The 50,490-nt window shown below is 73.3% G+C and carries 51 protein-coding genes and 1 pseudogene (1 of these 52 running past the window's edge); 22 read left to right on the top strand and 30 right to left on the bottom strand.

All coding sequences use genetic code 11. From position 1 onward, the window contains the following. Positions 1 to 374: hypothetical protein (locus ACZ6R9_RS22935; protein ID WP_465539986.1), on the bottom strand; the 374-nt coding region annotated here is incomplete at its 3' end. Positions 375 to 464: 90 nt separating this feature from the next. On the opposite strand from ACZ6R9_RS22935, the gene ACZ6R9_RS22930 reads away from it, so the two are divergent. Genes ACZ6R9_RS22930 through ACZ6R9_RS22915 form a run of 4 tightly spaced genes read left to right on the top strand, consistent with a single transcriptional unit; the run spans position 465 to position 6,061 of the window. Continuing rightward, positions 465 to 2,012 carry a cobyric acid synthase gene (locus tag ACZ6R9_RS22930; protein WP_465539983.1) on the top strand — a complete coding sequence of 516 codons (1,548 nt, stop codon included), beginning with the start codon at positions 465 to 467 and terminating at the stop codon, positions 2,010 to 2,012. After that, positions 2,009 to 4,069: a putative cobaltochelatase gene (locus ACZ6R9_RS22925; RefSeq protein WP_465539981.1), complete on the top strand. Its 2,061-nt coding sequence runs from the start codon at positions 2,009 to 2,011 to the stop codon at positions 4,067 to 4,069. The genes ACZ6R9_RS22930 and ACZ6R9_RS22925 overlap by 4 nt, the downstream gene beginning before the upstream one ends. 5 nt (positions 4,070 to 4,074) lie before the next feature. Next, positions 4,075 to 4,671 (top strand): cob(I)yrinic acid a,c-diamide adenosyltransferase, encoded by a 597-nt coding sequence (gene cobO / locus ACZ6R9_RS22920; RefSeq protein ID WP_465539980.1) that lies wholly within the window; start codon positions 4,075 to 4,077, stop codon positions 4,669 to 4,671. A gap of 4 nt (positions 4,672 to 4,675) precedes the next feature. Next, on the top strand, positions 4,676 to 6,061 hold the full coding sequence (locus ACZ6R9_RS22915; protein WP_465539978.1) for a cobyrinate a,c-diamide synthase: 1,386 nt from the start codon (positions 4,676 to 4,678) through the stop codon (positions 6,059 to 6,061). Positions 6,062 to 6,109: 48 nt separating this feature from the next. Here the strand turns inward: ACZ6R9_RS22915 and ACZ6R9_RS22910 are convergent, their stop codons facing one another. After that, positions 6,110 to 7,867, bottom strand: a complete 1,758-nt coding sequence (locus tag ACZ6R9_RS22910) for a DUF4190 domain-containing protein (RefSeq protein ID WP_465539976.1) — start codon at positions 7,865 to 7,867, stop codon at positions 6,110 to 6,112. A 151-nt stretch (positions 7,868 to 8,018) separates the two neighbouring features. On the opposite strand from ACZ6R9_RS22910, the gene ACZ6R9_RS22905 reads away from it, so the two are divergent. From ACZ6R9_RS22905 to ACZ6R9_RS22895, 3 genes are all read left to right on the top strand, one after another. Beyond that, positions 8,019 to 8,660, top strand: a complete 642-nt coding sequence (locus ACZ6R9_RS22905; RefSeq protein ID WP_465539974.1) for a GntR family transcriptional regulator — start codon at positions 8,019 to 8,021, stop codon at positions 8,658 to 8,660. Between the two features lie 4 nt (positions 8,661 to 8,664). Next, positions 8,665 to 9,141 (top strand): OsmC family protein, encoded by a 477-nt coding sequence (locus tag ACZ6R9_RS22900; protein WP_380486007.1) that lies wholly within the window; start codon positions 8,665 to 8,667, stop codon positions 9,139 to 9,141. A 118-nt stretch (positions 9,142 to 9,259) separates the two neighbouring features. Then, a complete protein-coding gene (locus ACZ6R9_RS22895; RefSeq protein ID WP_465539972.1) occupies positions 9,260 to 10,771 on the top strand; it encodes an alpha/beta hydrolase in 1,512 nt (503 codons plus the stop codon). A 581-nt stretch (positions 10,772 to 11,352) separates the two neighbouring features. Here ACZ6R9_RS22895 and ACZ6R9_RS22890 read toward each other — a convergent pair. Continuing rightward, positions 11,353 to 12,969, bottom strand: a complete 1,617-nt coding sequence (locus ACZ6R9_RS22890; RefSeq protein ID WP_465539970.1) for an ABC transporter permease — start codon at positions 12,967 to 12,969, stop codon at positions 11,353 to 11,355. Next, positions 12,966 to 13,871, bottom strand: coding sequence for an ABC transporter ATP-binding protein (locus ACZ6R9_RS22885; protein WP_380486000.1), 906 nt, complete (start codon positions 13,869 to 13,871; stop codon positions 12,966 to 12,968). Before ACZ6R9_RS22885 ends, ACZ6R9_RS22890 begins: the two co-directional genes overlap by 4 nt. A gap of 125 nt (positions 13,872 to 13,996) precedes the next feature. On the opposite strand from ACZ6R9_RS22885, the gene ACZ6R9_RS22880 reads away from it, so the two are divergent. Beyond that, the gene (locus ACZ6R9_RS22880) at positions 13,997 to 14,512 is read left to right on the top strand and encodes a GbsR/MarR family transcriptional regulator (protein WP_380485998.1); all 516 of its coding nucleotides are present in this window, start codon (positions 13,997 to 13,999) and stop codon (positions 14,510 to 14,512) included. 156 nt (positions 14,513 to 14,668) lie between these two features. Here the strand turns inward: ACZ6R9_RS22880 and ACZ6R9_RS22875 are convergent, their stop codons facing one another. The 5 genes from ACZ6R9_RS22875 to ACZ6R9_RS22855 form a co-directional block, all read right to left on the bottom strand. Beyond that, positions 14,669 to 14,821 (bottom strand): hypothetical protein, encoded by a 153-nt coding sequence (locus tag ACZ6R9_RS22875; RefSeq protein WP_465539967.1) that lies wholly within the window; start codon positions 14,819 to 14,821, stop codon positions 14,669 to 14,671. A gap of 234 nt (positions 14,822 to 15,055) precedes the next feature. Beyond that, positions 15,056 to 15,655, bottom strand: a complete 600-nt coding sequence (locus ACZ6R9_RS22870) for a hypothetical protein (protein ID WP_465539965.1) — start codon at positions 15,653 to 15,655, stop codon at positions 15,056 to 15,058. Positions 15,656 to 15,710: 55 nt separating this feature from the next. Beyond that, the gene (locus tag ACZ6R9_RS22865; protein WP_465539963.1) at positions 15,711 to 16,793 is read right to left on the bottom strand and encodes a TolB family protein; all 1,083 of its coding nucleotides are present in this window, start codon (positions 16,791 to 16,793) and stop codon (positions 15,711 to 15,713) included. Between the two features lie 101 nt (positions 16,794 to 16,894). Continuing rightward, a complete protein-coding gene (locus ACZ6R9_RS22860; protein ID WP_465539961.1) occupies positions 16,895 to 18,175 on the bottom strand; it encodes an MFS transporter in 1,281 nt (426 codons plus the stop codon). A gap of 6 nt (positions 18,176 to 18,181) precedes the next feature. Further along, positions 18,182 to 19,072 (bottom strand): alkaline phosphatase family protein, encoded by an 891-nt coding sequence (locus ACZ6R9_RS22855; RefSeq protein ID WP_465539959.1) that lies wholly within the window; start codon positions 19,070 to 19,072, stop codon positions 18,182 to 18,184. Between the two features lie 283 nt (positions 19,073 to 19,355). On the opposite strand from ACZ6R9_RS22855, the gene ACZ6R9_RS22850 reads away from it, so the two are divergent. Together ACZ6R9_RS22850 and cobC are read left to right on the top strand one after the other, a co-directional pair. After that, entirely contained in the window at positions 19,356 to 19,775 is a 420-nt protein-coding gene (locus ACZ6R9_RS22850) for a cobalamin biosynthesis protein (RefSeq protein WP_465539957.1), read from the top strand. Continuing rightward, entirely contained in the window at positions 19,772 to 20,812 is a 1,041-nt protein-coding gene (gene cobC / locus ACZ6R9_RS22845) for an Rv2231c family pyridoxal phosphate-dependent protein CobC (protein ID WP_465539956.1), read from the top strand. Before ACZ6R9_RS22850 ends, cobC begins: the two co-directional genes overlap by 4 nt. Before the next feature lie 7 nt (positions 20,813 to 20,819). On the opposite strand, the gene ACZ6R9_RS22840 is transcribed toward cobC, so the two are convergent. The 9 genes from ACZ6R9_RS22840 to ACZ6R9_RS22800 all read right to left on the bottom strand — a co-directional run bounded on the left by ACZ6R9_RS22840 (position 20,820) and on the right by ACZ6R9_RS22800 (position 27,775). Next, complete coding sequence (locus ACZ6R9_RS22840) at positions 20,820 to 21,596, bottom strand: MOSC domain-containing protein (protein WP_465539954.1); 777 nt, start codon at positions 21,594 to 21,596, stop codon at positions 20,820 to 20,822. Then, entirely contained in the window at positions 21,593 to 22,126 is a 534-nt protein-coding gene (locus tag ACZ6R9_RS22835; protein ID WP_380485981.1) for a hypothetical protein, read from the bottom strand. The genes ACZ6R9_RS22840 and ACZ6R9_RS22835 overlap by 4 nt, the downstream gene beginning before the upstream one ends. 156 nt (positions 22,127 to 22,282) lie before the next feature. Continuing rightward, entirely contained in the window at positions 22,283 to 23,461 is a 1,179-nt protein-coding gene (locus tag ACZ6R9_RS22830; RefSeq protein WP_465539953.1) for a methyltransferase domain-containing protein, read from the bottom strand. Then, positions 23,458 to 23,601 (bottom strand): hypothetical protein, encoded by a 144-nt coding sequence (locus tag ACZ6R9_RS22825; RefSeq protein ID WP_465539952.1) that lies wholly within the window; start codon positions 23,599 to 23,601, stop codon positions 23,458 to 23,460. The genes ACZ6R9_RS22830 and ACZ6R9_RS22825 overlap by 4 nt, the downstream gene beginning before the upstream one ends. A gap of 142 nt (positions 23,602 to 23,743) precedes the next feature. After that, positions 23,744 to 24,592, bottom strand: coding sequence for a helix-turn-helix domain-containing protein (locus tag ACZ6R9_RS22820; protein WP_465539949.1), 849 nt, complete (start codon positions 24,590 to 24,592; stop codon positions 23,744 to 23,746). 30 nt (positions 24,593 to 24,622) lie between these two features. Further along, positions 24,623 to 25,153 (bottom strand): DUF6879 family protein, encoded by a 531-nt coding sequence (locus ACZ6R9_RS22815; protein ID WP_465539947.1) that lies wholly within the window; start codon positions 25,151 to 25,153, stop codon positions 24,623 to 24,625. Continuing rightward, positions 25,077 to 25,388, bottom strand: coding sequence for a hypothetical protein (locus ACZ6R9_RS22810; protein WP_465539946.1), 312 nt, complete (start codon positions 25,386 to 25,388; stop codon positions 25,077 to 25,079). The genes ACZ6R9_RS22815 and ACZ6R9_RS22810 overlap by 77 nt, the downstream gene beginning before the upstream one ends. Before the next feature lie 137 nt (positions 25,389 to 25,525). After that, positions 25,526 to 26,689: a M48 family metallopeptidase gene (locus tag ACZ6R9_RS22805; RefSeq protein WP_465539945.1), complete on the bottom strand. Its 1,164-nt coding sequence runs from the start codon at positions 26,687 to 26,689 to the stop codon at positions 25,526 to 25,528. A 159-nt stretch (positions 26,690 to 26,848) separates the two neighbouring features. Then, positions 26,849 to 27,775, bottom strand: a complete 927-nt coding sequence (locus ACZ6R9_RS22800) for a helix-turn-helix domain-containing protein (protein ID WP_465539944.1) — start codon at positions 27,773 to 27,775, stop codon at positions 26,849 to 26,851. 86 nt (positions 27,776 to 27,861) lie between these two features. Between ACZ6R9_RS22800 and ACZ6R9_RS22795 the strand changes: the two genes are divergently transcribed. Then, complete coding sequence (locus tag ACZ6R9_RS22795; protein ID WP_465539942.1) at positions 27,862 to 28,626, top strand: GNAT family N-acetyltransferase; 765 nt, start codon at positions 27,862 to 27,864, stop codon at positions 28,624 to 28,626. Positions 28,627 to 28,698: 72 nt separating this feature from the next. Here the strand turns inward: ACZ6R9_RS22795 and glnII are convergent, their stop codons facing one another. Both glnII and ACZ6R9_RS22785 read right to left on the bottom strand, forming a co-directional pair. Beyond that, entirely contained in the window at positions 28,699 to 29,721 is a 1,023-nt protein-coding gene (glnII, locus tag ACZ6R9_RS22790) for a glutamine synthetase GlnII (protein WP_380485976.1), read from the bottom strand. A 184-nt stretch (positions 29,722 to 29,905) separates the two neighbouring features. Beyond that, entirely contained in the window at positions 29,906 to 30,838 is a 933-nt protein-coding gene (locus ACZ6R9_RS22785) for an SCO1860 family LAETG-anchored protein (RefSeq protein WP_465539940.1), read from the bottom strand. A gap of 247 nt (positions 30,839 to 31,085) precedes the next feature. On the opposite strand from ACZ6R9_RS22785, the gene ACZ6R9_RS22780 reads away from it, so the two are divergent. Both ACZ6R9_RS22780 and ACZ6R9_RS22775 read left to right on the top strand, forming a co-directional pair. Continuing rightward, on the top strand, positions 31,086 to 31,766 hold the full coding sequence (locus ACZ6R9_RS22780) for a hypothetical protein (RefSeq protein WP_465539938.1): 681 nt from the start codon (positions 31,086 to 31,088) through the stop codon (positions 31,764 to 31,766). Positions 31,767 to 31,891: 125 nt separating this feature from the next. Then, positions 31,892 to 32,188 carry a hypothetical protein gene (locus ACZ6R9_RS22775; protein WP_380485970.1) on the top strand — a complete coding sequence of 99 codons (297 nt, stop codon included), beginning with the start codon at positions 31,892 to 31,894 and terminating at the stop codon, positions 32,186 to 32,188. 77 nt (positions 32,189 to 32,265) lie between these two features. On the opposite strand, the gene ACZ6R9_RS22770 is transcribed toward ACZ6R9_RS22775, so the two are convergent. The 3 genes from ACZ6R9_RS22770 to ACZ6R9_RS22760 all read right to left on the bottom strand — a co-directional run bounded on the left by ACZ6R9_RS22770 (position 32,266) and on the right by ACZ6R9_RS22760 (position 37,234). Then, positions 32,266 to 34,848, bottom strand: coding sequence for a SpoIIE family protein phosphatase (locus ACZ6R9_RS22770; protein ID WP_465540070.1), 2,583 nt, complete (start codon positions 34,846 to 34,848; stop codon positions 32,266 to 32,268). 451 nt (positions 34,849 to 35,299) lie between these two features. Further along, complete coding sequence (locus tag ACZ6R9_RS22765; RefSeq protein ID WP_380485968.1) at positions 35,300 to 35,977, bottom strand: uracil-DNA glycosylase; 678 nt, start codon at positions 35,975 to 35,977, stop codon at positions 35,300 to 35,302. 171 nt (positions 35,978 to 36,148) lie between these two features. Beyond that, complete coding sequence (locus ACZ6R9_RS22760) at positions 36,149 to 37,234, bottom strand: amidohydrolase family protein (RefSeq protein ID WP_465539935.1); 1,086 nt, start codon at positions 37,232 to 37,234, stop codon at positions 36,149 to 36,151. A gap of 137 nt (positions 37,235 to 37,371) precedes the next feature. Between ACZ6R9_RS22760 and ACZ6R9_RS22755 the strand changes: the two genes are divergently transcribed. Further along, the gene (locus ACZ6R9_RS22755; RefSeq protein ID WP_465539933.1) at positions 37,372 to 38,454 is read left to right on the top strand and encodes a pyridoxal-phosphate-dependent aminotransferase family protein; all 1,083 of its coding nucleotides are present in this window, start codon (positions 37,372 to 37,374) and stop codon (positions 38,452 to 38,454) included. Between the two features lie 7 nt (positions 38,455 to 38,461). Here ACZ6R9_RS22755 and ACZ6R9_RS22750 read toward each other — a convergent pair whose 3' ends face one another. Beyond that, complete coding sequence (locus ACZ6R9_RS22750) at positions 38,462 to 38,593, bottom strand: hypothetical protein (RefSeq protein ID WP_380485960.1); 132 nt, start codon at positions 38,591 to 38,593, stop codon at positions 38,462 to 38,464. 277 nt (positions 38,594 to 38,870) lie between these two features. Between ACZ6R9_RS22750 and tmpA the strand changes: the two genes are divergently transcribed. Continuing rightward, positions 38,871 to 40,451 (top strand): 2-trimethylaminoethylphosphonate dioxygenase, encoded by a 1,581-nt coding sequence (gene tmpA / locus ACZ6R9_RS22745; RefSeq protein ID WP_380485959.1) that lies wholly within the window; start codon positions 38,871 to 38,873, stop codon positions 40,449 to 40,451. A gap of 251 nt (positions 40,452 to 40,702) precedes the next feature. Here the strand turns inward: tmpA and ACZ6R9_RS22740 are convergent, their stop codons facing one another. Next, on the bottom strand, positions 40,703 to 40,882 hold the full coding sequence (locus tag ACZ6R9_RS22740) for a hypothetical protein (RefSeq protein ID WP_465540075.1): 180 nt from the start codon (positions 40,880 to 40,882) through the stop codon (positions 40,703 to 40,705). Here ACZ6R9_RS22740 and ACZ6R9_RS22735 point away from each other — a divergent pair. After that, a pseudogene (locus tag ACZ6R9_RS22735) lies at positions 40,860 to 41,144 on the top strand (phosphatase PAP2 family protein); the annotation flags it as partial. The gene ACZ6R9_RS22740 and the pseudogene ACZ6R9_RS22735 sit on opposite strands and share 23 nt — an antisense overlap. 153 nt (positions 41,145 to 41,297) lie before the next feature. Here the strand turns inward: ACZ6R9_RS22735 and ACZ6R9_RS22730 are convergent. The 3 genes from ACZ6R9_RS22730 to ACZ6R9_RS22720 form a co-directional block, all read right to left on the bottom strand. Further along, positions 41,298 to 42,002, bottom strand: coding sequence for a response regulator (locus tag ACZ6R9_RS22730; protein ID WP_380485957.1), 705 nt, complete (start codon positions 42,000 to 42,002; stop codon positions 41,298 to 41,300). Positions 42,003 to 42,045: 43 nt separating this feature from the next. Further along, positions 42,046 to 43,440: a sensor histidine kinase gene (locus ACZ6R9_RS22725; RefSeq protein ID WP_465539930.1), complete on the bottom strand. Its 1,395-nt coding sequence runs from the start codon at positions 43,438 to 43,440 to the stop codon at positions 42,046 to 42,048. Between the two features lie 132 nt (positions 43,441 to 43,572). Further along, on the bottom strand, positions 43,573 to 43,758 hold the full coding sequence (locus ACZ6R9_RS22720) for an ATP-binding protein (RefSeq protein ID WP_380485953.1): 186 nt from the start codon (positions 43,756 to 43,758) through the stop codon (positions 43,573 to 43,575). Between the two features lie 229 nt (positions 43,759 to 43,987). On the opposite strand from ACZ6R9_RS22720, the gene ACZ6R9_RS22715 reads away from it, so the two are divergent. After that, a complete protein-coding gene (locus tag ACZ6R9_RS22715) occupies positions 43,988 to 44,191 on the top strand; it encodes a hypothetical protein (RefSeq protein WP_465539927.1) in 204 nt (67 codons plus the stop codon). Between the two features lie 67 nt (positions 44,192 to 44,258). On the opposite strand, the gene ACZ6R9_RS22710 is transcribed toward ACZ6R9_RS22715, so the two are convergent. Together ACZ6R9_RS22710 and ACZ6R9_RS22705 are read right to left on the bottom strand one after the other, a co-directional pair. Next, positions 44,259 to 44,666, bottom strand: coding sequence for a RidA family protein (locus ACZ6R9_RS22710; RefSeq protein ID WP_465539926.1), 408 nt, complete (start codon positions 44,664 to 44,666; stop codon positions 44,259 to 44,261). A 43-nt stretch (positions 44,667 to 44,709) separates the two neighbouring features. Further along, positions 44,710 to 45,477 (bottom strand): GntR family transcriptional regulator, encoded by a 768-nt coding sequence (locus ACZ6R9_RS22705; protein WP_380485948.1) that lies wholly within the window; start codon positions 45,475 to 45,477, stop codon positions 44,710 to 44,712. A 291-nt stretch (positions 45,478 to 45,768) separates the two neighbouring features. On the opposite strand from ACZ6R9_RS22705, the gene ACZ6R9_RS22700 reads away from it, so the two are divergent. From ACZ6R9_RS22700 to ACZ6R9_RS22680, 5 genes are all read left to right on the top strand, one after another. Then, on the top strand, positions 45,769 to 46,935 hold the full coding sequence (locus tag ACZ6R9_RS22700) for an ABC transporter substrate-binding protein (RefSeq protein ID WP_380485947.1): 1,167 nt from the start codon (positions 45,769 to 45,771) through the stop codon (positions 46,933 to 46,935). Positions 46,936 to 46,944: 9 nt separating this feature from the next. After that, entirely contained in the window at positions 46,945 to 47,919 is a 975-nt protein-coding gene (locus tag ACZ6R9_RS22695) for an ABC transporter permease (RefSeq protein ID WP_380485945.1), read from the top strand. Continuing rightward, positions 47,907 to 48,734, top strand: a complete 828-nt coding sequence (locus ACZ6R9_RS22690) for an ABC transporter permease (RefSeq protein WP_380485944.1) — start codon at positions 47,907 to 47,909, stop codon at positions 48,732 to 48,734. The genes ACZ6R9_RS22695 and ACZ6R9_RS22690 overlap by 13 nt, the downstream gene beginning before the upstream one ends. Positions 48,735 to 48,757: 23 nt before the next feature. Next, positions 48,758 to 49,837, top strand: coding sequence for an ABC transporter ATP-binding protein (locus ACZ6R9_RS22685; RefSeq protein ID WP_380485942.1), 1,080 nt, complete (start codon positions 48,758 to 48,760; stop codon positions 49,835 to 49,837). Between the two features lie 323 nt (positions 49,838 to 50,160). Further along, positions 50,161 to 50,490, top strand: the beginning of a protein-coding gene (locus ACZ6R9_RS22680) for an HAD family hydrolase (protein ID WP_380485940.1). The gene runs 339 nt beyond the window's last position; 330 of the gene's 669 nt are visible here — the first part of the coding sequence; the start codon lies at positions 50,161 to 50,163; the stop codon falls past the right edge of the window.

Raw genomic sequence — 50,490 nt, 5'->3', positions numbered from 1 at the left:
CGGGCGGTGCAACTGGCCCCGGCGTGGTGCGGCTTCGGCATGCCGCCGTCTCCCGTCTCGCGCAGTTCCTCGCGTCCCTCGCTCCCGCGCGACGCGGCACTCGCGTGCGGGCGGGCGGTGCAGCTGGCCCCGGCGTGGTGCGGCTTCGGCATGCCGCCGTCTCCCGTCTCGCGCAGTTCCTCGCGTCCCTCGCTCCCGCGCGACGCGCCACTCGCGTGCGGGCGGGCGGTGCAGCTGGCCCCGGTGCGGTGCGGCTTCGGCATGCCGCCGTCTCCCGTCTCGCGCAGTTCCTCGCGTCCCTCGTTCCCGCGCGACGCGCCACTCGCGTGCGGGCGGGCGGTGCAGCTGGCCCCGGTGCGGTGCGGCTTCGGCATGCCGCCGTCTCCCGCCTCGCGCAGCTCCTCGCGCGGCTGCGGGGGTTTCTCTGCCGTCTTTCCCTTTCTCTTCTCCGAAGGAGGCCGTCCGTGAACGGTGCGTTGCTGGTGGCCGGGACGACCTCGGATGCCGGGAAGAGTGTGGTGACGGCGGGGATCTGCCGGTGGCTGTGGCGGCAGGGGGTGCGGGTGGCGCCGTTCAAGGCGCAGAACATGTCGTTGAACTCGTTCGTGACGGCCGATGGGGCGGAGATCGGGCGGGCTCAGGCGATGCAGGCGCAGGCGGCGGGGGTGGAGCCGGAGGCGGCGATGAATCCGGTGCTGTTGAAGCCGGGGGCGGACGGACGGAGTCAGGTGGTGCTGCTGGGGCGGGCCGTGGCGGAGGTCGGGGCGCTGGACTACCGGGAGCGGAAGCCGGTGCTGCTGGAGCGTTCGTTGGAGTGTCTGGCGGACTTGCGGTCGCGGTTCGACGTGGTGGTCTGCGAGGGTGCGGGGTCGCCGGCGGAGATCAATCTGCGGGACCGGGACATCGCCAACATGGGCCTGGCGTCGGCGGCCCGGCTGCCGGTGGTGGTGGTCGGGGACATCGACCGCGGCGGGGTGTTCGCGTCGATGTTCGGGACGCTCGCGCTGCTCTCGGCGGACGACCAGTCTCTCGTCGCGGGCTGGTTCGTGAACAAGTTCCGCGGTGACGCGCGCCTGCTCGCGCCGGGGTTGGAGATGTTGCGGCAGTTGACGGGGCGTCCGGTGCTGGGGACGTTCCCGATGCTGCAGGGGCTGTGGCTGGACGCGGAGGATTCGCTGGACCTGGCGTCGGTGGCGGAGCGTCCGGCGGCGGGTGGGCCGGTGGGGGCGGAGGTGCTGCGGGTCGCGGTGGTGCGGTTCCCGCGGTTGTCGAACTTCACGGATGTGGATGCGCTGGCGCAGGAGCCGGGTGTGCTGGTGCGTTGGGCGACCCGTCCGGAGGAGCTGGCGGATGCGGACCTGGTGGTGTTGCCGGGAACGCGGGCGACGGTCGCGGACCTGACCTGGCTGCGGGCGCAGGGCCTGGCCGAGCCGCTCGCGCGGCGCGTCGCGGCGGGGCTGCCGGTGCTGGGTGTGTGCGGCGGCTACCAGATGCTGGGCCGGGAGATCGTGGACGAGGTGGAGTCCCGGGCGGGCGCCGTGGACGGTCTCGGGTTGTTGCCGACCCGGGTGGTGTTCGGCGCGGAGAAGGTGTTGGCGCGTCCGACGGGCGTGGCGCTCGGCGAGCGGGTGGCGGGGTACGAGATCCACCACGGGGTGGTGTCGGTGGACGGCGGCGAGTCGTTCGTCACGGATGCCGGCGGGGCAGCACTGGACGGCTGCCGGGTGGGTTCGGTGTGGGGGACGACCTGGCACGGGGTGCTGGAGAACGACGCGTTCCGCCGGGCGTTCCTGGCCGAGGTGGCCCGCGCCGCCGGGCGGGCGTTCGTTCCCGCGCCGGACACCTCGTTCGCGGCGGCGCGGGAGCAACGGCTGGACGCGCTGGGCGACTTGGTGGCGGAGCACGCCGATACGGACGTGTTGTGGAAGCTGATCGAGAACGGGGCGCCGGCCGGCCTGCCGTTCGTGCCGCCCGGGGCTCCGGCGCCGGTGGAGATGGAGAGGGCGAAATGAGTGAACTGACCGATGCCCGTTACCCGTTCACAGCCATCGTGGGAATGGACGACCTGCGGCTGGGGCTGTTGCTGAACGCGGTGTCGCCTGCGGTGGGCGGGGTGCTGGTGCGGGGCGAGAAGGGCACCGCGAAGTCGACCATGGTGCGCGCGCTGGCGGGGCTGCTGCCGTCGATCGCGACCGTGGCCGACTGCCGGTTCGCGTGCGATCCGGCGGCGCCGGACGGGCAGTGCCCCGACGGCCCGCACTCCGATGAAGGGGCGGCGGAGCGTCCGGCGTTCCTGGTGGAGTTGCCGGTGGGCGTCTCCGAGGACCGGGTGGTCGGCTCGCTGGACCTGGAGCGGGCGCTCGCGGAGGGCGTGAAGGCGTACGAGCCGGGGCTGTTGGCGAAGGCCCACCGGGGTGTCCTGTACATCGACGAGGTGAACCTGCTCCAGGACCACTTGGTGGACCTGCTGCTGGACGCGGCGGCGATGGGGCGTTCGTACGTGGAGCGCGAGGGGGTGTCGGTGCGGCATGCGGCGCGGTTCCTGCTGGTGGGGACGATGAACCCGGAGGAGGGCGAGCTGCGGCCGCAGCTGCTGGACCGGTTCGGCCTGACGGTGGAGATCGCGGCCACCCGGGACGCGGACGAGCGCGCCGAGGTGGTGCGCCGCCGGCTGGCGTACGACGCCGATCCGGCCGGTTTCGCGGCGAGTTGGGCCGACCGGGAGCGGGAGCTGGCCGAACGGATCGGCGCGGCAAGGGAGTTGCTGGCGTCGGTGGAGCTGTCGGACCTCGCGCTGCGCCAGATCACCGCGGTGTGCGCGGCGTTCGAGGTGGACGGCCTGCGGGCGGACATCGTGATGGCCCGCACCGCGGTGGCACTGGCCGCCTGGGCGGGGCGCACCGAGGTGTTGGAGGAGGACGTCCGCAAGGCCGCCCAGCTGGCACTGCCGCACCGGCGGCGGCGCAACCCGTTCGACGCGCCGGGCCTGGACCAGGAGCAGTTGGACCGGACGCTGGCCGAGCACCAAGCGCCGGAGAACAAAGACCCGGAGGGCGAGGGGCCGGACGACGACGGCAACGGCCCGGGAGGAGGCGGCGGCCCGGACGGCGGCGGCTCCCCCGCCCCGTCCGAACCCAACTCACCTTCGGAGGCCGGGAGTTCAGAGGAACCGGCAGCACCGCCGCAGCAACGCCCGGGCGGTTCCCAGGAGTCGTCCCCGGTGGCGGCCGAACACCCGTACCGGACAAGGCTGTTCAAGGTGGACGGTACCGGCCGGGGCGCGCAGGGACGGCGCTCCACCGCCGAGACGGACGCCGGGCACACCGTGCGGGCGCGCCGTCCGCAGGGGCGGCTGACCAGGCTGCACCTGAGTGCGACGCTGCGGGCGGCGGCGCCGCACCAGGTGGCGCGCGGGCGGGCCGGCCGGGCGCTGGTGCTGCGGCGGGACGATCTGCGCGAACAGGTGCGTCGGGGGCGGGAGTCGAACCTGGTGCTGTTCGTGGTGGACGCGTCCGGATCGATGGCGGCCCGGCAGCGGATGACGGCGGTCAAGGGCGCGGTGCTGTCGCTGCTGATGGACGCCTACCAGCGGCGCGACAAGATCGGCATGGTGACGTTCCGGGGTTCCGGTGCGGAGCTGGCGCTGCCGCCGACCTCCTCGGTGGAGGTGGGCGCGGCCCGGCTGGAGCAGCTGCCGACCGGTGGGCGGACGCCGCTGGAGGCGGGTCTGCTGCGGGCGCACGAGGTGCTGCGGGTGGAGCGGCTGCGCGACCCGGACCGGCGCGCGCTGCTGGTGGTGGTGACCGACGGCCGGGCGACGGGGTCGCGCGACGCGGTGGCGCGTTCGCACCGGGCGGCGGGGCTGCTGGCGGCGCAGGGGGTGGCCGCGGTGGTGCTGGACTGCGAGTCGGGTCCCGTCCGGCTGGGCCTGGCAAGGGAGTTGGCGGCGCACCTGAACGGTGACGCGGTGAGCCTGGACGAGCTGCGGGCCGAGGGCGTGGCCGCGCTGGTGCGCGAGACCCGGACAGCGATGACCTCTACTGCTTCGACGACACGAAAGGCGGCGTGAACCACATGCCCAAGGGAGTTGCGGAGAACGTTCCGGACGACGGACTGACCACCCGTCAGCGACGGACGCTGCCGATCACGGCGGTGCACACCGGACCGGGCAAGGGGAAGTCCACGGCGGCGTTCGGGATGGCGCTGCGGGCGTGGAACCAGGGCTGGCCGATCGGGGTGTTCCAGTTCGTCAAGTCGGCGAAGTGGAAGGTCGGCGAGGAGAACGCGCTGCGCGTCCTCGGCGAGTCCGGGCAGGGCGGCACGGTGGCGTGGCACAAGATGGGTTCGGGCTGGTCGTGGGTGCAGCGGGACATCGAGTCGTCCGAGGAGGCGGCCCGCGAGGGCTGGGCGCAGGTCAAGCGGGATCTGGCGGCCGAGACGTACCGGTTCTACGTGCTGGACGAGTTCACCTACCCGCTGCACTGGGGGTGGATCGACGTGGCGGAGGTGGTGGAGGTGCTGCGGAGCCGGCCGGGCAGCCAGCACGTGGTGGTGACCGGCCGCAACGCACCCGAGCAGTTGCTCGAACTGGCCGATCTGGTCACCGAGATGACGAAGCTGAAGCATCCGATGGACGCGGGCCGCAAGGGCCAGCGCGGTATTGAGTGGTAGACCGTTGAACGACAGCATTCCCCGGCTGGTGGTGGCCGCCCCGTCCTCCGGCGCGGGCAAGACCACGGTGGCCACCGGCCTGATCGCGGCGCTGGCCGCGCGCGGGCTGAAGGTGTCCCCGCACAAGGTCGGCCCGGACTACATCGACCCCGGCTACCACGCGCTGGCCGCCGGGCGTCCGGGCCGCAACCTGGACGCCTGGATGAGCGGCCCGGAGCGGATCGCCCCGCTGTTCGCGCACGGCGCGGCCGGGGCGGACGTGGCGGTGGTCGAGGGCGTGATGGGCCTGTACGACGGGGCGGCGGGGCGCGGCGAGTTGGCGTCCACGGCGCAGGTCGCGAAGCTGCTGCGGGCGCCGGTGGTGCTGGTGGTGGACGCCTCCTCGCAGTCCCGTTCGGTGGCGGCGCTGGTGCACGGCTTCGCGTCCTGGGATCCGCAGGTGCGCCTGGCCGGGGTGATCCTCAACAAGGTGGCCTCGGACCGGCACGAGACGCTGCTGCGGGAGGCCCTGGAGGAGGGCTCCGGGGTGCCGGTGCTCGGCGCGGTGCGGCGGGCGAAGGCGGTGGACACCCCGTCCCGGCACCTGGGCCTGGTCCCGGCCGCGGAACGTTCCGCCGATGCGCTGCGGGCGGTCCGCGAAATGGGTGAACTGGTCGCCGCCTCGGTCGACTTGGACGAGGTGCTGGCGCTGGCCCGGACCGCCCCGCCGCTCGGTTGCACGGCGTGGGAGTCGGCGGCCGAGGTGGAGCCGCTGGTCGGCCCCCGGCCGCGGATCGCGCTGGCGGGCGGCGCGGCGTTCTCCTTCTCGTACGCGGAGAACGCCGAACTGCTGGCCGCCGCCGGGGCCGAGGTGGTGCCGTTCGACCCACTGCACGACGAGCAACTGCCGGAGCGGACATCGGCGCTGGTGATAGGCGGCGGATTCCCGGAGGTGTACGTCTCGGAGCTGAGCGCGAACGCGCCCCTGCGGGCGGCGGTCGCCCAGCTGGCCGCGAGCGGCGCGCCGGTGGTCGGCGAGTGCGCCGGACTGCTGTACCTGGGGCGGGAGTTGGACGGCCTGCCGATGTGCGGGGTGCTGGACGCGACCGCCCGGATGACGCCCCGGCTGACGCTCGGCTACCGGGAGGCGGTGGCACTCGCCGACTCGCCGCTCGCCGCGGCCGGCACCAGGGTGCGCGGCCACGAGTTCCACCGCACCGTCACCGAACCGGCGGCCGGCCCGTCCCCTGCCTGGGGCTGGCGCACCCCCACCGGCCCGCACACCGAGGGCCACCTGCACGGCTCGGTGCACGCCTCCTACCTGCACCTGCACTGGACGGGCGCCCCCGCCCTGGCGACCCGGCTGGTCCGGCACGCCGCCGCCTGGGCGGCCTCGCACGACGGGAGCTGACGGTGCGGGGTCGGCCGCGCGAGCCGGGCTCGCGCGGCCGACGGCCGGTCAGACCGGCTGGCTGCCCTTTTTGGCCGGCTCCTCCTGCGCGGTCGCCAGACCCAGTGCGCGGCGCAGCGAGATGATCTCCTTGTCGCCCAGGTTGTCCTCGGCGAGGCCCAGTTCACGGCGGAGCGTGGCGTTGTCGGTGGACCGGGAGGCCGCCAGGTAGTGGTCGGACGCTGCCATCGACTTCGCGATCAGGCGGTCGACGGTCGCCTTGTCGGCGGTGTTCCAGTGCGCGGCCTTCAGCATGGTTGCCTGCTTGGTGGCGGCCACGCTCATGTCCTTGGCCCAGCTCCGGTACGCCTGCGGGTCGTCCTCGACATCGACGTCCTCGTCCGGTCCCTTGATCCAGGCGCGGTCGAACTGGTTGGTGGCGTCGAGCAATTGACGCTGGTCGGTGGTCAGGGTGCTGGGGTACTTCTGGAGCGATCCGGTGCGCCCGGTCTTGTCGCTGTTGCCCAGGAAGCAGACGATGCGGCGGCTGCTGGCCCAGCCCAGCCGGTCGGGATAGTAGTAGAAGGTCGACACCGCGTCCGGGATCGTCCAGGTGTCCGCCACGTAGGTGTCCAGGTGGGTCGGGCAGACCTCGTCGGCCTCCGCCTTCAGCGCGTCCTCGCCCGGGTACTTGTTGTCCTGCTTGCTGGTCGGCTGCGTCCAGTAGACCTCGCCGTCGTGCGAGGCCGTGCAGTCCACCGGCTTGGCGTTGCCCGTCACGGTACGGTTGAAGCACTGACCGACCCGCAGCCGGAACGGCGAATCCGGGGTACCGGCGGCCGAGGTGGACGTCACGTGCGAGGGCCCGGAGCTGTCGTTCTCGAAGTCGTCGACACTGAAGGCGCCACCGATCACCGAGACGACGAACAGCACCATGCCGAGGCTGCCGGCCACGATGCCGGAGATGGCCAGCCCCTTGCCGCGCTCGCCGGTCCGCTTGATCTGGCGCAGCGCGCCGATGCCCAGGCCGATGCCGATGAAGCCGAAGTAGCAGCAGACGATGCCGACGATCAGCGAGGCGATGGCCAGGTTGTTGGTGTACAGCGACCGCTGCGGCACCGGGTACATCATCATCGGCCCGGTCGGCGCGCCCGGCGTCCCGGGCGGCGGGAACCCGCCCGTCCCCCACGGCTGCTGAACACCCGTCGGCGCCCACGGATTGCCCCCGGCCGGCGCAGGCTCCCCGGGCGCGGCCGCGACCCACGGGTTCGCCACGGGCGGCACGGGCGGCACGGGTGCCGAACCAGCCGGCACGGCGCCAGGGGCGGGCGGCGCCCACGGGTTCACGGGCACGGGCGGCGCGGCGGGCGGCTGCGGCACGGCGGGCGGCTGCGGCACGGCGGGCGGCTGCGGCACATCGACGGGCACGGGCGGAACTGACGGCACCTCGGACAACGAAGGCTCGGCCGACGACGACTCGGCAGCCCCGTCTCCCCCTGCGGCGGGAGCCGCCGCCTCGGGCGCGGCCGGCTGCTTGCTGAACGGGATCGCGGCCACCGGCGGGACACCCTCGGCATCCACGGGCGGCGCGGCCGGCTGCTTGCGGAGGGAAGTCCCGGCCACCGGCAGGGCCCCCTCGGCCTCCGGCATCGGCGCGACCGGAGCTGACGCCACCTCGGCCTCCGGCATCGGCGCGGCCGGAGCTGACGCCACCTCGGCCGACGACGACTCGGCCGTCGCGGCTTCGACCCGCGCGCTCCCCTCCGCACCTGCGGCATGTGCGGCGTCGGGGCCGGCCTCCCCCGAGCGCTCCTGGTCGAACGACATGGGTGTTTCCCCCTTGGGGCGTGGAACTGTTCGACGGCTGCGCGAATATAGCGGACCGGTCCGTCACTCTCCCAACGAGTTCCCCGTCGGCGCCCCGGCGCTGCCCGCGCGACCATTGCATGCAATGCATACATCGCACTACGCTGCCGCTGTGCAGAGCGAGAGCACCCGCCGCAGCCTGCGGGAACTGATCCAGGACGGCCGCTACCCACCGGGGGCGCGGCTGGGCGAGGTGGAGGTCGCACAGACCCTGGGGGTGAGCCGCACTCCGGTCCGGGAGGCGTTCCGGGCGCTGACCGCGGACGGCCTGCTGGTCGCCGCCGGGCGCGGCGTCCGGGTGGTGGAGCTGTCCGCGGAGGAGCTGTCGCAGGTCTACCGGGTGCGGGCCGCACTGGAGGCGCTGACCGCCGAGCTCGCGGCCGAGCGGCAGCGGGCGGGCCGGCTGGCCCCGGCCGAGCTGGCCGACCTGGCGGCGCTCGCCTACCGCACTCACCGGGCCACCGTGGAGCGCGAGTTGACGGAGGCGGTGCGGCTGAACCGGCAGTTCCACCGGCGGGTCGCGGAGCTTGCCGCCAACCCCGTCGCGCTGCACGCGCTGGAGCGGCTGTGGGACCAGATCCAGGTCTCCACCCACCGTTCTCTGCACGCGCCCGACCGCACCGCCCTGGTGGACGACCAGCACCGTGAGCTGCTGGCCGCCGTCACCGCCGGGGATCCGGCCGCTGCCGGGGCGGCCGCCCGGCGGCACGTCCTGGACACCTGCGCCGCCGCCCGGCCGCCCGAGAAGGAGTGACCCGATGGCCCTGTCCCACCACTACGCGGTCCGTGTCGACTGGACCGGCAACCTCGGTACCGGTACCGACACCTACCGCTCGTACTCCCGCGACCACGACATCTCCTCGGACGGGGTGCCGACCCTGCTCGGCAGCGCCGACCCGACGTTCCGCGGCGACCGTTCGCGGTGGAACCCGGAGCAGTTCCTGCTGGCCGCGCTCGCCCAGTGCCACATGCTGTCGTACCTGTCGCACTGCGCGCGCAACGGCGTGACGGTGCTGTCCTACACGGACGAGGCGGAGGCCACCATGGAGACCTCGGGCGGCGGTGGCCACTTCACCGGGGCGATGCTGCGGCCCCGGGTGGAGATCGCCGAGGAGTCGATGCGCGAGCAGGCCGAGGCCCTGCACGGCCCGGCGGGCCGGGACTGCTTCATCGCCTCCTCGGTGAACTTCCCGGTCCACCATGAGCCCGTCGTCACGGTGCGGTCCACTGCCTGAGGTGGCGTCAACTCCTGTTCTGTAGCTGGCTATAGGGTTTCCGGTGAGGCTGGCACCAGGAAAAAGACGGAGGCCTGGGGGATCGATCCGGGCGGCGCGGCGGCGAAGACTTGCGGCCATGCGAATCACTCATCGAGGCGCCGCCCTCGCCGCCGCCACCACCGTCCTGCTCGGCCTGACGGCACCGCTCGCCGCCGGAGCGTCCGCCGCCGACCGCCCCGACCGCCCTGCCTGGGGCGCGTGCGCGGGCGGCCCGGCGGACGGGCGCCAGCTGTGCGCCGAGATCACCGTCCCGGTCGACTACGCGCAGCCCGACGGGCCGTCACTGACGCTGGCCGTCTCCCGGATCCCCGCCGCCCGGCCCGATCAGCGGCGCGGGGTGCTGGTCATGATCCCGGGCGGTCCTGGCGGCTCCGGTCTGAACGGGCCGAGCAGCGCCGTGAAACGGCTGCCCCGGTCGGTGCTCGACCGGTACGACCTGATCGGCTTCGACCCACGCGGCGTCGGCCGGTCCAGCCCGGTCTCCTGCGGGCTGGACTACGCCGACCTGGCGCCCGGCAAGCTGCTGCCCTGGCCCGCGCCCGACGGCCAGGGCGGCGATGCCGGCCTGACCACTGCCGAACGCATCGCCGACCGCTGCGCGGCGAACGGCGGCCCGGTGCTGCACAGCATCACCACCCGGAACGAGGCGCGGGACATCGACCGGATCCGGCAGGCCCTCGGCGAACGCCGGATCTCCGCCTGGGGCGTCTCCTACGGCACCTACGCGGGCGCCGCGTACGCGACGATGTTCCCCGACCGCACCGACCGGATCCTGCTGGACAGCAACGACAACCCGGATCCGATTCGGGCCGAACGCAGTTGGCTGGCCGCCTTCGCCACCGGCGCGGAGGACCGCTTCCCGGATTTCGCGGCCTGGGCGTCCTCCCCCGAGGCGGGCGAGTTCCGGATCGCCGACACCCCCGAGCAGGTCCGCACCGCCTACCTGACGGCCGCCGAGCAGTTGGACGCGGCCCCGCTGCCCTGGCCCGGCCACAACCCGGGCGTACTGGACGGCAACGGCCTGCGCGGCACGCTGCTGAACGGCCTGTACGCGGACACCAAGTTCCCGGCCGTGGCCGCCCTGCTCCAGGCCGCCCAGGGCCACCGCCCACTGCCCGACCCGGGCCCCGCGCCGGACGCGGCGGCGCTGGCGCAGCTGCAGAGTTCCACGGCGGTCACCGTGGCCACCCTGTGCAACGACGTCGCCTGGCCGCACGACCTCGGCTCGTACGCCGCGGCGGTGGCCGCCGACCGGATCGCGCACCCGCTCACGGCCGGCATGCCGGTGAACGCCACTGCCTGCGCGTTCTGGCACTGGCAGCCCGCCGAGCCGCCCGTGCGGGTCACCGACGACGGGCCGTCCAACGTGCTACTGGTGCAGAACCTGCGCGACCCGGCCACGCCTTACTCGGGGGCGCTCAAGCTGCGCACGGCGTTCGGCGACCGGGCCAGGATGGTCACGATCGACTCCGGCGGCCACGGCGCCTACCTGGCCCACGGAAACGCCTGCGGCGACGCACTGGTGACGGAGTTCCTGACCACCGGCCACCGCCCGGCCCGGGACGCGTTCTGCCCGAAGGCCGGGTGAGGCCAGTGCGATTCGCTCAGCGCGGGCCTGCCCGGAGCCAGCCCGCCCGGCGCGGCCCCGGCCGGCGCGGGCACCACCACCAACGCGGGCACGCCGGCGTGGACCCGACCGGCCCGACCACGGCCAACGCATGCCACGGCCAGCGCGAGCCCGACCCGCGCGGACCTGGCCGACGCGGGCACCGCCAACACGCACCCGACCGGCCCGACCACGGCCAGCGCAGCCACGACCAACGCGAACCCGACCCGCACGGACCGACCCGCACGGACCCGGCCGACGCGGGCACCGCCGACGTGGACCCGACCGGCCCGACCGCGGCCGGCGCAGCCCCGGCCAACGCGGGCACCGCCAACATGGACCCGACCGGCCCGATCACGGCCAGCGCAGCCCCGGCCGGTCCGCCCGCGGCCAACACCACCCCGGTTTGCCCGGCGACCCCGACCGGTACCACCCCGGTCTGCCCGGCGCCTCCGGCCAGTGCGCCCCCGGCCGGAGCGCGCCCGGCCAGCCGACCCTCGGCCGGCCCGCCCTCGGCCGGCCCGCCCTCGGCCGGAGCCGGTGCGTCGGGCTGTGCCCGGTTGTCAGCCCAGGTCGCGGCGGTGCAGCCCGGTCAGGCCCGCCGCGGCGGCGAGTGCGGCCAGGGCGGTGATCCACAGCAGCGGCGCGGCGGTGAACGTCCCGCCGGGCAGGTGCGGCAGGTGCGTGAAGGGCGACAGGTTGAGCACCCACTGCGGCAGTTGCAGGATCGGGCCGAGCCAGGCGACCAGTACGAACGCGCCGAATCCGGCCCAGCCGGCCGCCGTCCAGCGCGGCAGCAGGCCGTACACGGCCAGGGCCACGGCGGCGGTCAGCCACACCGCGGGCAGCTGGACCAGCGTGCCGCCGAGCATCCGGGCGACGGCGTCGCCCGTCCCGTGGCCGGCGGCGTCGCCGAGCACGGCGCCCTGCGCCAGCCCGGCGGTGGCGCCGGCGGCGGCCAGCAGCACGGCGGTGCCGAACAGCGGGAACAGCAGGTGTCCGCCCGCCCAGCGCAGCCGGGAGACGGTGCCCGCCAGTACGGGTTCGGCCCGGCCGGCGCTCTCCTCGGCGCGCAGCCGCAGCACGGACTGCACGGCGTACACGGCGGCGATCATCCCGAACACCCCGGCGATGGCGGACAGGTAGGCGTTCAGCACGCCCTGCTGTCCGCCGAGCCGGGCCATCATGTCGGCCATCTGCTGGTTGTCGCCGACCAGGTCGACCACGCCCTTGGCGACGCTGCCGAACACCGCGCCGCCCGCGGCGAAGGCCAGCGTCCAGCCGAGCAGGGCGCCGCGCTGCAGGCGGCGGGCCAGTGCGCCGGCGTTCGCCAGGCCGGGTGCGGCGACGGCGGGGCCGGGGCGCTGCGGGAGCAGTCCGGCGCCCAGGTCGCGGCGTTCGACCAGGGTGCGGGCCAGCGCGGTGAGCAGCACGGCCCCGCCCAGCGGCAGCGCCAGCACCCACCAGCGGTCGCCGGCGAACGCGCGGACCTGTTCGCTCCAGCCGATCGGGGAGAGCCAGCTCGCCCAGCCCGTGCCGCTGCCGGAGTCGCCGACGGCGCGCAGCACGAAGGCGATGCCGATCCCCGCCCCGGCCAGGCCGTTGGCGGCCCGCCCGGTCTCGGCGACCTGCGCGGTGACGGCGGCGAGCGCGGCGAAGAACACTCCGGTGGCGCCGAGCGCGAGGCCGAACGCCAGCGCCCCGGTCAGGGCCTGACCGGCCGCCAGCAGCGCGATCGTCACCAGCGCGGCCAGCGCGGCGTTCGCGGTGAGGGCGGTGGCCAGTGCGGCGGTCAGCGGGGCGCGCCGGCCGACGGCGCCCGCGCCGATCAGTTCGAGCCGGCCGTCCTCCTCCTCGGCGCGGGTGTGCCGCACCACCAGCAGGGTGGACATCAGCGCCGCCAGCACCGCCCCGAACACGCCCATCCGCCACGCGGTCAGCCCGCCGATGGTGGAGCCGTCGAAGATCGGGCCGTACAGGGCGCGCAGCGAGCCGTTGCCGTCGATGCTGGCCGCGAAGGTCCGGCGGGAGGCCTCGTCGCTGTACAGCGTGCGGAAGGAGAAGGCGGTGGAGGCGACCATGCCGGTGCCGATGTACACCCACACCGGCAGGGCGATGCGGTCGCGGCGCAGGGCGAGGCGGTAGAGGGTGCCGGTGCCGGTCAGCGCGTAGCCGCTCATCGGGCTGCCGCCGTCGAGGGGGTGTCGGCCGCGTTCTCGTAGTGGCGCAGGAAGAGTTCCTCCAGCGTCGGCGGCCGACTGGTGAGACTGTGGACGCCGACGGCGGTGAGCTCGGTGAGCAGGGTGCCGAGCTGCTCGGTGTCGACCTGGCAGCGCAGCCGGTTGCCGTCGATGGTCAGGTCGTGGGCGTAGGCGGGGCGCGGCGGCGGTCCGGTGAGGACGGCGTCCACCGAGGTGCGGGTGAGGTGGCGCAGCTCGTCGAGGGTGCCGGTCTCCACGGTGCGCCCGGCCCGGATGATCGACACCCGGTCGCAGAGCGCCTCCACCTCGGACAGGATGTGGCTGGACAGCAGCACCGTGGTGCCCCGCTCGCGGGCCTCGGCGACGCACTCGCGGAACACCTCCTCCATCAGCGGGTCCAGGCCGGAGGTGGGCTCGTCCAGAATCAGCAGGTCGGCGTCGCCGGCGAACGCCGCGACCAGCGCGACCTTCTGCCGGTTGCCCTTGGAGTAGGCGCGGCCCTTCTTGGTGGGGTCCAGCTCGAAGCGCTCCAGCAGTGCGGCCCGGCGGGCCGGGTCGAGTCCGCCGCGCAGCCGCCCGAGCAGGTCGATCGCCTCCCCGCCGGAGAGGTTGCGCCACAGCGTCACATCGCCCGGCACGTAGGCGATTCGGCGGTGCAGCGGGACGGCGTCGCGCCACGGGTCGCCGCCGAGCAGGGTGGCGGTGCCGGAGTCGGCGCGCAGCAGTCCGAGCAGAACGCGGATGGTGGTGGACTTGCCCGACCCGTTGGGGCCGAGGAACCCGTGAACCTCGCCCTGCTCGACCGTGAGGTCCAGTCCGTCCAGGGCGCGGGTGCGGCCGAAGGTCTTCACCAGGCCGGACACCGAGATGGCGGTCGTCATGGGCTCGACGCTACTCTGGTTTCACAAATCCGTGAAGTCACCGAAGGTCCCGGATCTTCGCATGGCCGCCGAAGGTGTGTGAAGGTGGGCGGACGCCCGCCCGGGCGGTGTCGGGGAGGGTTCTGATGGTGCAGGCGAGCGAGGTGGGCGACGTGGACGCGCGACGGGATCCGGTGGACGCGCGGCGGGATCGGGCGGCGGTGTCGGAGTTCGTGGAACGGTTCGCCACCGTACTCGCGGACGCCGGGTTCCCCCGGATGTCGGCCCGGGTGTTCACCGCCCTGCTGACCGCCGACTCCGGACGGCTGACCTCCGCCGAACTGGGCGAACTGCTCCAGATCTCCCCCGCCGCCGTCTCCGGCGCCGTCCGCTACCTGACCCAGGTCGACCTGGTCAGCCGGGAGCGCGAGCCCGGCACCCGCCGGGACCGCTACCGCGTCCACGACCACGTCTGGTACGAGGCCACCGCCAACCGCGACCACACGCTGTCCCGCTTCGAGTCCAGCCTGGTCGAGGGCGTCGACGCACTCGGCCCGGACACCCCGGCCGGTCAACGCCTCGCCGAGTCCCTGGAGTTCTTCGCCTTCCTGCGGGTCGAGATCCAAGAGATGCTGCAGCGCTGGCGCGACCGCCGGGAGTGACGGACCGTCAGCCCCGGCCTACCGCCGGTGCTCCTGCATGCGCGGGCCCCGCAAGCCCCACAGCGGCAGCACCATCGGCGTCACACTCATCGCCACTCCCCCCGTTCACCGTTCGAACGAGGGGAGGTTGCTCCGCAGTCGGCGCGGTGTGGACGGTCAGGCCGCAGCAGCCTCCTGGCTTCGCTTCAGGCGCGGGCCCAGCCGTCCCCACAGCGGCATCGACAGGGCCAGCAGGGCCAGTACGGCGCCCAGGACCTCGGTGGTGAACGCCCGGCCGTCCGGGTCGGGGGCGCCCGCGATCGACTCCACCCGCCCGGCCGGGTCGAAGGTGACGCTGAGGCGGTCACCGACCCGGTATTCGGACGAGCGGAGCCGGCCCTGGAGGTCCCGGCCGTCGGCGGCCCGCAGCTCACAGGACGGGCGGCTCTTCCTGCCCTGGCCCGGAGTGACGGCGATGACCTCGGCGACCGTCCGCTCGCCGTCCCGGTGATCATTCGGATCAAGAGGGACGCTACTCCTGCCCGGAAGCCGCCCTCAGCCGGGTTACCCGGCTGCGACCGCCGGGCGCCGCTGCGGGCGGCGGCCCGCCCAGAACGGGAGGGAGACCAGCAGCGCGACCAGCGCGGCGCCCACGCCCTCGGTCCGGTGCAGGGGGGTGGCCGCGTCGAGGGGTTCCCGGATCGGGGCCTGCCGGTCGGTCGGGTCGGCGGTCACCGTCAGCTGACCGCCGACGCGGAGGTCGCACGCCGCCACCGGGTGGCGGACGGCGGTGCCGTCGGGCCGGCTCACCTCGCAGGAGGGGAGGTGGGTGCCGCTGCGCGGGTGGACGGCGGTGACGGTGACGACGATCTGCTGCCCGTTCTCGGCCAGCGCGGCGGTCCGGACCGCCGCCATCCCGACCAAGCTCAGCCAGAGCGCCAGTCCCCCGGCGACGAACGCCGCCACTCCTCCGCCGGGGGTGCGGTAGTTCAGCGCGACCACCAGGATCATCGCGGTCGGCGTGACGGTGTGCAGCAGCTCGACGCCGTCCGAGCCGCCGAACCACCAGGTCAGCAGGCCGGTCGGCACCGCGCAGCAGAGCAGGGTGAGCAGCGCGTACAGCGACCCGCGCCAGGGCCGACCGGTGCCGGTCTTCTCGTTCATCGCGTCCTTCGTGTCGATCTTGACGCGGGGACGTTACCGGCGACCGGGCGGGCTGTCAGCCGAGATACGCGGGGGCGACGGCGGAGTGCACCAGCACCGCCGGGGCGCCGGTGCCGTCGGCGGGGACGGTCCACAGGTCGGAGCCGTAGTCGCCGGGCAGCGAGTACAGCAGGGTGTGGCCGTCGGACCAGAGCGCCTGGTCGTCGATGTTGCGCTGCTCGGCGGTCGCGGTCTCGGTCATGGTGGCGAGGTCGAGGATGTACAGCCGCCACGGCGCGGCCGGGTCGGCGCCGGCCACCCGCTTCTTGTAGGCGACCCGGGTGCCGTCCGGGGAGAGCGAGGGGCACTCGACGTTCTGGTGCAGGGTGGTCAGGGTGCGGGCGGCGAGGTCGCCCTGCACCAGGTGGGTCTGGCCGCCGGTGGCGACCGTCGCGTAGAAGCGGTTGTCGTCGGCGGCGAAGGTGACGCCCCAGACGTTGAGGTCGGACGCCTGCACGGGGTGACCGTCCTTCAGCACCTGGAAGGTCTCCAGGTTGTCGTAGAACTGCCAGCTGCGGGTGTCAACGATCGCGGTGCGGGTGGAGAAGTTGGTGCCCGCGTAGGAGTCGCCGCTGACGAACACCGTCCAGCCGGCCAGGTGTCCCGACGGCGAGACCCGGGCGCGGGTGGGGATGCCGGGCGCGGGGAAGCGCTTGATCTCGTGCAGCGAGGCGTCGAGTACGGACGCGTGGTAGGTGTCGTCGAGCGCGCCGTGCTCGGCCTGCAGGCAGATACCGGTGCCGGCGGCGGCGTGGAAGCGCAGGCACTTCACGCCGGACGCGGTGCGGGCGCCGTCCGGGTGGTCGGCGGGCAGCGCGGCGACCTCGTCCCGGTGCGGGCCCCAGGCCAGGTTGCGCAGCAGCAGTTGACGTCCCGTCGGTTCCAGCGTCACCGCGCCCGCGCGCACCGGCGGCCCGCCGGCCTGCTCCTGGTTGCGCCGGTCCGCCCGGCCGGCGGCGTACCGGACCGCGAACGTCCCGACCCCGGCCAGCAGCACCACGGCGACCGCCAGCACCACCACCTTGCGCCGCAACGAGGCGCCCCCTGCCGGGGGTTCGGGCGCTTCGGAGTCCGGTTCGACGACAACGGGAGCGGTCATGTGGGGTGCCCTCCGGGCGGGGGTTCGTGGGCGGGAGTTCGTCGGTGGGGTTTCGTGGGCGAGGGTGCGCGGGTCGCAGCTCATGGGCCGGTCGTGGCGCGTCAGCCGGTCGTGGCGGTCGGGCGGAGCAGGCGGGTGGCCGCGAGGGCGGCGGCGGCAAGGGACAGGGCGGTGACGGTGAGGGCGGCGCGCGGGCCCCACAGCGTCCAGGCGGCGCCGAAGGCGAGCGAGCAGGTGAAGCGGGCGAGCGCCTGGCCGGTGCCGACCAGGGCCTGTCCGGCGCCCTGTTGGCCGTCGGGGACGGTCGCGGCGGTGGCGGCGGCGAGCACCCCGTCGGTGGCGGCGTAGAAGGTGCCGTGCAGCAGCAGGACCAACACGGCGGCGCCCGCGCCGCGCAGCGGGGAGAGCACCACGCCGTACCCGCCGAGCAGCACGGCGTGGCCGGCCAGGAAGAGGGTGCGGCGGCCGATCCGGTCGGCGATCACCCCGAGCGGGACGGCCAGGGTCAGGAAGACGGCGGCGGTGCCGAGCGGCAGCAGCGGGAACAGGTGGGCGGGCAGGCCGAGTCGGCGTTGCAGCAGCAGGTACAGGAAGGAGTCGCTGACGGTGGTGAGGCCGAGCAGCACGGCGGCCAGGGTGAGCCGGCGCAGCGCGGGGCGGCGCAGCAGGGCGAGCGCGTCCCGCAGGGTGGGGCGCTCGCCGGACGGAGTGGCCACCGGAGTCGTCCGGCCCGGCACGAACAGCACCAGCAGCAGCACGCCGAGCACCGCGACGCAGCCGGAGACGGTGAACACCGCGCTGTAGCCGGCGCGTTCGGCCCGGTCGTCGGCGATCCGCAGCACCGCGAAGGCGAGCAGCGGGCCGAGCAGCGCGCCGGTGGTGTCCATCGCCCGGTGCACGCCGAACGCCCGGCCGCGGTGCTCGGGCGCGGTGGCCAGCGAGATCATCGCGTCCCTGGGTGCGGTGCGCAGGCCCTTGCCGGTGCGGTCGATCGCGAGGACGCCGCCGATCAGCGGCACGGTGTGGACCAGCAGCAGCAGTGGCTTGCACAGCGCGGACAGGCCGTAGCCGATCCCGGCGACAAGCTTGTGGCCGCGCGGGCTGCGGTCGGCGAGGTGGCCGCCGAGCAGCCGGACCAGCGCGCCGACGCCGTTGTTGATGCCGTCGAGCAGGCCGAAGCCGAGCGGGGACAGGCCGAGCGCGGTGACCACGTACAGCGGCAGGACCGCGCTGACCATCTCGGAGGAGATGTCGGTGACCAGGCTGACGGCGCCGAGCGCGAGCACGGTGCCGGGGACGGCGGCGCGCCGCCCCGGGCGGGTGCCCGGGGTGGCGGCCGCGGCGCGGTCGGTCCTGGTGGAGCGGGCGTCCGCGAGGTACATCCGGCGTCAGTTCCAGATGCCGGTGATGTCGGAGGCGGAGGCGGCGTTGCCCGCGTGGGCGCTCAGGCCGGCCAGGTCCTCCAGGGTGCGCAGCACGTTGTAGTGGTTGTAGGTGGTGGAGCTGGTGGAGTGGGGGATCACGTGCTGGCCGTAGACCACGGTCGGGATGCGGTTGCCGGAGAGGCTGTTGTCCTCGTCGAAGGTGACCACCAGCAGGCTGTTGTGGGTCTGCGCCCAGGTGGCGTACGCGCCGAGGTTGTTCTTGATCCAGGTGTCGCCGGTGGAGACCGAGCAGTCGTGCATGTCGCTGCACAGGTTCGGCACCACGAAGGAGACCTTCGGCAGCGTGGTGTAGTCGGTGGGGAACTGGGCGAAGGTGTAGGCGGTGTTGGTCGGCACGTTGGAGAAGCCGAACCACGGGTTGTGCTTCTGCGCGTACTTGCCGCTGGAGCAGACCGTGGAGCCCTGGCTGGGCAGGGTCTCGTTGTAGGAGCCCCAGCTCTTTCCGGCGGCGATCAACTCGGAGGCCAGGTTGGGCGCGGTCATCGAGCCGACGCTGACGCAACTGTCGTCGGTGCGGCCCTGGTTGGAGCCGGAGAACAGCATGTAGTAGTTCGGCTCGGACGGGTGGGTCAGGCCGTAGGACTGGGTGAGGTTGGCGCCGCCGGCCACCAGGGTGCCGTTCAGGTACGGGGCGCTGGAGCTGCCGATCACCTGGCTGTAGGCGTGGTTCTCCATCACCACGACGACGACGTGGTCGGGCGCGGGCAGCGCGGCGGCCTGTGCGGTGGAGCCGGTGGCGGCCCACAGGCCGAGCGAGGCGGCGGCGAGAGCGACGGTGCTTCCGAGCGCGGTCAGGCGGCGCTTGGTGCGGCGGCTGAGCGGTGCGGCAGTCATGGCGAGGTCCCTCCGGGGCAAGGAACGTGCGGGACAGGGCGGTTGGAGCACGCTTGGTGGAGCGCCGGAAACCCTAGGCGGGGGCGGTGGCCGACGAGCCTTTTGACAGGTTAAGAACAAGCGAACGCTTGGTCGGCCGACAAGGCCGCCCCGGTGCTTTTCGGCCAGCGGAGCGGCGCGGCTCACACCTGCCCCGATTGACCCGCCTCGGACCGACATGGTGGGATCTTTCCGGCCCGGCGCGCACGACCGGCACGGGGAACGAGGAACGGGAGGGCCTGGCGTGACAAGCCGGCCGTCCGCCCCCGCGCTCCCCCTCCGGGTGGTGCTCGGGCTCGGGCTGCGCCGCGGCACCCCCGCCGCGGAACTGCTCCGCACCGCCGACGCCGCACTCGCCGCCCGCGGCCTCGACCGCTCCGCCGTCACCCTGGTCGCCACCCTGGACAGCAAGCTCGCCGAGCCCGGACTGCGCGCCGCCGCACGGGAGTTGGGCGTCCCCCTGATCGGCCACCCCGCCGCCGTGCTGGCCGCCGTCCCGGTCGCCGGCTCCGCCCGGGTGGCGGCGGCGGTCGGCACCCCGAGCGTCGCGGAGGCCGCCGCGCTGGCCTCGGCCGGACCGGGCGGCCGCCTGCTGGCGCCCCGCCACGCCACCGCGACCGCCACCGCGGCCCTCGCCGCACCCACCCAGGAGGCCACCAGGTGAACACCGAGCCCGATCTGCGCCATCACGGCGACGCCGAAGTCCGCTCCGCGGGCCTGGTGGACCTCGCGGTGAACGTCCGCACCGGCACCCCGCCGCCGTGGCTGCGCGCGCACCTCGCCGCGACCCTGGACACGCTGGCCGCCTACCCGGACGGCTCCGCGGCCCGCGCCGCCGTCGCCGCCCGGCACGGCCGCCCCGTCGCCGAGGTGCTGCTCACCTCCGGCGCGGCCGAGGCGTTCGTGCTGCTCGCCCGGGTGCTGCGGCCGCGCCGCGCGGTGGTGGTGCACCCGCAGTTCACCGAACCGGAGGCGGCGCTGCGGGACGCCGGGCACGCCGTCCACCGGGTCCTCCTCACGCCGGAGCAGGGCTTCCGCCTGCTGCCCGGGGCGGTTCCCGAGGACGCCGATCTGGTGGTGGTCGGCAACCCCACCAACCCCACCTCCATCCTGCACCCGGCCGCCGCACTCGCCGAACTCGCCCGGCCCGGGCGGACCCTGGTGATCGACGAGGCGTTCATGGACACCGACCCGGGCGAGACCCAGACCCTCGCCGGGGCCCGCGACCTGCCCGGCCGGGTGGTGGTGCTGCGCAGCCTCACCAAGACCTGGGGCCTGGCCGGTCTGCGGATCGGCTACCTGCTCGCCCCCGCCGACCTGGTCGCCGACCTCGCCGCCGCGCAGCCGCTGTGGCCGGTCTCCACTCCCGCGCTGGCCGCCGCCGAACTCTGTTCCGCCCCCGCCGCCCTCGCCGAGGCCGACGCCGCCGCCCGCGCCACCGCGCTGGACCGCGAACACCTGCTGAAGGGCCTCGCCGCACTCCCGGACGTCCGGGTGCACGGCGACCCCGCGGCCTCCTTCGTCCTGATCCAACTCCCGGATGCCGCCGCCGTCCGCGACCGCCTGCGCACCGCCGGCTTCGCCGTCCGCCGCGGCGACACCTTCCCCGGCCTCGGCCCCGACTGGCTGCGCCTGGCCGTCCGCGACCGGGACACCACCGACCGCTTCCTCGACGCCCTGGCGGCCGCGATCGACGGCTGACGCCGCGTCAGTGCAGCTCGACCTGGTCCCCGGCCTCCACCGTGCCGGGGGCGAGGACCTGCGCGTACACCCCCAGGCACGGCAACGGCCCCATGCCGGGCAGCGGTTCGACCCGGTTGAGCCGGGCCGGACGGCGCAGCGCCTCCGGATCGGCGGGCAGCGCGCCGTGCGCGAGGGTGGGGACGGCGCAGCGGGGGCTGGCGGCGATCAGCCGCAGGCGAAGGTCCGGGCCGAGGGTGAGCTCGCGGCCGACCCAGGCGTTCTCCTCGAACGGCGCCCCGTCCGTCTCCAGGACCAGATTGGGGCGGTACCGAACCGCCGGCGCGCCGGCCAGCGTGGCGGTGGTGACCAGGTGCAGCGGGGCGAAGTCGAAGAAGCTGCCCGGGGCGGCGGCCTTGCCGAAGTCCTGGACGGTGTACTCCACTTCGGCCTCGATGCCGTCCGCCAGCACCTGTTCGGGCAGCGAGCGCAGCAGCACCGATCCGGGCGGCCGTTCGCCGATCAGCCGCACGGGGCGGCCCAACAGCGCGCTGATCCCGTGCTCGTCCAGCTCGCCGCCGTCGGGGCCGGTGATCCGCACGCCGTCGTCCTTGGTCTCGGCGCTCAGCGTCAGCAACTGCCGCCAGGTGCGCGGCTGTTTGGCGCTGGCGATCCGGCCGGTGGTCACGTCCAGCAGGGCGCGGCGGCGGTCGCCCTCGATGCCGCGTTCGTCGATCCGGGCCCGGACGATCTCCTCGCCGAGCATCGACTTCACGGGGTGGCGGTACAGCGCGGCGACCCTCACCGGCCGATCTCCTCGGCCCAGCGCCGGAGTTGGGCGAAGTGCTCGGGCTGCAGCCCGTACCGGTGGTCAATCTTCAGGGTGAGCGCCGGGCCCGGGTGGTTGGCGGCGATCCACTCGGTGTCCTGCGGCTCGATCTCGTCGTCCACCCACGCGAACGGCTGCTGATCGGCCCAGGTCACCAACTGCCGGGTCTTCCAGTGCAGCCCGTCCGGGTCGCCGTGGTGCATCGACTCCCAGTTCACGTACGGGAATTTGGGCAACCCGAGCAGCGGCGCCAGATGCTCGTCCGCCTCCGCCCGCCACGCCGTCGCCCACACCAGGCTGAACGGCAGCGCCAGCAGCGCCGGCCCGTGCTCGGGGTGCAGCCAGACCCGCAGCGGCTTCGGATTGCGCACCCCCTGATCGAGCTGCCGCTGCCGCCACATCTGCGACTCCACCCGGTGCGTCCGGTAGCCCCTGGGCCGGCGAAACCCCCCGTACGGTGCTATCGGCCCGTCAACATCCAGCATCAGCAGCGGACGGTCCCCCATGTGCCCCTCCTCGGTACGCGGTACTCGGTGCCGGATTCTCCCCCGCCCCCGCCCCGCCCGGCCACCACTTTCGCTCAGGAGCCCCGCGCGGCCCGCCAGTTGCGGGCGGCGGCGATGCGGCGGGTGGCGCGGGGGTGGGTGGCGCTGGCCTTCACGTCAGCTCTGCATGGGAACGGGCTTGTCGGGGCCGTCCAGCCACGCGAGGTGCCTGTCGGGGGTCACGGTGAGGCCGAAGCGTTCGAAGCCGGGGCGGCCCTGCCCGTCCCACCAGCGGTAGGCGGTCTCCACCTCGTCCCAGAGTCTGCGGGGACCGGACTGGTACACCTCGTACTCGGTACGGCCGCGCTCATAGTCCACCGAGGCCCACGACTGCTTGTCGCGACTGTAGATCCACAGCGTGTACGCGCCGTGGTCGTACCGCTCCGCCCGCCAGAACGCGCCCGGTACACCGAGCCCGATGACGAATTGCTGAAACCACTCGCCGGTGTCCCGCGGGGACAGCGCGGTCGTACTCCGCACACCATCCGCCGGCCACGGCACCCCGTGCAGGTACTCGGCGAACAACGGCCGTTCGGTCCGCTGCTGCCGAAGCCTCATGAACGCCGAGCCGCCCACGAAGCTGCCGACCGCCCGGGTTCCGTCCTCGTTCACGATCAGCCGGACGATCTGCTCCCCGCCGTACTCGGTGCCGAACGGGGCGACGATCACCGCACCGGGGGCTGACTGTTCCAGCCACGCCGACGGGATCTCCAGCAGCGAGCAGGTCGCGATGATGCGGTCGTAGGGGGCGCCCACCGACCACCCCGCCCGCCCGTCGCCCTCGACCACGGTCGGTGCGAGCCCGGCCCGGCCCAGGTTCTCCCGCGCACCGCGCGCGACGGCCGGATCGTACTCGACGGTCACCACGTTCAAGTCGCCGAGACGGTGGGCGAGAAGACCCGCGTTCCATCCCGTGCCCGTGCCGATCTCCAGCACCCTGTCACCCTGATGCACGTCCAGGTGCCGGAGCATGGACACCACCATGGTCGGCATGGAGTTGGACGAACTCGGTGTGGTGCCGAGACCGTCCCCCTCGTGCGCGCCGTCGTCCCACTGTGTGGTCAGCGGGACGTCCGAGTAGACGGCCCGGTGCCACTCGGCGGGGTCCTTCGACCGGTACACCGCGGGGTTCTGCCGGGTGCCGTCCGCGATGCCCGGCCAGATGCGGTCCGGGACGAACAGCTCCCGTGGCACGGCCTTGAACGCGGGGAGCCAGTCCGAGGAGAGCGCGCCGTCGGCCACCAGCGCGGAGGCGAGCCCCTGCGGGCCCGCCTCCTGGTGCGGTTCGCCGGTCACTTGCCGCCCGCCGGGTTCTGTCCGTCCGAGGTGTTGCCACCCTCGTCCGAGCCGCCCCCGCCGTGCCCGGAGCCCTTGTTGCTGTCATCCTGCTGTTTGCCGCCCGAGCCATCACCCGTGCCGCCGCCGTGCTTGCCCACCTCACACCTCCGTGCTGGCTGTACCCGCCGGGCGGTCGCCCGCCGGATGACACCGCCCGTCGCCGAGACGGCGCGGGCGTGAGACAGACGGTAGAGACCCCGCCGCTGCGTGCTCAACGAACTTGCGCCTTATTGCGCAGCGTCACTCCAAGGAGGCAACGGCGGCAGTGATCAGAGCTCTGGCCTTCGCTCCGTACACCGCCATCTCGGACAGTCCCGCGAAAGCCCGGATGTAGTCCGCGACTTCTCCGGGCTGGAGCACGTTGACCTTCGCGGTCAGGGTCTCCACCGCCACCCGTTGATCATCGAACAGGTAGAACGCTTCCAGCGGCCAGACGGTACGGGAGCAGCCGGCCGGGATGACTCCGACGGAGACGGACGGCAATGACATCAAAGTGAGCAGATGGCCGAGCTGAGCGGCCATGTCCTCCGCACTGCCGATCCTGGTCCGCAGGACCCACTCCTCGATCAGGACAGCGAACCGGCGCGCCCCCGTGTACATGAGCTGTGCCCGCGCCAGGCGCGCTGGGACGGCCGCCGCAACATCGTTCGGGGTGCCCTGGAAGTCCGTGATGGACTGCATCAGCGCCGTCGCGTACTCGGCGGTCTGGAAGAACCCGGGCAGCACGTTCGAAACGTAGATCCGGAAGAGCCTGGTGCGCTCGTAGTCGCTGATGACCCGCTCTTGGGCAAGCCTCATGCCGGAGCTGTTCCGGCGTCTCCACTCCTGGTACATCGAGTCAGCGGCACGGGACGCGGCGATCAGGTCCGGGATCCGGTCACTGGCCCCGCACGCGGTGCACCAAGCCCTTATGTCGCCTTCCGACGGGGCTGCCTTGCCGGACTGGATACGAGAGGTCTTGGCGGGATGCCAACCGCACAGAGCGGACAGCTCGCCCCCGTTGAGTCCGGCGTCCTTGCGGATCTCGACCAGTTGGTCCGCGATGGCCTTCCGTGCTGCGACAACGCTGGACGACGGCGACGATGACATGTGCTGTCCACCTGGTGGTTCGGAGCCGGCTCAGACCTTGAAGTCCTCATGGGGCACCGCACGTTCCCACACGGCTTCGAACGCCCTCGTGCAGAGCTCCACGGTGGCGGGCTCCTCCGTCATGACGTTCCGGGGATCGGCCCACTCCCCCTCACCGGTGAACAGGTTGAACCGCACGATCCGATTGTCGAACAACCAGAAGTCGGCTCCCGGCAACGCAAGGTCCAATGCCCGGCTCCGGGGCAGCCATCGGATCTGCTCACCGGCCGCGATGTTGGTGAATGTGTGGGAGTGCTCGTAGCGGATGTACTCGGTGACGGGTTCCGACACGATTCGGGCGCGCCGGATGATCACGCCACGGGCAACGGTCTCCACCACGAAGTCATGGAAGGGATGCCACCATTCGGCACGGTTCTCCAGGGAGTACCGGTGACCCGCTCTCCACGCGGCGAACTGGTCGGCTTCGTCAGTGACGCTGTACTGGTCACGCATCTCCAGATGCACGGCCGACTTCTTCGTCGCCCGGAGCAGCGTCCTGAAGTCCGGCACGCTCGAGTGCATCGCAAGCCTTCCTGATGAATGGGATCATTCGCTCGGGGATGCTGATGACGGACTCATGAGCAGGAACGCCGGCCTTGTGACCGGCCACCCACTCGGTCTGATCGACTTCCTCGAATTCGGCCCCGGTTACCGTATCGCTCTGGATCACAAGTCGGCGCCCAGCCATGTCCGCCCAGACGGTGGGCGAGCCTTCCTCGTTGGTCTCAGGGTCGATTCCGAAGAACTCCAGGCCCATGGCCACCTCTCCTGTCACGCAGCTTGCGCATTCCTGCGCTCGGAGTTGACGTGACCACCAGCATCCAATGTCCGGAGCCGCCCTGTCAGGCGATTCTCCTTCTCGCGGGCCGTCATCTCAGCGGGCCCCGCTTTGGGTCAGGAGGCCCGCGCGGCCCGCCAGTTGCGGGCGGCGGCGATGCGGCGGGTGGCGCTGGGGTGGGTGGCGAGGAGGAGTTCGAGGGCGCGTGGGGGGTTGGGGTCGGAGACGTTGGCGACTGCGAGGCGGCGTTGCATGGCGATGAACTGGTCGGTGTCGCCGGTGAGTTCGAGGGCGTGCCGGTCGGCGCGGGTCTCGATCCGGCGGCTGACCGCGCACTGGGCGGGGACGCTGGCGGCGCCAAGCAGGGCGGCGAGGGCCGCGAGCAGCGGCAGGGAGCGCGGGTCCTGCGGGTTTGCGGCGCCCGCCGCGTCCAGCAGTGGCTGCCAGGCGAGGAGCGCGGCCAGGACCGGCACCACGACGGCCGCGCCGAGCGCGCCCAGGACGGTGCCGGTGGCGACGTCGCGGTGCTTGACGTGGCCGAGTTCGTGCGCGGCGACGAGTTCGATCTCGCGGGGGTCGGCGGTCTCCAGCAGGGTGTCGTAGACCACGATCCGCCGGGTCGGGCCGAAGCCGGACACGTACGCGTTCAGCGCGGTGGTGCGGCGGGACGCGTCGGCGACCAGCACGTCGCGCACCGCGATGCCGTCGCGGCGGGCCAACTCCAGGAGTGCGGTGCGCAGTTCGCCCTCCGGCATCGAGGAGAAACGGTTGAACAGCGGCTCGAACACCAGCGGGTGCAGGAACGACATCGCGACCGTCAGCAGCGCCGCCGCCAGCGCGCCCGGCACCCACCAGCCCGTCGGCGAGTGCCCGATCAGCGCGTACAGGCCGAGCGTCAGCGGCAGGAACAGCGCCAGGGTCACCGCCGTGCCGCGCGCCGCGTCCACCGCCCAGCCCTTCCAGCCCTGGGTGACCAGGCCGAACCGGGCCCGGGCCGTCCGGACCTTGGCCGAGAACGGCAGCGTCACGGCCCGCCCGAGCAGCACCAGCGCCGCGCTCCCGCCCAGCACCTCGGCCGCCCAACTGCCCCCGAACCAGCCGCCGACCGCCGTCACCAGCCCCGCCCCGGCCGCCGTGAACCCGAGCACGGCCGACAGCGCCAGCGAGGCGAGCTGACCGCCGAGCGCCCACGGCAACTGCGCCCGCCGCAGCGCCCGCCCACGAGCCACCTCCTGCGGGGTGAAGTCGCCGGACGGGTCGGGGGGCGTGGTGTCGGCCATACCTCCAGCGTAGTGACCCGGCGCCCCGTCAGACCCCCGCGCGCAGCGCCGTCCTGCGCCGGGCAAGCCGTCGCACCGCCAGGCCGCTGCGCGCAGCACCGACCACCCGGCCGTCCGACCCGACCACCTGGCCGGCCGACCACCCGCCCCGGCCGGCCGTCAGGCCGTCAGTGCCGCCGTGAGCCAGCCGAACACCGGGGCCAGCGACGGCGGCACCGGCCGGCCGTTGATCCGGGCGAGCAGTTCCCAGTAGCGCTCCGCCCGGGGGTCGCCCGCCACCTCCAGCCTGGTCAGCAGCCAGTCCCGCAGCGCGGCGTCGTCCGGCCGTCCGAACACCTCCGCGTAGCGGGCCGTGAGCCCGGCCACCACCTGCGCGGCCTGCGCCGAGCCCGGTTCGAGGCCGGCCGAGAGCGCGCCGCCGACGGCCTCCCGGACCTGCTCGGTCAGCTCGTGGTGCAGTCCCGTGGTGTCGCCGGCGGCGCGTTCCGCCGCCTGGTAGGTGGCCATCCGCCGCAGCGAGGCGCGGAACTCCCCGTCCCGGGTCAGCTCGGCGAGCTCCGCCCACGCGGTCAGCTGCGTGGCGCTCGGCTCCTCCGGAAGTTCCGGCACTGTCGTCCGGAGCAGTTCCACCAGTTCGGGGTTGGCGTCCACCGCGCCGAAGGTGTCGTCGACGAACTCCTCGATCATTCGGCGGCGTTCCTCGTCGGACAGCCTCGCCAGTCGGTGCATCAACGCGATCTCCTCTCCTTCGCTTCCCTGTTCGGCGACCGCGTGGAGCACCGCCCGGCGCAGCCGCAGGGCGCGGATCTGCACGTCCAGGGCGTCCGCGTGGGCCCGCGCCACCTCGCCGACCGCGGTCTCCCGGTCCAGCACCCGGCGGATCGTGCCCAGGTCGAGCCCCAATTCGCGCAGGGTGCGCACCAGTTCCAGCCGCGCCACGGCCCGTGCCCCGTACCGCCGGTACCCGGCCGGGCTGCGGTCCGTGGACGGCACCAGCCCGGTGTCCGAGTAGAACCTGATGGTCTTGACCGTCAGCCCGGTCCGCCGCGCCAACGCCCCGATCGTCACGAGCTCCTCGCCGTCCATGACCCCACTGTGCGGTCTCCCCCCACGGGAGACTCAAGCCGAATATCCCTTCGGCCGGAGCCACCGGTCCGGCCTACGATGGCCGGATGGTGGGCGAGGAGAGTCTGCGGACAGCACTGGAGTTCCGTCGCGGGTTCGCCCGCAGGCAGGCCGACGAGGTGGTCGAACTGCCGGGCGGGTTCGCGGTGTTGAGCGAGAGGTACCGGCATTCGCACGAGCACAACCAGCTGATCCTGGACGCCCCGCCGAGCGGGGTGGACGTGGCGGGGCTGGCCGAGGAGGCGCTCGGGCATCTGGGGCACCGGCGGATCGCGGTGTTCGACGACGCGTCCGCGCAGGCACTGTCCCCGGGCCTGGTCGCGGCCGGGTACCGGCACGAGGTCGAGGTGGTGATGGTCCACCAGGGGCCGGTGCCCGCTCCCGGCGGCGCGGACCAGGTCGAACTTGCCGACCTGGCGCCGATGCTGGACCGGCAGTGGCGCAGCTGGCTGCCGTGGGCCCCGGACGACGCGATCGAGCAGCTGGTGTCGCGGCGCACGGCCCGCAAGGCCGGCGCGGGCCGGGTGCTGATCCTGGCGGCGCGGGACGAGGACGGCGAGTTCGGCTCCTGGGTGGACCTGTACCAGGACGCGTCGGGCACCGCACAGATCGAGGACCTGGCGACGGCGGAGCACCGGCAGCGCCGCGGCCTCGCGGACCGGGTGCTGACCACCGCCCTGCACCTGGCCGCCGAGCAGTCCCCGGACGGCCTGCGTTTCCTGGTCGCGGACGCCGAGGACTGGCCGCAGCACTGGTACGCCCGCCGCGGTTTCGTGCCGGTCGGCCGCACCCACGGTTTCGTCAGGATGTAGCGCCGAGCAACACGACAGCGCCCGCCGATCCCCCCGAGCTGGGGTTCGGCGGGCGCCGTCACGCGTGGCGGATCAGACCTGGCCGGCCTTCTCCAGGGCCTCGCAGCAGGTGTTGATCAGCAGGCGGGTGACCACGTACGGGTCGATGTTCGCGTTCGGGCGACGGTCCTCGATGTAGCCCTTCTGCTCCACCTCGACCTGCCACGGGATGCGGACCGAGGCGCCGCGGTTGGAGACGCCGTACGAGTAGACGTTCCACGGGGCGGTCTCGTGCTTGCCGGTCAGGCGGGACTGGATGTCGTCACCGTACTGGTTGACGTGCTCCAGCACCTTCTCCTGGGAGGCGCCGAGCGACTCGCAGGCGGTGATGATGGCGTCGTAGCCCTCGCGCATCGCCTTGGTGGAGAAGTTGGTGTGGGCACCCGCGCCGTTCCAGTCGCCACGGGCCGGCTTGGCGTCCAGGGTGGCGTCGATGCCGAACTCCTCGGCGGTGCGGTACAGCAGGTAGCGGGCGATCCACAGGTCGTCCGAGACGGTCAGCGCGTCGACCGGGCCGATCTGGAACTCCCACTGGCCGGGCATGACCTCGGCGTTGATGCCGCAGATCGCCAGGCCGGCGTCGATGCAGCGGTCGAGGTGCAGCTCGACGATCTCGCGGCCGAAGACCTCCTCGGCACCCACGCCGCAGTAGTAGCCGCCCTGCGGGGCCGGGTAGCCGCCCTCCGGGAAACCGAGCGGGCGGGAGCCCTTGAAGAAGGTGTACTCCTGCTCGATGCCGAAGATCGACTCCTGGTCGGCGTAACGCTCGGCGACCTCGCGCAGCAGGGCGCGGTTGTTGGACTCGTGGGCGGTGCCGTTGGTCTCCAGCACCTCGCACAGCACCAGGATGTGCTCGCCACCGCGGATCGGGTCCTTGACGACGCGCACCGGGTCGAGGACGCGGTCCGAGGCGTGGCCCTCGGCCTGGTTGGTGGAGGAGCCGTCGAAGCCCCAGGTGGGGATCTTGTCCGCGTTCGGCAGGACCCGAGTCTTGGAGCGCAGCTTCGCGGTCGGCTTGGTGCCGTCGATCCAGATGTACTCGGCCTTGATTGCCATCGCGGTGAACCTCACTGCTCGGAACTGCTCGGGTGGTGGGTGCCTGGGTAGCCTCGCAAACCGCCGTTTCCCGGTTGTTCCTCCTATGTAACGCCCATGTGAACCAACGGTCCGCAGCGGTGTGCTCACCCTCGGGGAGGGTCCGCCCCGGAGGGTGAGCACACCACGGGCCCGAGGCCCGGGTTCAGCGGTGACGGGCGTGCGCGGCGCGCCGGCGGCGGGTCATCCACACGGCGGCCCCGCCGGCCACCAGCAGGGTGAAGCCGCCGGCGGCCATCGCGGTGGTGCCGGTCGAACCGGTGAACGCCAGCTCCTCGCCGGACTCCTTCGGCGCCGTGCGGTTCTGCGCCGTTCCGGGCGCGGAGCCGGACGGGCTCGGCGCGCCGGACGTGGCGGCGGCGGGCGCGACGGCCGCCACCGGCTTCTCGCAGGACACCGCGGCGACCGTCACCTTGCCGTCCACCTTGGCGACGTTCAGGTTCAGCGGGTTGATCGACACCTGGACCTCCAGCGCGGAGGCGGCGGCGGTGCTGCTGGTGACGGTCTTCTTCGAGAACTCGACGTCCACCGAGCCGATCGCCGGAACGTCCACGTGGGTGGGCGAGTTGAGGCCCACCGTCACCGACTTCCCGAGCACCGTCAGCTTCACCGGGGCGGTCACCTTGGCGGTCGGCTGCCCGTCCACGGGGCAGCTGACCTCGGTGCTCATCGCCTCCAGCCCGAGCAGCGTGGTCAGCGGCAGACCGGGGACGTGCACGTCCGCGCCGACCAGCTGCACCGAGGCGGTGGCCAGCTTGTCGTCCGCCTTGGTCACGGACTTGCCGACCTGCGCCTTCACCAGGTTCACCGGCTTCCCGTTGTCCACCCCGTCGACGGTCGCGGTGAGCATCGCCCCGTCCCGCTGGGCCGGCGACTCCACCTTGTTCAGCGCCACCTCGACGGGCACCTTCACCGCGTTCAACAGCGTGACGTTCAGGGCGAGTTCGGCCGTCACCGCACTCGCCTTCCCGGGCTTCGCGGGCGCACCCGCGTCGGCGGCGTGGGCCGGCAGCGGCAGCGCGACCGCGAGCGCGGAGACGGCCAGGGCGGACACGGCGACCGTGCGCAGAACAGACATGACAGGAACCCCCACACATGGTGAACGACAGAGCGCACCCACAACCTCACCCGGCACACCGGCACGGAAAGGGGGCTCGCGCTCTCGACTGCCGCCAGTCTTCTCGAACCGTGCGTCACCCCAGCAACACGGAGCGTCAGTTCACTCCTTCGAGTGAGGTTGACGATCTGGACTGACCGTTTCCGAAGAGATTCCGGCACGCATCGGAGCCTTCCCACCGGTGCGGGAGGCGGGCAGAGTGAACACCATGACGGTGGGGACGATCATGTTGGCGGCGCCGCTCGGCTGTTGGCTGCTCGCGGCGCCGAAGGGGCGGGTCCGGCCGGTGATCGCGGCGGTGCTCGCGGCGGCGACGCTGGTCGCGGCGGCCGGAATGCTGAACCGGCTGCCCCAGCAGGTGCGTTGGACGAGCCTGGTGGGCGCCGGATCCGTCCTGGCCGTGGTGCCGCTGGTGGGTCTGGCCCTGGTGTGGCCCGTGCACAAGGGCGAGAGCGGCGACCGCCGGGGGTTCGCGGCCGCGTGGATGGTGGGCTGCGCGCTGCTGATCGGGGCGGCGACCTGGCTGTTCGGCTCGTTCCTGCGCGACAACGGGCGGCCCGCCGAGATCCCGGCCGCATCGGAGATGGCCCCGCTGCCGGCCGGGCTCCTGATCACCTCCGAACGCTCCGGCTGCGGCACCGGATCCGCGGACTTCTGCGAACACGACCTGCTCGTGGGCGGCACCTCCGGCCAGCACCCCGCCCAGGTCCTCGACCAGGTCCGCGGCCACCTCACGGCCACCGGCTGGCCGCTGACCCCGAACGGGCAGGGCGGCTGGACGGCCTGCCGGACCCACGGCTCCCTGCTGGACGCCTACGAGGTGTGCGTGCACCTGACCGGCACCGACAGCGGCGCCACCGTCACCCTCGGCACCACCGACACATGGTGACCCGCCACGGGCACCCTTGACGGGCCGCACCGGCGGTGAACACTTGACCGCCGCGGTACGTACTCACGGGTGGGGGGACGTGAAGCCGTCCGGTTTCACGTGAGCGTTTCACCGAAGGAGGAGAGATGCTGCGCATCGTGGCGACAGGGCTCCTCACCGGCCTGCTCTGCCTCGGCGGTGCGGCCACCGCGATGGCGGCCGCCAATCCGAGCGGGACCGGGCCCCCGAACCAGTCCTGCCAGAGCTTCGAGACCCCCGGCACCGGCGCCGGGGCCCCCGGACACTCCGGTACCTCACCCGGCTCGGTCTTCAACGAGCCCGGCTTCGGCAGCACGAACGGCGGCACCGGCGGCGCGGCCTACAACAACGCGGGCGCCCCGTCCCAGTACGACGTCGCCTGCTTCCAGGTCGCCCAGCACTGACCCCACCGGCCCGGGCCCCGAACCCGGGCCACCCTTGTGCCGCGGGCGCCGCACAGCTTCCCACCCGGACAACGGCTTCATAGCTGGTCAAGTGCTTGTTCACTCCAGATGATCTTGCCGGTTTCGGTGTACCGGGTGCCCCATCGGTCGGCGAGTTGGGCGACGAGGAAGAGTCCGCGTCCGCCCTCGTCGGTGGTGGCGGCGTAGCGCAGGTGGGGTGCGGTGCTGGTGCCGTCGGAGACCTCGCAGACGAGGGCGGCGTCGCGGATCAGGCGCACGTGGATGGGTGGGGCGCCGTAGCGGACGGCATTGGTGACGAGTTCGCTGAGGATGAGTTCGGTGGCGAAGGCTTCGTCCTCGATGCCCCAGGCGTCGAGTTGGTCGTTGACCGCCGCGCGCACGTGGCCGACAGCGGCGGGGTCCTGGGGGACGTCCCACTCGGCGATGTTGCCGGGGCTGAGGGTGCGGGTGCGGGCGACCAGGAGGGTGACGTCGTCATTCTGGTGGGCGGGCGGCAGGCGGCGCAGGATGGCGATGCAGGTCTCTTCCGGGGTGCGGTGCGGGCGGGCCACGCTCTCGCGCAGCAGCTGGAGGCCGCCCTCGATGCCCTGCTCGCGGCTCTCGACGAGTCCGTCGGTGTAGAGGACCAGGAGGCTGCCCGGCGGCAGGTCGATCCGGGCGGTCTCGTAAGGCAGAGCGGTCAGGCCGAGCGGATGCCCCTGGGGGATGTCCGGGTAGTAGGCGCTGCCGTCGGGGTGGACGACGACGGGCGGCGGATGGCCGGCGGTGGCCAGCGTGCAGTGACCGGCGGTGGGGTCGTAGATGGCGTACAGGCAGGTGGCGCCGGTGATGGTGTCCTCTGTGTCGGTGGTTTCCCGGTCGATGCGCTGGACGAGTTCGTCGAGGTGGCCGAGGAGTTCGTCCGGGGGGATGTCGAGAGCGGAGAAGTTGTGGACGGCGGTGCGCAGGCGGCCCATGGTCGCGGCGGCGTGGATGCCGTGTCCGACGACGTCACCGACGACGAGGGCGGCCCGGGTGCCGGGCAGTGGGATCACGTCGTACCAGTCGCCGCCGGCTCCTTCCTGGGCGGGCTGGTAGCGGTGGGCGACCTCCAGGGCGGCTTGCGGCAGCAATTCGCCGGGCAGCAGGCGGCGTTGGAGGGTGGCGGCGAGGGTGTGCTCGCGGGTGTACCGGCGGGCGTTGTCGATGCACAGGGCGGCGTGCGCGGTGAGATCCTCGGCAACGGAGCGGTCGTCCTCCTCGAAGGGTGCCGTGGTGTCGGCGCGCCAGAACTCGGCCACCCCGAGCATGATGCCGCGGGCCAGCAGCGGGGCCGCGATCATCGAGTGCACGCCGTAGTCCAGCAGGGCGCGGGCGGCGGGCGGGTCCTGTTCCTGCCACGCGGCGTCGTCGGTGAGACGGGGTGCGAGCCTGGAGCGTCCGGTGCCCAGGCTCCAGCCCTGGGGAGTGGCCCGGCCGAAGGCGATGGTGCGGCCGAGCGGGAAGAAGGGGGCGTCGTCGCGGATGCCGCCGAGCGCAACGCGGACCACCTCACGGCAGTCCCGCTCGGTGGGCTCTTCGCCCGCTACGACTCCGGGGGCCAGGTCGACGGTGACGAAGTCGGCGAACCGGGGCACGACTGCCTCGGTGAGCTCCTCGGCGGTGCGGGTCACGTCCAAGGTTGTCCCGATGGCGGTGCTGGCGTCGTGCACCAGGCGCAGGCGACCGCGTGCCTGCTCCGCCCGTCCCGACAGGCTGCGCAGTTCCGTGGTGTCACGCAGGGTGGCCACGCTGCCGGGCGGGCCGTCAACCTGGCCGGTCGGCCGAATGTTCACCGCCAGCAGCCGCTCTCCGGCTGCCACCACCTCGTCGCTGACCGTGGTGCCACCGGCCAGCAGGTCCGCCGTCGGCGGCTCCAGACCCAGCTCCCGCACCAAGCGGCCCTCGCAGTCGGGCGGCAGATCCAGCAGGCGCCGCGCCTCGTCGTTGGCGAGCACCACCCGGCCCTCGCCGTCGACGATCACGACGCCCTCGCGCACCGCGTGCAGCACAGCGTCGTGGTGCTCGTACATCCGGGTCATCTCAGCCGGCCCCAGGCCCCGGGTCTGCCGACTGAGCCTCCGGCTGATCAGGGCCGTCCCCAGCACCGACACTGCCAGCGCACCGGCAGCCCCAATGCTGAGGACGCGCACGCGCATGCCGACGACGCCGTTGATGTCGCTGATGTGGGTGCTCGCGGCCACCCATCCGACGAACCGGCCGTTGTCGTAGACCGGGACCCGGGCAACCATCTGCTTCCCACCGGCGCTGGTGTGCACGATTGCGAAGTTCGGATGGTCGCGGGACAGGGTGGGCAGGATGTTGGGCTCCAGCTTCGTTCCGACCCGGTACGGGTAGCGGTCGGTCACGCGGACGTACTGCGCGTCGATGACCTGGATGCCCGTGTCGCCCAAGGCTTGCGATGCTGCCAGGGCCTTGGGCTCGAGGATCGCCGACGGGTTGCTGGTGGCCAGTGCGGGCACCACCCCGGCCGAGTTGGCGAAGGTCTGCGCGACGGCCATCGCCCGGCTCCGGGCCCTTTCGTTGATGTCGTCGTGTGCCTGGACCAGCAGCTCCGCCAGGGCGGTCACGACCAGCAGCAGCACCACCACCAGCTGCATCACGAACACCCGGCCCGCGAGGCTGCGCGGGACGAGAAACGCCGCGCGCCGTCGCCGGCCGGAGCCGCCCCGATCAGTTGCAGAACCTGACGACTGCGGTTCTGCAGCCGCCTCTCCGCCACGCGACAGGGCGGCTCGCCAGGTACCGAACCGCGCCATACCCCACACCTACACCCGCGGTGACGACCGAGCCAGCCGGACACCGACGGGACGCAGGCGCCCCGGGCCGACGGCGTGCCGCCCCGGGACGCGACGCGCGCCCCATCCAGGCGGTGTTCCCCATGGGCGCACCCGGGCAGATCATCGACTTCGCACACCCCGGCGTCCCGGGGCATGATCGCTGGGCCGGGCGTACGCCTCGCCTGCGCGGATACGGCGGCCGGGCCCCGGACTACCGACACCGCACCACGGTCTCAGCTGAATTCTCCCGAACACGGGGAGCCCTTCAGCGTTACGGCAGCCGCCAGTCCACGGGCTGCCCGCCCTGGCGCACCAGCAGGTCGTTGGCGCGGCTGAACGGGCGGGAGCCGAAGAAGCCGCTGGACGCGGAGTACGGGCTGGGGTGCGGCGATTCGATGCTGGGCACCTGGCCGAGCCACGGCCGCAGTTCGCGGGCGTCGCGGCCCCAGAGGATCGCCACCAGCGGGCCGCCGCGGCCGGCGAGGGCCTTGATGGCCTGCTCGGTGACGGCCTCCCAGCCCTTGCCTCGGTGGCCGTTGGTCTTGCGGGTCTGGGTGGTCAGCGCCCGGTTGAGCAGCAGGACGCCCTGGTTCGCCCACGGCGTCAGGTCGCCGTTGGACGGCGGCGGGAAGCCGAGGTCGTTGCTGTACTCCTGGTAGATGTTGACCAGGCTCGGCGGTATCGGACGCACCTCCGGCGCGACCGAGAAGCTCAGGCCGACGGCGTGCCCCGGCGTCGGGTACGGATCCTGACCGACGATCAGCACCCGAACGTCCGCGAACGGCTGCTGGAACGCCCGCAACACCTGCGGACCCGGCGGCAAGTAGGTGCGGCCGGCGGCGAGTTCGCCGCGCAGGAAGTCCCCCATCGCGGCGACCTGCGGGGCGACCGGCGCGAGGGCCTGGGCCCAGCCGGATTCAACGATTTCGTGCAAGGGTCGAGCAGCCATGGCGAAAGCCTATCGGCCGCACCGACAACGCCAGTTCACGAGGTCGGACGCACCCACCGCGGGGCCTCGTCGTCGGGTTCGTCGGGGCCGGCGAAGTGGAACGGCACCCGGAGCTGCCGCGCCACCGCGACGCCGACGGGCGAGGGCATGCTCGTCCGTCGTCCGCTCCACTCACACCCTTGCACCGTTGAGCACGATGTGCCGCGGCGCGCCCAGTACCCGCAGGTCCGCGCGCGGGTCGGCGTCGTAGACCACCAGGTCGGCGGGGGCGCCCTCGGTGAGGCCGGGGCGGCCGAGCCACTCGCGGGCGGACCAGGTGGCGGCGGCGAGGGCCTCGGTGGGGCTGAGCCCGGCCCTGGTCAGCTCCAGGGCCTCCTCGCCGACCAGGCCGTGGGCGAGCGAGCCGCCCGCGTCGGTGCCCACGTAGATCGGGATGCCGGCGTCGTGGGCGGCCGCGACGGTCGCGTAGCGGTTCTCGTGCAGGCGGCGCATGTGCGCGGACCACTGCGGGAACTTGCTCTCGCCGCCGTCCGCGAGGGTCGGGAAGGTGGCGATGTTGACCAGGGTCGGGACGATCGCCACGCCGCGTTCGGCGAAGGCGGGGATCAGTTCCTCGGTGAGGCCGGTGGCGTGCTCGACGCAGTCGATGCCGGCGGCCAGCAGGTCGGGCAGCGATTCGGTGGCGAAGCAGTGCGCGGTGACGCGGGCGCCCTCGGCGTGCGCGGCGGCGATCGCCTCGGTGAGCGCGTCGCCGGGCCAGCAGGCGGCGAGGTCGCCGGCGCCGCGGTCGATCCAGTCGCCGACCAGCTTGACCCAGCCGTCGCCGCGCCGGGCCTCGGCGGCGACGTACGCGGCGAGGTCGCCGGGCTCGATCTCGTGCGCGTAGTTGCGGATGTAGCGGCGGGTGCGGGCGATGTGCCGCCCAGCCCGGATGATCTTCGGCAGGTCGGCGCGGTCGTCGATCCACCGGGTGTCGGCGGCGGAACCGGCGTCGCGGATCAGCAGGGTGCCGGCGTCCCGGTCGGTGAGGGCCTGCTTCTCGCTGGTGGCCCGGTCGACGGCGCCGTGCGCGTCCAGGCCGACGTGGCAGTGGGCGTCCACCAGGCCGGGCAGCGCCCAGCCGGTGAGGGTGGCGGCGGGTTCGGCCGCGGGCCGCTCGAAGGTCACCCGGCCGTCCACCGCCCAGAGTTCGTCCCGGACGTCCTCCGGCCCGACCAGTACCCGGCCCTTGATGTGCAGCACCCCACCGTCTGTCATGCCTGGCACTGTACTCGGCACCGGTGCGGGGGCACCGGGCGATCTGCGGCACACTGTTCGACGGCGGCCCCGGTGCCGCCACGGCGGTCCTCGTGCCGCCACGGCGAACCCCTCCGTTGCCCGAAAGGCCTGCCCGCATGCTGCTCGACCTTCCCCCGATGACCGCCGACCGGTTCGCCGCGATCGAGGACAAGGTGGCGGCGCTGCTGCACACCGAGGCCGATGTGATCGTCACCCAGGGCGAGGCGCTGCTGCCCCTGGAGGCGGCGATCAAGGGCGCGGCGCACCCGGGTTCGACCGCGCTGAACGTGATCACCGGCCCGTACGGCCAGACCTTCGGCGGCTGGCTGCGCGACGCGGGCGCCAAGGTGATCGACCTGGCCGCGCCGTTCGACGCCGCCGTCACCGCCGAGCAGGTCGCGGAAGCGCTGCGCGCCGACCCGGAGATCGACTTCGTCTCCCTGGTGCACGCCGAGGCCGCTACCGGCAACACCAACCCGGTCGCCGAGATCGCCGCCGTGGTGCGCGAGCACGGCGCGCTGCTGATGCTGGACGCGGTGGCCTCGGTGGCCGCCGAGCCGCTGCTGACCGACGCCTGGGGCATCGACCTGTGCGTGATCGGCGGCCAGAAGGCGATGGGCGGCCCGGCCGGCGTCTCGGCCGTCTCGGTCAGCGAGCGGGCCTGGCAGCGGATCGAGGCCAACCCGGCCGCGCCCCGCCGCTCCTACCTCTCGCTGCTCGACTGGAAGGCCCGCTGGACCGACGCCGGCCGCACCCAACTGCCGCACGCCCCCGCCCAGTTGGAGATGCTCGCGCTGGAGGAGTGCCTGGACGCGATCGCCGCCGAGACCCTCGACGCGGTGATCGCCCGCCACCGCGCCGCAGCCGCCGCCACCCGCGCGGGCGCCATCGCCCTCGGCACCCTCACCCCCTTCGTCCGCCTCGCCGAGCACGCCGCCCCGGTCGCCACCACCCTGCGCACCGCCGACGGCCTCAACGCCACCGACCTCGCCGCCGAACTCCGCCGGCACGCCCCGCAGTTGCCCCTCCAGGCCGGCGGCGGCCCGCTCGCCACCACCATGCTCCGCCTCAACCACTACGGCCCGGCCGCCACCCCCGAAACGGTCATCGCCGCCCTCGAAGCCCTCGCCCAGGCCACCAACGTCTCCGCCGCGGCGGCGGTGGCGGCGGCCACCGAGGCCTGGGATCAGGCGATCTGACGCCTCGTCAGACTTCGAAGGACGGAAGCGCCTCGCACACCGCGTCCAGCGCTTCCTCGTCCAAGGCCCGGACGGCCAGCCAGGCGCCCTCCTGGAGCATCAGCAGGGCGTCCGGCCGGGCGAAGAACCGGGTGTCCACGCCGGGCGTGGACGTGCGGCAGTTCCGTCCAGCCGGTCAGTCGGTTCGGATCGACCTCTCCCCCGCCCACGTATGCGCTGTCGTCGAACAGCGTCTCGGAGAGCACTGGGCAGGTCGCGGACCAGGTCGAGGGTCATGGCCTGCACGCCGGCCCACGGCACGGACAGGGTTCGGCTCCCGGTGGCCGACCGTTCACCGGCCGGGCAACCGGCGGACGCAAGCGGGCATTTGGCTGAGCAGCCCCGCGAAGTTGTCTGTACAACCGGAGGCTGCTCCCATGTCCGTCCCCAACCCTTACTGGCTGCGCGACAACTGTCCGTGCACCGAATGCCGCAACCCCCGCAGCGGGCAGAAGCGGTTCCACATCGGCGACCTGCCGGACGGCCTGACCGCCACCGAAGCGACCCAGGACGAACGCGGGCTGAGCGTACTGTGGTCCGACGGCCACCGCTCCTTCCACCCGGCCGGCTGGGACGCGCCCGACCAGGACGGCGACCACCGCACCGAGCACGGCAAGCGCCTGTGGGAGGCCGCCGACTTCGCCCGCGGCCTGCCCGAGGCCGACTGGCCGGCCTACCTGGCCGACCCGGAGGAGAAGATCGCCGTCCTCTCCGCCGTCCGCCGCTCCGGCTTCGCGGTGCTCCGCGGCGTCCCGGTCGAGGAGCGCCAAGTCCTCGCCGTGGCACGGAGTTTCGGGTACGTCCGGGACACCAACTACGGCGAGCTGTTCGACGTCCGGGTGGAGCCCGACGCGGTGAACTTCGCGTTCACCGACGCCGCCATCGCCCCGCACACCGACAACCCGTACCGCGACCCCGTCCCCACCCTCCAACTGCTGCACTGCCTGCGCAACGACGCCGCCGGCGGCGACTCCGGCCTGGTGGACGGCTTCCGCGCGGCCGCCCTGCTGCGCGAGGAGGACCCGGAGGCCTTCGCGCTGCTCGCCCGCACCCCCGTGCCGTTCCGCTACCGGGACCGCACCGCCGACCTGGCCGCCGAACTGCCGATGATCGGGCTCGACCCGCGCGGCGCGATCCGCGAGATCCGCTTCAACAACCGCTCCATCGACACCCTGCGCACGCTCCACGGCGCGGAGCTCGATGCCTTCTACGCCGCATACCGCCGCTTCGCGGCGATCACCCTCCGCCCCGAGCTCCGGCTCGAGTTCCGGCTCGGCCCGGGCGACTGCCTGATCTTCGACAACACCCGCCTGCTGCACGCCCGCACCGCCTTCGAAGGGGCCGGCGGCCGCCACCTCCAGGGCTGCTACGCCGACCTCGACTCGCTCTCCTCCACCCTCTCGGTGCTGCGCCGCAACCTCGCCGTCCTCGACGAGCTGGAGGCCCTGTTCGCGGGCGAGGGCTCCGGCGAGTACCTCGGCGAGGCCGTCACCATGGCCGAACACATGCTCCAGGCAGGCGAGTTGGCCCGCACCGCAGGCGCCCCGCCGGCCCTGGTGGCCGCCGCGCTGCTCCACGACATCGGCCACTTCCACGGCAGCGGCCTGGAGTTGATGGCCGGCACCGACAACCGCCACGGCGAGACGGCCGCCGGCTGGCTCTCCCGCTGTTTCCCCGCCACCGTCACCGAGCCCGTCCGCCTGCACGTCCCGGCCAAGCGCTACCTCTGCACCACCGAACCCGACTACTTCGCCGAGCTCTCCCCCGCCTCCGTCCACACCCTCGGCCTGCAGGGCGGCCCGATGACCCCCGAGGAGGCCGAGGCCTTCGCCGCCCACCCCTCCGCCGCCGACGCGGTCGCCGTCCGCCGCTGGGACGAAGCCGCGAAGGACCCTGCGGCTGCCAACACCCCGGCGTTCGCCGAATTCCGGCCGCTGCTCCTGGAATTGATGAGCTGAGGCGGCGCTGTCAACCCCGACCATCGTCAGGGGTGCCGCTTGACTTTCGGGCCGGGCGGAACAGGGTCCCCGACTCCTACCGTCCGGACCATGACGTACACGCACAGGAAATCCAGGGCAGGGGCCGCCGCCAGGCCCGTCCTCGCCGCGACCGTGCTCGGCGCGGGGGCCGGGGTGGTGGCCCTGCTGGCACCGGCGCAGGACGGCGGGACGGGGCCGGTGCGGGTGTCGGCCGGGTGGTCGGCCGACGGCTACCGGCGGGTGGTGGAGGCCGTCGGCGACGCCCCGCACGCGGTGGCCTCGCTGCCGGCGCCGGCCACCGAGGCCGGGCTGCTGGTGCTGGGGCTGCTGCTGACGTTCTGCTGGTGGACGGCCCGGGCCCGCCGGGCCGCCGGGGCGGTCGCGGGGGTGGCGCTGGTCGGGCTCGGCACGGTGCTGGCCTACGGGGCGAGCGAGGTCCTGAAGGTGTTCCTCGACGAGGAACGGCCCTGCCGGGCACTGGCCGCACTGCCCGGCACGGCCGTCGCCGACTGCCCGCCGCCGGGCGACTGGTCGTTCCCCAGCAACCACGCCACCCTGGCGGTCGCGCTGGCGACGGGGCTGGTGCTGCTGCGCCCGCGCTGGGCGCTGCTCGCCGTCCCCGTCGGCGGGGCCACGGCCGCGCTGCGGGTGGCGGCCGGGGTGCACTACCCGCACGACGTGCTCGCCGGTGCCGCGCTCGGCGGCACCGTCACGGCGGCCGTGGTGCTCACGCTGCGTCCGGCGGTCACCCGCGCCGTGTCGGCCCTGACCGGGGTGCCGGTCCTCGGGTGGCTGCTGTCGGCGCCACCCGCCCCCGGCACGGCTTCAGTCCCGTGGACCGCCCGCGCAGCCCGCGCCGAGGGTCAGCCCGGCTTCGTGGGCGAGGACGGCGGCCGCCGCCCGGTTGGCCACCCCCAGTCGCGCCAGGATGGAACTCACATGGGCCTTCACGGTGCCTTCGACCACTCCCAGCCGGCGGGCGATCCGGCCGTTGGACAGTCCGGCCGCGACCAGCGTCAGCACCTCCCGTTCCCGGGCGGTCAGGGCGGCCACCTGTTCCCGGGCCCCGGCGCGCCGGCCGGCGGGGCCGCCGGCCCCGGTGGCGGCCAGGTGGGCGACCACCCGGGCGGCCACCTTGGGTGAGAGGTAGGCCGCCCCGCCCGCCACCGCGTGCACCCCGGCGAGCAGTTCCTCGGGCTCGCCGGACTTGATCAGGAAGCCGTTCGCACCGCCGCTGAGCGCGCGCAGGATGTAATCGTCCTCCCCGAAGGTGGTCAGCATCAGCAGCCCGGTGGTCAGGCCGCCCCGGCGGATCTCGGCGGCGGCCGCGATGCCGTCCGTCCCCGGCATCCGGATGTCCAGCACGGCGACGTCCGGCCGGTGACGCCGCACCAGTTCGACGGCCTCCCGGCCGTCCCCGGCCTCGGCGACGATCTCGATGCCCGGGTCGGTGGCGAGCACGGCGCGCAGCCCCGCGCGGATCATCGGCTCGTCGTCGGCGAGCAGCACCCGGATCGGTGCGGTGGTCATCGTCTGCTCCTGTCGGTCTTTCGATCGGGACGGTGGCGGGCGGTCAGGAGGCGAGCACGTCGCGCGAGACCAGCCGGGAGTCCTGGAAGCACAGCCGGTACGCATCGCCCGCCCGGTCCACGAACAGCTGGGCGGTGATGGCGTAGTGGACGCACGAAACGCCCTCCCCGGACGGCGGCGCGGGCGTCGAGGGCCCGCCCGGCGGCCGGTACGGCAACCGGTGGCCGGGCAGCACCCGCTCGACCGAGGCCTGATCCTGCCCCACCTGGAGGGTGGCGTACACCTCCGGGTCCAGCACCGACAGGCTGACCACGTACAGCGTCCACACCCGCAGCGCCACGGTCAGCAGGACGGCCGTCGCCAGCGGGACGAGCACCACGGCAGCCAGCGTCCGGCCGACCTTGCGCCGGGCCCGCCGCAGTTCACGCACCGGCGACGGCGGGGCGGCGGGCCCCGCCGGAACGGGCCCGGCGGGACGGCGCGGCAGCTCGGCCACCACCTCGAACCCGCCGTCCGTCCCCGGCCCGTACGCGAAACTGCCGCCGGCCAGCCGCACCCGCTCGGCCAGCCCGACCAGGCCCCGCCCGCCACCGGCCGCCGACGGCACTCCGGGGGCGCCGCCGTTGGCCACCCTGAGCCGGGCACCCTCGGCCGTGTACGCCACCTCCACGACGACGGCCGCCCCCGGGGCATGCTTGGCGGCGTTGGTCAGCGCCTCCTGCACCACCCGGTACGCGGCATGCTCGGCGGCCCGCGGAAGCCCGTCCGGCCCACCGGTGATCTCCGAACGGACGTCCAGACCGGCGGAGGCCGCTTCCGCCACCAGGTGCGGAATGTCCGAGTCGGCCGGTCCGCGGGCCGCGTCGCCCTCCTCCCCGGCGCGCAGAACGCCGATCACCTCACCGAGCCGATCGACGGCGGCGGCCGCACCCGCCCGGATCTCCTGCACTGCCTCCCGGTGGGGCCGAGCCAGGTCGGGGGCGAGCTTGAGCACCCCGGCGCGCAGCGCGATCAGGCTGAGATCGTGCCCGAGGGCGTCGTGCATGTCCTGCGCGATCCGGGCCCGCTCCCGCAACCGGGCCTGCTCGGCGACCAACTGCTGCTCCCGCTCCAGCCGCTCCGCCCGCTCCCACCCCGCCCGCACCAACTCCTGCGACTGCCGCCAGAACCGCCCCAACAACCACGGCCCCATCCCGGTGCACACGGCCAGCACGACGAACCGCAGCCCCAGCAGGATCCAGGACGGCACCGCCCCGACCACCAGCACCCCACCCGCCACCAGCACGGCGAACACCACCGCCGCCGGCCGCACCCGCTCCGTCCGCAGCCCCGCCAGAAACGACAACCCGACCGCCGGCAGCACCCACCACAGGCTCGTCACACCCAGCCCGACACACCCCGCCGCCCCCACCGGCAGCGCCGCCCCACTCATCCGCATGCCCACGACCCTACGGCGACCGCCCCCACCGGCGAATCTGCCGAAAGTCATGCCCCAGCCACCAGCCGACCGAGAACTGCACAACGGCCTGCTCGCCCTCGACCCGCATCGTCCTGGAGCCGGTGCTGCCCGTCACTCCCGTTCCTGGTCGATCCCTGCCGCCAGCTCGAACCGGACCACCTTGCCGACCGCCTTGCGGGACGTTCCCCAGCGGTCGGCGAACCGGCTGACCAGCAGCAGGCCGCGGCCGCTGTCCGCGTACGGATCGTCGTCGTTCAGGGACGGGAGTTCGTGGTCGTCGTCGCTGACCTCGACCAACAGCCGGTCGGTGCGGACCAGTTGAGCGAGATCCGCAGGGCCTGGAACAACTGCCCCAGGAAGGCCGTGAAGGCGGCGACTTCCGGCTCGCCGCCCTGCGGTTCGAGTGTCATGGGCTCCCCTCCCCGGCCGTTGCGGGGAAGTGGCAACCCGTTGCGCCTGGTGCAACCCTCGACCTGCGTCGAAGACTAGGAGAAACCCTCAACCCCCCGCAGCGAAAGGCGCATTGATGTTCACCGCAGTCGTCCGACAGCTGGCCGCCTGCCAGCGCGCAGTGGTCGTGGCCCTGGCCCTGCTGCCCGTGGTTCTGGTGACCACGGCCTGCCTGCCCGCCGTCCTGCTGCTGCCCGCCTTCCCGGGCGGCGTCCGCCGCGTGTCGACCCTGCTCACCCTGCTCCGCCGCTGGACGGACACCGTCCTGTCCCGGAGCTAGCGCTACTCGACCGGCACCCCCGGCGACGTGCTCCGCCGCGGCAGCCGGACAGCCACCAGGTCGCCGGTCAGTCGGTCAGTGCCGCCGTCAGGTCGATCTCCACCAGCTGCCCGGTGTAGCCGAGCGCGGTGACCCCCAGCAGCGTGCTGGCGGTGGCGAACGCGGGGGCCAGCGGACCGGCCTGCAGGTGGTCCCAGGCGGCTGCCAGCACCTCGCTGCGGTCGCTCACCACGTAGATCACCGAACGGACCACCCGCTCCGGGCCGGCCCCGACAGCGGCGAGCGCGACGAGCGAGTTGGCCACCACCTGGTCGATCTGGGCGAACAGGTCGCCCTCGCCGACCAGCACGTCCTCGCGGTCCATCGGGCACTGCCCGGCCAGGTGCGCGGTGCGCCCGGCCTCGACGACGGTGATGTGGGCGTAGCCGCCGGTGGGGTGCAGCTCGGCGGGGCTGATGCGGGTGATCTCGGTCATCCCCGGATGGTGCACCGCGAAGCCGACCGGACGCACCCGAATTTCAGTCGTTCTCCCGCGCGTGCCGCGAAAGCGCCGAGGACGCGAGCGAGTTGTGGATGGAGAACGCCACCGTCCCGGGCAGGTACCGGTCCTGTGACCACTCCACCGGCGTGCCGGTGGGGTCCGTGGTCCGCCGCTTCTCGCGCAGCAGCGGGCTGCCCCGCCGGCAGCCGAGCAGCCGGGCGTCGTCCGCGTTGGCGCCGATCACGTCGATGGTGTGGTCGGCGTCGCTGAACAGGATGCCGTGTTCGCGCAGCGGTTCGGTGTGCGAGACGGCGTCGGGCGGCAGTTGGGCGACGAGTTCGCCGACCCGGGGCGGGTAGACGGTGCGTTCGACCATGACGGGGGTGCCGGAGAGGGTGCGCAGCCGGAGCATCGCGTAGACCTCGGTGCCGGGTTCGAGGCGCAGTTGTTCGCGTTCGGCGGCGTCGGCGGGGCGGCGGACGATGGATTCCAGTCGGCCGCCGGGTTCTTCGCCCATGGAGCGGGCCCAGTGGGTGAAGGAGAGCAGTTCGGAGAAGGACTGGACGCGGGCGCTGCCGAGGACGACCCGGCGGGTGCCGCGGCGGGAGGTGACCAGTCCGTCGGCGCGCAGCAGGGCGAGGGCCTGCCGGACGGTGCCGCGGGAGACGCCGTACTGCTCGGCGAGGGCGCCCTCCGCGGGGAGTCGGCCGGCGTCGCCGAACGAGCCGGAGGTGATCGCTTCGCGCAGGTCGGCGGCCACCTTGCGGTAGAGCGAGCCGGCGGCGCTGTCCTGGTCGGATGCCACGTGCGTCGATTTCCCTTGGCTGGTAAGGAGATTGGGCCGTGTCCGCGCTGTGATCGCGCGTACACCATTGACTGTAGCCGCTGCTGTCGCACCGCCCCACGCGGGGCGCGACCGTTCCGACAGCCGCCCCCTGCGCTGGGCCGTCCGTTCACTTTCCCGTCACCGGCCTCGGGCGTACTTAGCTCGGGCGACGGAAGTTGGCTGGCCAACTTGGGCCAGGACCGACACCGCGCCACGCATCGAACACCTCTCGTGATCTCTGCAGCTCCCCTTCCTCCAGGAGACCCTCCCGTGACCGTGCACCGCCACCGCGCCGCCGCCCTCGCGGCCGTGCTGACCGCTGCCGCGCTCTCCCTCTCCGCCTGCGGCTCCGCCGGCCAGGCCGCCAAGTCCGGTGACGCCAAGGGCGGTTCGGGCAACGCCAAGACCGCCACCTCGCTGGCCGACTTCGGCGGCATGGACGGCCTGGTGGCCGCCGCGAAGAAGGAGGGCAAGCTGCACGTCATCACCCTCCCGCGCGACTGGGCCAACTACGGCAAGCTGATGGACGGCTTCAAGGCGAAGTACGGCATCGAGATCGAGGACGAGAACCCGGACGGCTCCAGCCAGGACGAGATCAACGCGGTCAAGTCCCGCAAGGGCCAGGACCGCGCGCCCGACACGCTCGACCTGGGCTCGGCGTTCGCGCTGTCCGCCGCCAAGGAGGGCCTCCTCGCCCCGTACAAGGTCGCGAACTTCGACAAGATCCCGGACACCATGAAGGACCCGGCCGGTCTGCGGGTCAACGACTACGGCGGCTACATCTCGATCGGCTGCGACGCCAAGAAGGTCGCCAACTGCCCGAAGACCTTCGCCGACCTGCTTAAGCCCGAGTACAAGGGCCAGGTCGCGCTGAACGGCAACCCGACCAAGTCCGGTTCGGCGTTCGGCGGCGTGTACGCGGCCGCGCTCGCCAACGGCGGTTCGCTGGACAACATCCAGCCCGGCATCGACTTCTTCGCCAAGCTGAAGCAGTCCGGCAACTTCAACGCGGTCGAGTCCACCCCCGCCACCGTCGAGAAGGGCGAGACCCCGATCTCGATCGACTGGTCGTACCTGAACGCCGGCTACACCGACGAGTTCAAGGGCAAGGGCCTCGACTGGCAGGTGACCGTCCCCACCGACGGCTCCTACGCCCAGTTCTACAACCAGGCCATCAACAAGGACGCCCCGCACCCGGCGGCCGCCCGCCTGTGGATGGAGTACCTGTACTCGGCCGAGGGCCAGAACGGCTTCCTGGGCGGCTACGCCACCCCGGCGCTGTTCGACGCCATGAAGAAGGACGGCACCCTGGACACCGCCGCCGCGGCCAAGCTGCCGGCCATCGAGAAGCCGTTCACCACCTTCCCCACCTCGGAGCAGATCGACGCGGCCAAGAAGGTCGTGACCGAGAACTGGGCCAAGGCGATCCAGGGCTGATCGACCGACATGACCACGGCTCCCACCCCGGTGCCGGTCCCGGCCGCCGCTGACCTCAGCGGCGGCCCGGGGGCCGCCGACGCCGCCACGACACCCCACACCCCCTCGGACTCCACCCCGTCGCCCGCCGGGCGCCGCCTGCTGCGCGGCAAGGCCTGGCTGGCCACCGTCCCGCTGCTGGTGTTCTTCCTGATCGGCTTCGGCCTGCCGGCCGTCGCCATCGTCACCGGCGCGTTCACCGTCTCCAGCGACGCGGAGACCGGCGCGGGCTCGTTCACCACCGCCAACCTCACCGAGTCGGTGCAGGGCGCGTACTGGACCGCGCTGCTCTCCAGCGTGAAGCTGTCCGCGCTGACCGCGCTGCTCGGCACCGTCCTGGGCGTGCCGATCGCCCAGGCGGTCCTCACCTCCCGTTTCCGGATGCTGCGCGAGGCGGTGCTGACCGCCTCCGGCGTACTCGCCAACTTCGGTGGCCTGCCGCTGGCGTTCGCGTTCGTCGCCACCCTCGGCAACGCCGGTGAGGTGACCAAGATGTTCCACCTGACCGACCACGGCTGGTCGCTGTACAGCTTCACCGGCCTGACCGTCGTCTACCTGTACTTCCTGGTGCCGCTGATGGTGCTCACCATCACCCCCGCGCTGGAGGGCCTGCGGGTCCAGTGGCGCGAGGCCGCCCAGAACAACCGGGCCACCAGCCTCCAGTACTGGCGGCACGTCGCCCTGCCGATCCTGTTCCCGTCGCTGCTCGGCGGCTTCGTGCTGCTGTTCGGCTCTGCGTTCGCCGCGTACGCCACCGCCGCCGCGATGGTCGGCGCCACCGTGCCGCTGATCAGCCGTCAGATCGCGGACGCGCTGTCCGGCAACGTGCTGGTCGGCCAGGGCAACCTGGCGCTGGCACTCAGCCTGGACATGATCATCGTCGCCGTCCTGGTGATGGCCGTCTACCTGCCCCTCCAGCGCCGGAGTGCACGATGGCTCAGCTGATCTCCCGTCTGCGGGTCTGGCGCGGGGCGGTCCTGCTGCTGGCCGGCCTGTACTTCCTGATCCCGATGGCCGCCTCGGTGTGGTTCTCCATCGACGACCGGAACGGCATCTCCTTCGACGCCTACACCGGCCTGCTGTCCGCCCCGGGCTTCACCGACAGCCTGGTGCTCACCCTGGAACTCGCCGCGGTCACCGTGGTGGTGCTGCTGCTCCTGCTGGTGCCCGCGATGATCGCGGTCCGGCTCGGCTCGCCGAAGCTCCGCCCGCTGCTCGAAGTGGTCTGCACCCTGCCGCTGGTGGTGCCGCCGGTCGCGCTGACCGCCGGCCTGATCGGCGTGCTCCGCTGGGGCCCGGACCACCTGATGGACACCCCGTTCTTCCAGACCTTCGTGTTCATCCAGCAGCCGCAGTTCCCGCTGGTCCTGGTGATCGCCTACGTCCTGATGGCCCTGCCGCTGGCCTACCGCGCCCTGGACTCCGGCCTGCGCGCCGTGGACGTGCGCACCCTGGTCGAGGCCGCCCGCAACTGCGGCGCGAGCTGGCCGCGGGCCGTCGTCCAGGTGATCCTCCCGAACCTGCGCGGCGCGCTGCTGAACGCCTCCTTCCTCACCCTGGCCCTGGTCCTCGGCGAGTTCACCACCGCCTCGATCCTCGGCTACCAGCCCTTCGCCGTGTGGATCTACTCGGTCGGCAACAGCCAGGGCCAGATGTCCGTCGCGGTGTCCGTACTCAGCCTGCTGATCACCTGGGTGCTGCTGCTCCTGCTGGCCGCCGCCGGCCGCGAGCGCCGCCACAAGACCGCCACCGCCTCCTGAGCCTCCCCGGAGACCACCACCCCATGAGCACCGCCACCGCCGCCCCCACCGCAGGCACCACCACCAGCGCCACCGTCGAATTCCGCTCGCTGCGGCGGCAGTTCGGCACCACCACCGCCCTCGACGGACTCGACCTGACGGTCAACCCGGGCGAACTCCTCGCCCTGCTCGGCCCGTCCGGCTGCGGCAAGACCACCGCGCTGCGCATCCTCGCCGGGTTCGAGACCCACGACTCCGGCGAGGTGCTGGTCGACGGCGAGGACATCACCCGGATCCCCGCCCACAAGCGCGACGCCGGCATGGTGTTCCAGTCCTACAGCCTCTTCCCGCACCTCACCGCCGCCGACAACGTCGCCTTCGGCCTGCGCATGCGCGGCGCCGCCAAGGCCGAACGCCGCAGGCGCGCCCACGAGTTGCTCGAACTGGTCGGCCTCCCGCAGCGCGCGGACCACTACCCGCACCAGATGTCCGGCGGTCAGCAGCAGCGCATCGCCCTCGCCCGCGCACTCGCCCTCCAGCCGCGCGTCCTCCTCCTCGACGAGCCGCTCTCCGCCCTCGACGCCAAGGTCCGCCTCGCCCTGCGCGAGGAGATCCGCCGCCTCCAGCAGGAACTCGGCATCACCACCCTGTTCGTCACCCACGACCAGGAGGAGGCCCTCTCGATGGCCGACCGCGTCGCCGTCCTGCGCGCCGGCCGGCTCGAACAGTGCGCCACGCCCTCCGAGCTGTACTCCCGGCCGGCCACCGCGTTCGTCGCGGAGTTCGTCGGCACCATGAGCCGCATCCCGTGCGTGCGCACGGCCGACGGCCAGGTCGAGGTCCTCGGCCGCCGCCACCCCGTGGACGGCACCCTCCCCGCCGCCGGCGAGCTGCACGTCCTGGTCCGCCCCGAGAACGTCGGCCTCACCCCCGCGACGGACGGCCCCGCCCAGGTGATCGCCGCCTCCTTCCTCGGCGCCGTCACCCGCCTCACCGTCCGCCTCCCCGACGGCACCGAAATCAAGTCCGACCTCCCCACCGAAACCGCCACCACCCTCCCCCTCGGCACCCACGCCACCCTCACCCTCCCCACCCGCCCCGTCCTCGTAGACCGCGCGTCCTGACGGCCGGTCGGGGCACGGAGGAAGAGGCTGCTGGCACGCGGCTGCCAGGTCGCACCCGTCCGCTTCGCGCAGGATCGCCGACCCGTCGACCCGCCGCTCAATCTCGCCCGCTCTGAACTTCCGCGCCCCGCCAGGGGCGCGTGGGGGCACCTCCCGGCCCGCCAGGGCTGGGGGAGAACTGCGCGGAGCGGAAGGCAACGAGCCCCAAGCCGCCCGCCCACTGCCACTTGCACCCCGCGTCGCCCTCCCCGCCCACAGCCACTCGCGCCCCGCGCCACGCAGCCCTCTCGTCGGCGCCCGACATGCCCACGTAAGGTACCGCCATGCCTGCATCCCACCCCGCCGCCGTCCTGTTCGACATGGACGGCACCCTGGTCGACACCGAGCACCTCTGGTGGCAGGCCGCAGCGGAACTCGCCGCCGAGCTCGGCCTCACCCTCACCGACGCCGACCTCCCGGACGTCCTCGGCCAGGCCGTCGAGCACACCGCCGCCCACCTGCACCGGGCGAGCCGCACCTCCCGCCCCGAGTCCGAACTCGTCGAGCACCTGAACCACGCCTTCGCCGCCAAGGTCGAGGCCGAGATCGTCCCCCGCCCGGGCGCCCTCGCCCTGCTCGCCGCGCTCCGCGACGCGCGGATCCCCGCCGCCCTG

The sequence above is a fragment of the Kitasatospora sp. NPDC048662 genome, assembly GCF_055587065.1.
Note: the sequence above shows the minus strand (reverse complement) of the source record. Positions and strands in the feature narration are given on the sequence as shown.

Coding starts and splice junctions, on each gene's coding strand:
- ACZ6R9_RS22925 (WP_465539981.1), top strand. CDS start 2,009: ATGAGTGAACTGACCGATGCCCGTTACCCGTTCACAGCCATCGTGGGA.
- cobO (WP_465539980.1), top strand. CDS start 4,075: ATGCCCAAGGGAGTTGCGGAGAACGTTCCGGACGACGGACTGACCACC.
- ACZ6R9_RS22910 (WP_465539976.1), bottom strand. CDS start 7,867: ATGTCGTTCGACCAGGAGCGCTCGGGGGAGGCCGGCCCCGACGCCGCA.
- ACZ6R9_RS22900 (WP_380486007.1), top strand. CDS start 8,665: ATGGCCCTGTCCCACCACTACGCGGTCCGTGTCGACTGGACCGGCAAC.
- ACZ6R9_RS22895 (WP_465539972.1), top strand. CDS start 9,260: ATGCGAATCACTCATCGAGGCGCCGCCCTCGCCGCCGCCACCACCGTC.
- ACZ6R9_RS22890 (WP_465539970.1), bottom strand. CDS start 12,969: ATGAGCGGCTACGCGCTGACCGGCACCGGCACCCTCTACCGCCTCGCC.
- ACZ6R9_RS22885 (WP_380486000.1), bottom strand. CDS start 13,871: ATGACGACCGCCATCTCGGTGTCCGGCCTGGTGAAGACCTTCGGCCGC.
- ACZ6R9_RS22880 (WP_380485998.1), top strand. CDS start 13,997: ATGGTGCAGGCGAGCGAGGTGGGCGACGTGGACGCGCGACGGGATCCG.
- ACZ6R9_RS22870 (WP_465539965.1), bottom strand. CDS start 15,655: ATGAACGAGAAGACCGGCACCGGTCGGCCCTGGCGCGGGTCGCTGTAC.
- ACZ6R9_RS22865 (WP_465539963.1), bottom strand. CDS start 16,793: ATGACCGCTCCCGTTGTCGTCGAACCGGACTCCGAAGCGCCCGAACCC.
- ACZ6R9_RS22860 (WP_465539961.1), bottom strand. CDS start 18,175: ATGTACCTCGCGGACGCCCGCTCCACCAGGACCGACCGCGCCGCGGCC.
- ACZ6R9_RS22855 (WP_465539959.1), bottom strand. CDS start 19,072: ATGACTGCCGCACCGCTCAGCCGCCGCACCAAGCGCCGCCTGACCGCG.
- ACZ6R9_RS22835 (WP_380485981.1), bottom strand. CDS start 22,126: ATGGGGGACCGTCCGCTGCTGATGCTGGATGTTGACGGGCCGATAGCA.
- ACZ6R9_RS22820 (WP_465539949.1), bottom strand. CDS start 24,592: ATGTCATCGTCGCCGTCGTCCAGCGTTGTCGCAGCACGGAAGGCCATC.
- ACZ6R9_RS22815 (WP_465539947.1), bottom strand. CDS start 25,153: ATGCACTCGAGCGTGCCGGACTTCAGGACGCTGCTCCGGGCGACGAAG.
- ACZ6R9_RS22810 (WP_465539946.1), bottom strand. CDS start 25,388: ATGGGCCTGGAGTTCTTCGGAATCGACCCTGAGACCAACGAGGAAGGC.
- ACZ6R9_RS22805 (WP_465539945.1), bottom strand. CDS start 26,689: ATGGCCGACACCACGCCCCCCGACCCGTCCGGCGACTTCACCCCGCAG.
- ACZ6R9_RS22800 (WP_465539944.1), bottom strand. CDS start 27,775: ATGGACGGCGAGGAGCTCGTGACGATCGGGGCGTTGGCGCGGCGGACC.
- ACZ6R9_RS22795 (WP_465539942.1), top strand. CDS start 27,862: ATGGTGGGCGAGGAGAGTCTGCGGACAGCACTGGAGTTCCGTCGCGGG.
- glnII (WP_380485976.1), bottom strand. CDS start 29,721: ATGGCAATCAAGGCCGAGTACATCTGGATCGACGGCACCAAGCCGACC.
- ACZ6R9_RS22785 (WP_465539940.1), bottom strand. CDS start 30,838: ATGTCTGTTCTGCGCACGGTCGCCGTGTCCGCCCTGGCCGTCTCCGCG.
- ACZ6R9_RS22780 (WP_465539938.1), top strand. CDS start 31,086: ATGACGGTGGGGACGATCATGTTGGCGGCGCCGCTCGGCTGTTGGCTG.
- ACZ6R9_RS22775 (WP_380485970.1), top strand. CDS start 31,892: ATGCTGCGCATCGTGGCGACAGGGCTCCTCACCGGCCTGCTCTGCCTC.
- ACZ6R9_RS22770 (WP_465540070.1), bottom strand. CDS start 34,848: ATGCAGCTGGTGGTGGTGCTGCTGCTGGTCGTGACCGCCCTGGCGGAG.
- ACZ6R9_RS22765 (WP_380485968.1), bottom strand. CDS start 35,977: ATGGCTGCTCGACCCTTGCACGAAATCGTTGAATCCGGCTGGGCCCAG.
- ACZ6R9_RS22760 (WP_465539935.1), bottom strand. CDS start 37,234: ATGACAGACGGTGGGGTGCTGCACATCAAGGGCCGGGTACTGGTCGGG.
- ACZ6R9_RS22755 (WP_465539933.1), top strand. CDS start 37,372: ATGCTGCTCGACCTTCCCCCGATGACCGCCGACCGGTTCGCCGCGATC.
- tmpA (WP_380485959.1), top strand. CDS start 38,871: ATGTCCGTCCCCAACCCTTACTGGCTGCGCGACAACTGTCCGTGCACC.
- ACZ6R9_RS22730 (WP_380485957.1), bottom strand. CDS start 42,002: ATGACCACCGCACCGATCCGGGTGCTGCTCGCCGACGACGAGCCGATG.
- ACZ6R9_RS22725 (WP_465539930.1), bottom strand. CDS start 43,440: ATGCGGATGAGTGGGGCGGCGCTGCCGGTGGGGGCGGCGGGGTGTGTC.
- ACZ6R9_RS22715 (WP_465539927.1), top strand. CDS start 43,988: ATGTTCACCGCAGTCGTCCGACAGCTGGCCGCCTGCCAGCGCGCAGTG.
- ACZ6R9_RS22710 (WP_465539926.1), bottom strand. CDS start 44,666: ATGACCGAGATCACCCGCATCAGCCCCGCCGAGCTGCACCCCACCGGC.
- ACZ6R9_RS22695 (WP_380485945.1), top strand. CDS start 46,945: ATGACCACGGCTCCCACCCCGGTGCCGGTCCCGGCCGCCGCTGACCTC.
- ACZ6R9_RS22690 (WP_380485944.1), top strand. CDS start 47,907: ATGGCTCAGCTGATCTCCCGTCTGCGGGTCTGGCGCGGGGCGGTCCTG.
- ACZ6R9_RS22685 (WP_380485942.1), top strand. CDS start 48,758: ATGAGCACCGCCACCGCCGCCCCCACCGCAGGCACCACCACCAGCGCC.